We start from the raw sequence: 53,406 nt of genomic DNA on the forward strand, positions 1-53,406 counted from the left end.
ATGAACGAGTACGCGGAGGACGGGCTGCTGGAGCGCCTCGAGCGCGCCGAGCGCAGTGTCGTGCACCCCCTGCTGATGGTGGCGTTCGACGCGCAGGGCGTCGCCCACACGGCGCGTGCCATCAACGAGGTCTCCCTGCTGAGGCAATCCTACCAGGCGGCCAAGCTGCGCATCCTGATCGACGGCAAGCCGCGCCTCGCGGAGCTCGTGGCGGACGGCGTGCTCGTCGCGACGCCGGCCGGCTCGACGGCCTACAACCTTTCGGCGAACGGACCGATCCTGCCGCTCGATGCACCGCTGCTGGCGCTGACGCCGATCTCCGCCTTCCGGCCGCGGCGCTGGCGCGGCGCCCTGCTTCCCGACCATGCCCGCATCTCGGTGGAGGTGCTGGAGCCGGAGAAGCGACCCGTCAGCGCGGTCGCCGACCACTTCGAGTACCGCAACGTCCAGCGCGTCGACGTGGCGATGGACCGCAGCGTCGACCTCGTGATGCTGCACGACCCGGGCCACAGCCTCGAGGAGCGCATCCTCCTGGAGCAGTTCGGCTACTGACGATCCCGCTCAGGCCGCGTCGATGAGCGCGGCCGGGCCGGGCAGCGGCGCGATCCGCTCGCCCTCGACCCGCCAGTCCGGCCCGAGCAGCAGGGGGGCCTGGCTCTCGGCCTCCTGCGCTGCGACCAGCGCCTGCGTGACGAGGCGCGCCTCCTCCCTCGCCGCCTCGGATTCGAGCCGCCGCAGGAGGAGCATGGCGCGCCCTTCCGGATCGAGACCGCGCGCCGTCGCGTCGCGGAGCGTGTGCGCGGCGATGCGACGCCGGCGTGCGGCGCCGACCGGGGCGAACTCATGCGCGAGAATGGCCCGGCGTCCGGCCAGCGCCGCCTCCAGCACCGGAACGAAGGTTTCGGGCAATCCCGCCTTGCGGCACAGCGCCGCGAAGCCGGCGCCGCGCCCCTCCGAGAGGAGTGCGTCGACGCGCTTGCGGTTCATGCCCGTGAGGTCGACGAAGGCCGCGGCAGGCAGGCGCAGGTCGCCGTCGACGACCGCGGCCAGCACGAGGGCGGCCGTCAGCCGGCCGGTCGACCGCAGGCGGCGGACCATGGCCGTGACCTCGGCATCGTCGGCACGGGCCGCGAGGTCGAGCACGGCGCGCTCGGAAGCTTCCCGCTGCTGGCGCTCGGCACGGCCGTCCCCCGCCGACGCCATGGCCTCCGAGATGCGCAGCACCACGGCCATCCGCACGTCGGTCGGCAGGTCGTCGCGTGCCATCAGCGCGTCGCGAAGCCCGGGGTCGTCGCCGTGGCGCTCGACCATGCGGCCCAGGGAGAAGGCTGGGATCGCGGCCGACGCGTTGGCCGCCAGCGCCGTCACCGCCTCAAGTTCCGCCACCTCGGCCACGGCCGCGCAGACGGGCGCCGGCAACTCCGCGCGCATCGCGATCGCCGTCTGGACCAGCGCATCGCCGGTCGCGACATGGTCCACGAGCGCCGCCTCGTCGAACAGCGGCGAGCGCGACAGCACGATGGCGGCGACGTCGCTCTGGTCGTGGGCCAGCGCGGCGACGATGGCCTGCGGCGCATTCGATGCCCGGCCGAAGGCCTCGGCGAGGGCCTGCCGCACCCACGGCGAAGGGTCGTCGAGGGCGACGGTCAGCGCCTGCTCGGCCTCGGCGCGGTCGTGCGGGTCCATCTCGGAATAGAGCCAGGCGCGGGCCAGTGCGCCGGTGGCCTCGGCACGGGCCTCGGCGGGGGCGGTCTTCATCCAGGCAAGGAAGCGGCGGACGATCATCGGCGGTCCCCTCGGGGTCAGGCTCCGGTCCTGCGGATGGCGGTGAGATCGAGCGGCTGGCCGCGCGGCACGGCGGTCTTGCGCAACTCGGCCGGGCGTTCCGGCGGAAGCGGCACGTCGGCCGGCTGGCCCACGGGCGCGGAAGCGGCGAGGCCCGGCGCCGGGGCGTCGCTGGCCGTGGAAGACAGCGAGGCCGTGCGCGGGAAGAAGCGTGGCGCGTTGACCGCCTGTTCCTGGGGCCGGCTGGCCCACAGGCGCTGCACGGTCTGGTTGACCGGCCCCCGCGGCCCTTCGGTCCGGAAGAGGCCGTGCATGGCGGGTCCGCCCGGGGCATAGGCAGGCGCGGCAACGGGCTCGTTGGCGCCGAGCCACGTAGCCGGGTCGCCGGAAAGCTGGGGAATGGCCGGAACGGCGAGCTTCCCCTGCCCTGCCACCAGCGTCGCATGGACCTCGGACACGCTCTTCGCCTGCCCCGTGACGCGGTCGTAGAAGATCGGCTTGTTCGTCGCCGCCTGGTCCGGGAAGAGGTCGGCGGCGCGGGCACGCGGGTTGGTTCCGGCGGCGCGGATGAGGTCGGCGGCGCCCGTGGCGCCCATGAAGTGGGCGGCGTAGAGCTCGCCGTCGCTGGGCGCCCGGCCGAGCGCCGAGGACAGGGTCGCCGCGTTACGGCGCGTCAGTTCGCCGGCCATGACGGCCGCGACCTTTGGATCGTTCCGGAGCGCCAGGATCTGCGCCTTCATCTGGGGATCGGGGACGTCGAACCGCCCGCCCTTGTCCGTGATGGCGTCGGCATAGGGGCCGAGCCCGTGCTGGGAACCCGTGCCCTTGAGGACGCCGAGCCACGTCTGCTCGATGAACTGGAAGAGGCCGCTCGCGCTCGACGTGCGTGCCTTGGCGTCCGGGTCGAGCGAGGACTCGCGCTGCGCGGTGTTGAGCAGGTAGCCGAAGTCCGTGCCCGTCCGCTGCGAACCGGTCCGGATCGCCTCGACCACGGGGGTGGCGGGCGCGGATGCGGAAGCGGGCTTCTCGCTGGTGCCGGAAGGGCCCGTGGGCGTCGTGAACAGGAACATGAACCGGTCTCCGGGAGCCCCGGCGCCGCTGGCGCACCCGACTCCACCTCGCCGGCATGGTGGGGCGGTTATGGTAAACGAACGGTAAGGATCGGCCGCGGTCGCGTGCGCCGCGGCGCCCTTTGCTCTCGCGATGCAGGCCGAATCCGCTACGGTCGGGCCACCGAGGAGGACCCACCACCATGCGTTCGCTGCTGTTCGTACCGGGCGACAGCCCCCGCAAGCTTGAGAAGGGGCTCGGCAGCGGCGCGGACGTGCTGCTGATCGACCTGGAGGACTCCGTCGCGCCCGACGGCAAGGCGGCCGCACGGGAGACGGCACGCGGCTTCATCGCCGAGGCGAAGGCCGCGCAGGATCGCCCGCGTCTCTACGTGCGCGTCAACGCGCTCGACAGTGGGCTGACCGAGGCCGACCTCGACGCCGTGATGCCGGCAGGCCCCGACGGGATCATGCTGCCCAAGGCCGCCGGCGGCACGGACGTGCAGCATCTGGCCGCCAAGCTCGCCGTGCGCGAGGCGGAGAACGCCCTCCCCGACGGCGCAACGCGCATCATCGCCATCGCCACGGAGACCGCACGGTCGCTGTTCGTCATGGGCACCTATGCGGGGGCGAGCCATCGCCTCGCCGGCCTCACCTGGGGCGCGGAGGACCTCGCCGCCGACCTGGGGGCGGAGACGAACCGCCTCGCCGACGGGACCTACGCGGATCCCTACCGCCTCGCGCGCGCCCTGACCCTGGCGGCCGCCCACGCCGGCGGACTCGACGCGATCGACACGATCTTCGCGGATTTCCGGAACGAGGCGGCGCTCGCCGCCGAGGCGGAGGCCGCACGGCGCGACGGCTTCTCGGCGAAGATGGCGATCCACCCTGCCCAGGTGCCCGTCATCAACGCCGTCTTCACCCCCTCGCCCGAGGCGGTGGCCCATGCGCGTCGGATCGTGGACGCCTTTGCCGCCCGGCCGGGCGCCGGCGTCATCGGCCTCGACGGCAAGATGGTGGACCGCCCCCACCTGCGGCAGGCGCAGCGCGTCCTGGCGCGCGCGGCAAGAACCTGACGAGCAGGCGGTTTCAGCCGCCGGCGGGCCGCTCCAGCGCGAACAGGCTGTCGACGACGGCATAGTCCGAATACCCGCATCGCGCGATCGGCCGCGCGGCTGCGGTGTCGAAGCGCCCGTCGCGGATGAAGCGGTCGTCGATGTGGACGCCGACCACTTCGCCGAGCACGAGGAAGCGCTCCAGCGCCTGACCCGCAGCGGTCTTCAGCACGATGATCTCGCACAGCCGGCATTCCAGGGCGGCGGCGACACCCTTCACCCGCGGCGGCTTCACCGTGCGCGACGGCTCGGTGGCGAGGCCGGCATGGGCGAACTCGCTTTCCCCACGCGGCAGTGGAGCGGAGGTCGCGTTCATCGCGTGCCGAAGGTCCCACGTGGCGAGGTTGCAGACGAACTCGCCGGTCTCACGCACGAACGTGACCGAGTCCTTCGGACCCTCCGAGGAGAACCCCACGATCGGCGGATAGGTCGAGACCATGTTGAAGAAGCTGTAGGGGGCAAGGTTCAGCCGCCCCTGCCCGTCCATCGCGCTGATCCAGCCGATGGGACGCGGCGCGACGATGGCCTTGAGCGGATCGTGCGGCAGGCCGTGGTCGCGAAGCGCGGGCGTATAGAACATCGACGTCTCCGGGGATGTCCGGGTTGCAGGGAGAAACGACTGCCCGCGCGCGCGGCGGTCCGGTCAGTCCAGCCAGGTCACGATGTCGGAGAGCGCCGGACGGGGCCGGTCCTCCTGGCGCGCGCCGCGGCCGATGTGGACGAAGCCGGCGATCCGCTCCCCGGACGACAGGCCGAGGGCATCGAGGAAAGCCCGGTCATAGGCCATCCACTCGGTGAGCCAGCCGGTCACGAACCCCATCGCGACTGCGGCGGTCGTCAGGTTCATGCAGGCGGCGCCGGCCGAGAGCTGCTGCTCCCATTCCGGGATCTTGGGGTGGGGCGCCGCCCGGCTGACGACCGCGACCACGACCGGCGCCCGCGAGAACCGGCCACGCTCGAGCGCCAGCCTGTCGGCATCGGCGCCGGGATTGGCCTTGGCGTAGAGGTCGGCCGCCACCGCCCCGAGCCTCTCGCGCGCAGCCCCCTCGATGACGATGAAGCGCCACGGCGTGAGCTTCCCGTGGTCGGGAACACGGGAGGCGACGGCGAGCATGGCCTCGAGCTCCTCGCGCGTCGGGCCGGGGCCGGTCATCTGGTGCGGCGGCAGGGAACGGCGGGTGCGCAGCAGCGCAAGGGCGTCGGTCATGAGATGCGAAGTCCGGATGTCCATGGGAGTGGGCGGAGCATAGTCGGGCAACGCACGGGCGCAAGCCGCCCCTGTCCCGGATGGAACCCTGCGCGTTCATGCAGCATTCACGGCCGGAGGCCTAGACCACACGTGCCGGATGGGTCTTGGACCCGGACGACCGGCCTCGCTCTCCACGGATCGGCATCGATGACGCCAACCGACGTCCCCGCCCCGCGCCCCTGGACGCGGCGGCAGAGCCTTTGCGCCGTCGCCGCGGTCATCGTGTTCTGGCTGGTCGCGGCCCTCGCATGGCGGCTGGGCGGTGGCGTCGTGCCATGGGATTCGAAGAACCACTTCTACCCGATGCTGCGCAACCTCGGGGCGGCGCTGGCGCAAGGCGAATGGCCGCTGTGGAACCCGTACCACTTCAGCGGGCATCCGGCGGTCGCCGATCCCCAGTCGCTCCTCTTCACCCCGACGATGCTGGCCCTCGCGGCGCTGGTACCCGCGCCGTCGATGGAGTTATTCGACACGGTCGTGTTCGCGCACCTGCTGCTGCCGGCCCTCGCGGCGCTCGTTCTCTTCGCCCGGCGAGGCTGGCATCCGGCCGGGGCCGTCGTCGCGGCCATGATGATCATCCTCGGCGGCTCGGCGGCGGCGCGCCTGCAGCACACCGGGATGATCTTCAGCTACGCCTTCTTCCTGCCGGCTTTTGCCTTCCTCGAGGCCACGCTGCGTCGGCCGGGCTGGGGAACGGCGGCGGGCTTTGCGCTGACGGCCGCGCTGATGGCGCTGGGGCGGGACCAGGTCGCTTTCCTCGGCACGATGGCGCTCGCGGGCCTCGTCCTGCACGAGACGCTCGGCGCCGCGCAGCCCCTGCGCTTCCTCGTCTCCCGGCTGCCCTGGCTCGCCGGAATGGGCGTCGCCGTCGTGGCGCTGCTCGCGGTCCCCGCGTTGCTGACGATCCAGTTCCTCATGGATTCGAACCGCCCGGGCATCCCCTACGGCGTCGCGGCCATGAACTCGCTGCCGCCGTCGAGCCTCGTCACGCTGATCGCGCCGAACATCTTCGGCACGCTGAACCTGACCTACGACTACTGGGGCCCGATGTGGGACACGATCCCCGAGGGCACCTACACCGACCGGGCGATCAACTACCTGTTCGCCGGCACCCTGCCCGTCGTGCTCCTGCTCTGGCAGGGCGTGGCCCGCGGAGGGCTGTTCACGAGGGAGATCCGCTACTTCCTGGCGCTCGGCTTCGCCGCGATGGTCTACGCGCTCGGGCGCTACACGCCCGTCTTCGAAGTGATCTTCGATCACATCCCCGGGGTGCGGCTCTACCGTCGTCCGGCCGACGCCACCTTCTTCATCAACATCGCGCTCGCCTTCGCCTGCGGCTACTGCCTCCACATCTACGTCAATTCGTCCCTGCGGACGACGGTAGAGCCGCGGGTTCTGCGGATCCTGCGCCTCGCGGCGCCCGTGTCCCTCGCTGCGGGCCTTCTGGCGGTGGGCGTCGCCTTCTCGGTGCGGGTCGGGCACGGCCAGGCGGCCGTCCTGCAGGCGGCGGCCTTCGTCGCCATCGCCGCGGTGGGGCTCAGCCTGTTGGCGACGCAGTCGTCGGCCGCGGGCCGGGCGGTCGCCGCCGCGCTCGTGGTCGCGGCCACGGGCGGCGAACTGGTCTGGCGCAACGCCGCCTCGTCGCTCAACATGGAGCCCGCGGCCCGCTACGCCGTCTACAACACCCTCGCGCCGCAGGACTTCGCGGGCCTCCAGACCCTGAAGCGCGAACTCGACGAGCGCCACGCGCGCGGCGAGCGCCCGCGCGTCGAGATCCTCGGGCTGGGCGGGGCCTGGCAGAATGCCTCCATGGTCCTCGGCATCGAGGACACCGTCGGCTACAACGCCCTGCGCATCGCGGAGTACGAGCGCGCGGTCGGTTCGGGCGAGAACGCCGTCGAACTGAGCCTGCGGCAGTTCCCAGGCACGTTCCGCGGCTACCGCTGCAGCCTCGCCTCCCTGCTCGGCCTCGAATACCTCGTTCTCGACCGCCCCGCCGAGAAGCTGCCGCGCCACTTCCCGCGCCTTCGCAACGCGACCCTGCTGCACGGTTCGGGGAGCATGTGGATCTACCGGCTGCCGCCGGCGGCACCGCGGGCCTACGTCGCCACCCGGCTGAAGCCCGTCGACACCGAGAAGGTGCTCGACGCCGAGGAGCTTCCCGAGTTCGACCGGACCGACGAGGCGCTCGTCGACGAAGCCGAGATGGGCGACCTCGAGCGCACCTACCCCGCCGCCGAGGCGGCCGACGCCGACACGCAGCCCGCGATCAACCGGGTGAAGCTCCTGTCCTACCGCCGCAACGCCGTCACGCTTTCGGTGACCACCGACCGGCCGGGCGTGCTGGTGCTCCACGATCTCTACTACCCCGGCTGGGAGGTCCGGGTCGACGGCGAGCCGATGACCGTGCTGCGCGTCAACCTCCTGTTCCGCGGGGTCGAGGTGCCGGCCGGCGAGCATCGCGTCGAGTTCACGTTCCGGCCGCTTTCGGCTGACAATCTTCTCACCGCCGCCGCCGATCTCGTCGGTGGCGGGGCGGAGGGCACCGGTACGCCAACCCTGCCCCGTTGACGGCCGGCGACCCGCCGTCGCATGTCAGGATCATGATGCCGCCGTTCCCGTCCAGCGCCCTGCGCGCCGCCGTCGTCGTCCTCGCGCTTGCTCCCGCCGGTGCGGGCGCCCAGACGCCGCCGGCGCCGCCGACGCAGACCGCTCCGACGACCCCCACCCCGCCGGCCGCCCCCGCGACGCCGCCGTCGCGCGCGGGGACGCTGCCGCGCGAGAGCGGCCTCTTCCTCAGCGCCGTGTTCGGCGGCAATGGCGGGCCGATCCGCTCGGGACTGGTCTGGCGGATCTACAGCGACCCTTCCGACGGCTCCGACCCGCAGCTGCTGAGCACGACCGACCTGCCCACGCCGGTCTTCAACCTCGATCCCGGCGCCTACATCGTCCATGCCAGCTTCGGCCTCGCCAGTGCGACGAAGCGGATCGTCATGGGGGCCTCGGCCGCGAGCGAGACCCTGGTCGTCAACGGGGGCGGACTCGTGCTCGGCGCCGTCATCAACGACACGCAGATCCCGTCGAACAGGCTGCGCTTCTCGGTCTACGTGCCGCTCGGCAACGATCCGGAAGGCCGCGCCGTCGCGTCCGACGTCCCCGGCGGCCAGTTGATCCGGCTTCCCGAGGGCACCTACCGGGTCGTGTCGACCTATGGCGACTCGAACGCCATCGCCAACGCCGACCTGAGGGTGGAGGCCGGCAAGGTCACCGAGGCCACGCTGCGCCATCGCGCGGCGACGGTCACGCTCAAGCTCGTGGCGGCTTCGGGCTCGGAAGCGCTCGCCAACACCTCGTTCAGCGTGCTGACGCCCGGCGGCGACACCATCCGCGAGGCGATCGGCGCCTTCCCTTCCATGACGCTGGCCGAGGGCGAGTACATCGTCATCGCCCGCAACGGCGGCAAGGTCTACACGCAGGAGTTCAGCGTGAAGGCCGGGCTCGATCGCGACATCGAGGTGATCGTGAAACCCTGAGCGGACCTCGCTTGCCGAAGGTTCCGCATCGACCGCTCAGGAAAGGATCGCCGACTTGATCCAGATCGTGGTGTCGCGCGTTGTCCGGGGCCACCATCGCATCCGCGGGTCCTCCGCCCGCCCCATCAGGACACGTGCCATGCCCGTCTTCCCCCGCATTCTTCTGCTCGCCATGCTCGCCGTCGGAGCCGCATCCGCGCCCGCGGTCGCGCAGGTCACGCCCCCGCCGGCCACGCCGGATGCATCCGGCCAGCCCCGCAAGCCCGATGCGGAGAACGGCAAGGTCATCGCCCAGCGCTGGTGCGCCGAGTGCCACGTCGTGACGCCGGACCAGAAGACGGCGCGCTCCGACGCACCGCCCTTCGCCTCGATCGCGGCGCGCGGCAGCGTCACCGAGCAGTCGCTGCAGCGTTTCCTGATGAACCCGCATCCGAAGATGCCGGACATGCAGATCGGCCGCAACGAGGCGGCCGACCTGGCGGCGTGGATCGAGCGGCAGAAGCCCTGATCATTCGGCGGCGATGCGTGCCGCCGCCTCCCGCTTGAGGTCGGGAGGCGTCGCCTCGTCGACGAAGGCGGCGAGCGCGGCGTCGAGCGTCAGCGTCTGCTGCGCCTGGGAGCCCAGCCGGCGGATCGACACCGTCCCCTCGGCCGCTTCCTTCTTGCCGACCGCGATGATCACCGGGACCTTGGCGAGCGAATGCTCGCGGACCTTGTAGCTGATCTTCTCGTTGCGAAGGTCGGCGCGCGCCCGCAGGCCGGCGGCCTTCGCGGCCTGCGTCACCTGCAGGGCGTAGTCGTCCGCCTCGCCGGTGATCGGGCACACGACGATCTGCTCGGGCGCCAGCCACAGCGGGAAATGGCCGGCGTGGCTCTCGATCAGGATGCCGAGGAACCGCTCCATCGAGCCGCAGATGGCGCGGTGGACCATCACCGGCTGCTTCTTCTCGCCGTCCGCAGCGATGTAGAAGGCGCCGAAGCGCTCGGGCAGGTTGAAGTCGACCTGCGTCGTGCCGCACTGCCAGTCGCGACCGATCGCGTCGCGCAGCGTGTACTCGAACTTCGGGCCGTAGAACGCGCCCTCGCCCGGGTTGATGCCCGTCTCGATCCGGCCGCCCGACTGGGCGGAGATGCGCTCGAGCACGCGCATCATGACCTCCTCGGCGCGGTCCCACAGGTGGTCGCCGCCGACCCGCTTCTCGGGCCGGGTGGAGAGCTTGACCATGATCTTGTCGAAGCCGAAATCGGCATAGGTCGACAGGATCAGCTCGTTGATGGCCATGCACTCGGCCTCGAGCTGCTCTTCCGTGCAGAAGATATGCGCGTCGTCCTGCGTGAAGCCGCGCACGCGCATCAGCCCGTGCAGCGCACCCGACGCCTCGTAGCGGTGTACGACGCCGAACTCGGCGAGCCGGATCGGCAGGTCGCGGTACGACTTCAGCCCGTGCTTGAAGATCTGCACGTGGCCCGGGCAGTTCATCGGCTTCAGGGCGAAGACCTTCTGGTCCGCCTCCTTGTCGTCCGGATGCGTGAAGGCGAAGGCCGACTTCACCGCGAACATGTTCTCCTGGTACCAGCCCCAGTGTCCGGAGGTCTCCCACAGGCTCTTGTCGAGCACCTGCGGCGCGTTGACCTCGTCGTAGTCGCGGGCGAGGCGCCGGCGCATGTACGAGATGAGGGTCTGGAACAGCGTCCAGCCCTTGGGGTGCCAGAACACCGTGCCCGGCCCCTCCTCCTGGAAGTGGAAGAGGTCCATCTCGCGCCCGAGGCGGCGGTGGTCCCGCTTCTCGGCCTCCTCCAGCTGGTGCAGGTAGGCCGCGAGGTCCTCCCTCCTGGCGAAGGCGGTGGCGTAAATGCGGGTCAGCATCGGGTTGTTGCTGTCGCCGCGCCAGTAGGCGCCGGCCACCTTCATGAGCTTGAAGGCGTCGCCGATCTTGCCGGTCGAGGTCATGTGCGGCCCGCGGCACAGGTCGAACCAGTCACCCTGCCGGTAGATCCTGAGATCCTCGCCCTCGGGGATGGCGTCGACGAGCTCGACCTTGAAGGCCTCGCCCTTCTCCCGGAAAACCCGTTTCGCCTCGTCGCGGCTCCAGACCTCCTTCGTGAAGGGGCGGTCTCGGGCGATGATCGCCCGCATCTCCGCCTCAATGGCCGGGAAGTCCTCCGGCGTGAAGGGCTCGTTGCGCGCGAAGTCGTAGTAGAAGCCGTTCTCGATGACCGGGCCGATGGTCACCTGCGTCCCCGGCCAGAGGTTCTGCACCGCCTCCGCGAGCACGTGGGCGCAGTCGTGCCGGATGAGCTCGAGCGCGCGGGGATCCTCCCGCGACACGAACTCGATGCGCGCGTCCGCCGTGATGGGGTCGGCCAGGTCCGTCAGCCGGCCGTCGAGCGCCATGGCGACGGTGCGCTTGGCGAGCGAGGGCGAGATGCCCTTGGCGATGTCGAGGCCGGTGGTGCCGGGGGAGAAGGCGCGCACGGCGCCGTCGGGGAAGGTCACGTTGATCATCACGTGCTCCTGCTCACTCCTGCAGACGATGCAGGTAAGCCGATGGGCGACGGATCGGAAAAGGCAGCGCGGAGGTCGATGGCGCCCTACGAGGACCGGTCGCCGTCGCCCGGCCCGACCGCCTCGCAGCGGGGCGGCGGAACCGGAAGGGTGCCCCGCCAGCGCCCGTAGCGCCACGGTCTATACCAGGCGGCCCCCTGCGGCAAATCGCCGGGCACGAAGTCGAGCCCGTGCGTTCCCCATGGGTTGCAGCGGCAGATTCGCGCCGTCCCCATCCACAGCCCCGGCCAGAGCCCGTGGCGGACGATGGCCTCGTCCATGTATTCCGAGCATGTCGGCAAATGACGGCATTCACGTCCCACGAGTGCGGAAAGAGTGACCTGATAGACACGCAGCAGGAGTCTTGCCGCCTGTACCACCGGGCCCCGTTGCGGCTGTGCCTTCGGTAAGCCACAATTAGGATCGATTTCGCGATGATGCATGGTGCTTCGCAGGCGCGGGGATTACGGAACCGGTTGCGAAGCAGCGAGACGATGGTTAAGCCTGCGCGCCCGCAGTAACGGCCGCCCCGGCGGTTCGACGACGGAGCTGGAATTGACCCTGGTGTATCGCGTTTCCTCGGGTGCCGCACTCGCCATCGCGTTGTGCACGACTGCCCCGGCGCTGGCGCAGAACAAGTCCTCGTCGTCCGAGACGTTCCCGAATGGCTGGCTGATGACGGTGCGCGGCAACGTGATTGCGTCGCCCGTCTTCCCCGGCTCGGACAAGTACGGCTTCGTCGCATTCCCCTCCTTTGCCATTCGGAAGGCGCAGGGCCCTGAGCGCTACAGCGCGTGGGACGACGGCGTCAGCATCGTGTTCTTCGGCGACAGCCAGTGGGCCGTCGGTGCCGTCGGGCGCTACCAGACCGGTCGCTACTACCAGAACGACCGCCAGAAGCTCTATGGCATTCAGGACGCGAAGTGGGCGCTGGAGCCGGGCCTCTTCGGCGAGTTCTGGGCGCTCAAGGACACGATCCGCATGCGCGGCGAGCTGCGCTACGGCATCAACGGCTACAATGGCCTGATCGGCAGCCTCGCGCTCGACTACGTCCACCGCATCGGCCAGTTCGCCATCAACACCGGACCGCGCATGACGATCGCGGGATCCGAGTACATGGACACCTACTTCGGCGTGACGCAGCAGGACGCGCTCTTCAACGGTCGCGTGACGCCCTACAGCCCCGACGCCGGCGTGAAGTCGGTTGGCTGGGCCGCTGCCGCCACGTACCGCTGGAACGACCAGTGGACCACCACCGTGGGCGGCAACTACGACCGACTCGTCGGTCCGGCGGGCGACAGCCCGATCGCCAAGAGCCTCGGCACGCGCGACCAGTTCACCTTCGGCGCCACGGTCGGGTACACGTTCCCGCTCGGCTACGCGCCCTGACGGACCGAACCCTCTCCGCCCCGGGCCGGCGCGGAGAGGATGCTCGCAGCACCTGCCGTCGCTTGCCATCCACCGCGGTCCCGTCTTGACCCGCCTGCGCACCCGCCGGAAGAGTGCAGGATGACCGGCTCAGCGCGCTTCCACATCCGTCAGGCGTCGACGCTCGCGGAGATCACTGCGGTGGCAGCGCTTTTCCGAGCCTATGCGGCATCCCTCTCGGTCGATCTCGCCTACCAGGACTTCGAGACGGAACTTGCCGGCCTCCCGGGCAAGTACGCGCCGCCTCGGGGGGCCCTGCTGCTCGCGAGCGGCGACGACGGCGGCGCGCTGGGTTGCGTCGCCCTGCGTCCGACGGATGAAGCCGGGGCGGCGGAGATGAAGAGGCTCTACGTCGCGCCGCAGGGACGCGGCCGCGGACTCGGCGAGGCCATGATCCGAGCCGTCTGCGATGCGGCGAGGCTGGCCGGCTATGCGGAAATCCGGCTCGATACGCTGCCGGACATGGCGGGAGCGCAGGCGCTCTACCGCAAGCTCGGCTTTACCGACATGCCCGCCTATTACGACACGCCGGTCGTCGGCACGCGCTTCATGCACCTGCGGCTGGGCAACGCCTGATCAGGCCGCCGCCCGCCCCGCCTCGATCTGGCCGATGGCGTCGACGACGGCGTCAAAGGTGAGAAGCGTCGAGGCGTGCCGCGCCTTGAAGTCCCGCACAGGCAGAAGCACGCGGATGTCCTCCCACTTGGGATCGGAGGGCGGATCGCCGTTTTCCTTGAGCATGCGCCGGACGGTGTCGCGCAGCGCGCGCAATTCGGAGGCGGTCGAACCGACGACGTGCCGCGCCATGATCGAGGAGGACGCCTGCCCGAGCGCGCAGGCCTTCACGTCGTGGGCGAAATCCGTCACCACGTCGCCGTCCATGACGAGATCGACCGTCACGGTCGAGCCGCACAGCTTCGAATGCGCCGTGGCGCTCGCCTGGGCAGTCGGCAGGCGCCCCAACCGGGGGATGTCGGCTGCGAGTTCGAGGATGCGGCGGTTGTAGATGTCGTCGAGCATGATGGCGTGCCGGTACCGGATTGCACCCTCAATATAGGCTTTTCCGCGCCGCGCCGCGAGCGTCGGTCACGTCTTCGTCAGCAGGGCCGCAAACTGCGTCCAAGAGCCGCGAAATGCGGGAGCGTGGTGGTCCGCCGCGCGCCCCCCACCGTAGACCACGGCGTAAGTGACATGCGGGAGGCTCCACATGGATGCCGTGGTTAAGCCCTTGTCCGCGCGACCGGCCATGCCGATTGCCGACAAGTCCAATGCCAAGCGCCCCTCGAGAGAGGAGGCCGAGGCCGCCGTTCGCACCCTGATCCGGTGGGCCGGCGACGACCCTGCGCGGGAAGGGCTCCTCGATACGCCCAAACGCGTCGTGAAGGCGTACGAGGAACTCTACAAGGGCTACCGCGAGGACGCGGAAGAGGTCCTCGCGCGCGTCTTCGAGGAGGTCGGCGGCTACGACGACATGGTCCTCGTGCGCGACATTCCCTTCTACTCGCACTGCGAGCACCACATGGTGCCCTTCGTGGGCAAGGCGCATATCGGCTACTACCCGGCCGAGGGCGTCGTCGGGCTGTCCAAGCTCGCCCGCGTGGTGGACGTGTTCTCGCGCCGCCTGCAGACGCAGGAGACGATGACGTCCCAGATCGTCAACGCCATCGACGAGGCCCTGAAGCCGCGTGGCGTCGCCGTGATCGTCGAGGCCGAGCACATGTGCATGTCGATGCGCGGCGTGCAGAAGCACGGCGCCTCGACCCTGACGACCCAGTTCACCGGCGTGTTCCGGGACGACCCGGCCGAACAGGCCCGGTTCCTCACCATGGTGCGCGGCCTGCGCTGACAAGGCCCACGGTCGGACAGCCCTTCCCCCGGGGCTCCGCCCGAAGCAGGTTCGTGCTAAGCGAAAGCGCCCGTCCCCGGACGGGCGCTTTTCGTTTGGACATGCACGGGATCGCCCCCATGACCACAGCTCCCCTGCCCTTCGCTCCCCGCGGCGACCGCCAGACCGTCGAGGAGGGCGACCTCCTCATGCCGAAGTTCGACCCGGCCGGGCTGATCACCGCCGTGGCCGTGGACGCCGGCAGCAACGAGGTGCTCATGGTGGCGCACATGAACGCCGAGGCGCTGTCGCGCACGCTGGAGACAGGCAAGGCCTGGTACTGGTCCCGCTCACGCAACACCCTGTGGTTGAAAGGCGAGACCTCGGGCCAGATCCAGACCGTCGTGGAGATCCGGGTCGACTGCGACCAGGACTGCCTGCTCCTGCGCGTGACCGTCGGCGGCGACGGGGGTTGCTGCCACACGGGCCGCCGCGATTGCTTCTACCGCCGCGTCGAGCCCGTGGCCGGCGGGACGGCCCGACTGGCAAGGGTCCACGACTGAACCCCGGCCGTGGCCCGGCCGTTGTCCCGGGCCTTCAGCCGATCGTAACGGTGGCGGCGTAGGCTCACGGCGAGTGGGGGACCATCCCATGTTCCAGGACCTCATCGGCCGTCGCGCGGCAGCGGCGGCGGACGGCGGCGGCGGCCCCGCGCCGTCCCGACGCCCGCGCATCGGGCTTGCGCTCGGCGGTGGCGCGGCCCGCGGCTGGGCGCATATCGGGGTGATCCGGGCGCTCGCCCGCGCCGGCTTGGCGCCTGACATCATCGTCGGCACGTCCATCGGCGCCGTCGTCGGCGGTTGCCACGCCGCCGGCAAGCTCGACGAACTCGAGGCCTTCGCCCGTTCGCTCACCAAGAGCCGGGTGCTGTGGCTGATGGACTTCCACATCGGTTCCGGGCTCATCGGCGGGGAAAAGCTGAAGCGGCTCCTCGTCCGCGATCTCGGCGAAACCCACATCGAGGACCTGCCGCTGCGCTTCGCCGCCGTGGCGACGGAACTGCGGACCGGCCACGAGATCTGGCTCACCCGCGGGCCGATGGTCGAGGCCCTGCAGGCCTCCTATGCGCTGCCCGGCATCTTCGACCCGGTGCAACTCGGCGGGCGCTGGCTGTTCGACGGTGCCCTGGTCAACCCCATTCCGGTCACCACGACCCGCGCCATGGCGGCGGAGTTCGTCATCGCCGTGAACCTGAACGCGGATCTCTTCGGCCGCGGCAGCGTGATTCCCGACCATGGCGGCACGCGCGCCGTTCCGACCGACGAGATGGCCGAGACGCTAGCGGAGGGGCTGTTCTCGCCTGTCCTGGGCGCCGCGCGATCGCTCGGCCAGCGGATGGGCCGCCGGACCGAGAGCGGCCCCGGCCTCGCCAGCGTCATGGTCGACGCCTTCAACATCACGCAGGACAGGATCGCCCGCTCGCGCCTTGCCGGCGACCCGCCGGACATCCACCTGAAGCCCAAGCTCGGCCGGGTGAACCTGTTCGACTTCCACCGCGCCGAGGAATGCATCGCGCTGGGCGAGGACGCCGTCGCGCATGCGCTCGACGACATCGCCGCCGCGATGGAGGCGCTCTCGCTTCCCGCCTGATGCCGGTCTGGCCGCTCAGCCGGCCGTGATGTAGTCCCGCAGCGCGTCGGTCTCGTGCTGGAACTCGGCGAGCCGGTGCTTCACCACGTCCCCGATGGAGACGAGGCCGGCCAGGCGCCCGTTCTCCACCACGGGCATGTGGCGGAAGCGGCCCTGCGTCATTTCCTCCATGACGTCGACGATGAGCATGTCGCCGCTGCATGTCACGACACGCGAGGTCATGTAGCGCGACACGGGATCGCCGAGCGCGTGCGCGCCCTGCGCCAGCGCCCGGACGATGTCGCGTTCCGACAGGATGCCCTGCACGCGACCGTCGGCCCCGGTGACGACCACGGCGCCGATGCGCTTCTCCGCGAGCACCGCGATGGCCTCGGTCAGCGTGCGATGCGGCTGGATCGTCGTGACCTCGCGCCCCTTGGCGGACAGGATGTGATCGACGGTCATGGGTGTCCCTCCTTGCGTTTCGGCCATGTCCGCGGTTTGCGGCTGACCCTGGTTGCGCCGGAGGCCGATCCGGTCCGTGGCGGCCACCAGCCGCGCACCCCCGAGGGAGACGAAGGGACGCCGCCCTCGACGGCACCCGAGAGGGAAGTGTGCCCGCTTCGGGCCTTTGCCGCAACGCCCGCAAAAGAGGCCTTCGGTCGGCCCTCAGGCGTCGGGGCCGCGCGGCACTGGGTCCAGCAGCGGGAACGCGAGCAGCCCGACGATGAACCCGCCCACATGCGCCTGCCAGGCGATGGCACTGTCGACCATTCCCAGGCCTGGCGCCGCAAGGCCGCTGGCCATGTTGAGCACGAACCACACGATGACGAACGTCGCCGCCCGGCGCTCCGCGAGGACGTCGCGCAGCGGCAGGGCGGGCAGGCGGTAGGCCGTGTGCTCGTCGAGGCGGTAGATCCCGAGGGGGGCGCCGGGCTGGAAGGCGAAGCGCAGCGCCGCCGCCATCGCGCCCGACACCGACGCCGAGGCCCCCACCATCGGCACGACATCCGTCAGGTGCGTGGCGAGGTGGCCCAGCGCACCGCCCACGGCGCACAGCACCATCAGGACGAGGAACCGCACCGCCCCGAACCGACGCGCCACCGCGCTGCCGAAGGCGAGCAGCCACACCGAATTCAGGAGTACGTGCGCCCAGCTGCCGTGCAGGAGAGCGTAGGTCGCCAGCGTCCACGGCTTGGTGTCGCCCTCGATGGCGAGGTACTGCGCCACGGCCACGAGTTGCCGCCCGTTCTCGCTGCCCGCCGCGGCGTCCTCCGCCGCCGCGACGAGGTCGATCCCGAACATCATCGCGAACCGGCCGGGGATGAAGGCGAGCTGCTCGATGAGCCAGACCTCCCCGAACACCCTGTCGCCGATGCCGAAGAGGCCGATCAGCAGGGCGATGAGCACCACCACGGCCCCGGGAATGTTGAAGATCGGTTCGCGGTTCTCGGTCACGGGGCTTCGTCCGGGCTGAGCCCCTTCTTGGCGCGTCGCGACCGGCTCTTCAAGCACGGGCCGTCTCGCCTCGGGGCCGCTGCGGCAAAAAAGAAGGGGAGAGCCTTCGCCCTCCCCGGCACCGGCCGCAGCCGGAACAGTGATCGTGACCCGCGCGGCACGCGCGCGGAACCCGACAGGTCGATGGCAAGGGTCGCCGACCGGCCCGTGCCGGACAATGGCAAGCCTTGCTTAAGGTAAACAAATCCTTGGCATGCCGATTGCGGGAAAGACCCCGCCGGACGTCGAAAACCGCCCGGCGGGCGGCCAACGCCCGGTGAAGCGTACCGAAATGGGACACCCGACCGCGGCTCGATCGGCGTGGGTGTCCCGAGCGGGGACTGACATGAAGCATGCCGCGACGCGTGAGCTCTACGCCTACTGGGACCGGGTCCGCGGGGACCGCCTAGCGCCCGAGCGGGCCGAGATCGACCCGACCGCCATCCGTTCCATCCTCGCCGACTGCTTCATGCTGGAGGTCGATGCAGCCGGTCGATACCCCTTCATGCTCGCGGGAACGCGCCTCTGCGCCCTCGTCGGCCGGGAACTGAAGGACGAATCCTTCGCGAGCCTCTGGCAGCGCGCCGACGGCACGAGTGGCGACGGCGCCGCGTTGGTCCGCACCGTCTGCGACGAGACGCAGGGCGCCGTCGCCGGGGTTCTCGCCGCCACCGTCGGTGGCCATGATCTCGACCTGGAAATGCTCCTGCTGCCGCTGCGCCATGGCGGGAAGACCCACGCACGCGTGCTGGGATGCCTCTCCCCTGCATCGATCCCGTCCTGGTTCGGGCTGTCTCCTGTCGACGCGCTCGCGCTGCGCTCCTTCCGCGTCATCCGCGGCCGGCCGGGAGCGGATTCGTTCGGCCCGATCGGCGGCACGCCGACGCGCCTCTCCGTGCTCGCCCAGCGCCGGGGGCACCTGCGCGTCTTCGAGGGCGGAGCCATTCAGTCCCAGCCACAGGCCTAGAATCACAATCGCAGGCCGTTCTTTCCATCCGCTACAGTCGCGATAAAGCGCCGTTAACCAGCGGTGTCGATCATGGGGCGTCACCGTGTCACCGGTCCCCGTGGTCGCCTGCCCATGAGCCTCGCCCTCAAGCTTCGGACCCGCGCCCTCGAGCGCCGCCGCCATCAGCGCGTGCGCGTGGTCCTGCTCGGTCGGTTCATGCTCGAGAACCAGCAGGAATATCCCTGCCAGTCGATGAACATCTCGCCGGGTGGCATCGCCCTTCTCGCCCCGGTTCAGGGCCGCGTCGGCGAGCGGATCGTGATCTATCTTGAGCATCTCGGGCGCCTCGAGGGCACCGTGGTCCGGCAGTTCGAGCTCGGTTTCGCCGTGCAGCTCGCCGCCACCCGGCGCAAGCAGGACAAGCTCGCCAACCAGCTCACCTGGCTCGCGAACCGGCATGAACTGGGCCTGCCCGAGGATCGCCGCCACGAGCGCCTGACGCCGCGTCGCACGGCCGTTCTGGTCCGCATGCCCAATGGCAAGGAGGCGGCGGCGCGCATCATCGACCTGTCGATGTCGGGAGCCGCGCTCACCGTCGGGGTGCCGATCGCCATCGGCACGGCGGTCACCGTCGGTTCCACGCCGGCCCGCGTCGTCCGCCACTTCGGCTCGGGGATCGGCGTCGAGTTCGTGCGCCCGATCACCGAGGACATGTTCGACGAGGACGTCGTCCTCTAGGAGGATGCTGCGAGACGGCGGAAGCCGCCTTCTCGCCGAACGGTGCTGCGTTTCGGCGGAACCGTCGCATGGTCCCTGGGGCGGCTTTTGCCCCTTTCGACTTCCTTAAATTGACCCACGCTCCGCAATCGCCGGTGAAGAGCCGGCGGCGAATCATGTCGTCGGTGGCTTCGGCCGCCCACGCCTGAAAAGCGGACCGGTCCAGTCCCACCCACTCATCCCGGGCCGGAAACGCCGGAGCCGGTCCCGTCCCCGGGGACCGGCTCCTCCCTTGTCAAGCTGAGCAGCACGCGCGACCTCGCGAGCGCTTTGAAAATATTAGCCGAATCGCGCCGTTAACCTTGTATTTACCCTAACGTTGCGGTCACGCCGGGGTTCCGATTAACGTTCTCTTAACCTTTGGGGCGAGGACGTGATGCGGCATCTTGGGGGCACTTTGGCGGGGCTGGCGGGCCTTGCCTTCCTGGCGGGAGCGGGCCTGGCGTCTGCGGCCTCTCCGTCGCGTACGGCGGCGCTGTCGCCGCTTCCGGTGGCGACGACGGCGGCCCCGGTACTGGACGAGGCTCGCCCGCCGATCGGCTGGGTCGACTTCTGCCGCGCCGGCCACGAGGACGACTGCCGCAGCGAGAACCGCGATCCGGTCGTGCTTGCGCTGACCTCCGCGGCCTGGAGCGAGATCAACCGCGTCAACCGGGCCGTCAACGGCGCCATCGAGCAGGTCGAGGACATCACGCTCTACGGCGTCCAGGAGAAGTGGACGTACCCGGACGACGGCAAGGGCGACTGCGAGGACATCGCGCTGCTCAAGCGCCGCGCCCTCATCCGTGCCGGCCTTCCGGTGCAGTCCCTGCTCATGACCGTCGTGCGCGACGAGACCGGCGCGGGCCACGCCATCCTGACCGTCGTCACCGATCGCGGCGATTTCGTGCTCGACAGCAAGACCAACCGCGTCCTGCCCTGGCGGGCCACGGGCTACGGCTTCGTCAAGCGCCAGTCGCAGGTCAACCCGACCCTCTGGGTCAAGCTCGGCGAGCCGGCCTCCCCTGGCCTGACGGTCGCCGGCCAGTAAGCGCCACCCCTCGCTTGGAGGCCACGAGGCCTCCAGCCCCTTCCGCAGGACCGGGTCCCGGCCCGAACCGGGACGCTCGGGCCGGGCGCGTTGCGTCCTGGCCCGGCCCTGGCGCGGCGGCGTCGCCGTCCGGCCCTGCCGAAGGGGTCCGGCCCGGTGGGGACGGGTCAGCGAGGCCCCGGCCGGTGGATCAGGCCCGGGGCGGATCCAACCGGCGCAGTCCCGCGGCGTAGCGCCGCCAGTTCGCCACGTAGCGTGCGGCACTGCCGTTCAGCCGCTCCACGGCCGCCGCGTCGAGGGTCTTCACCGCCCGCGCGGGAGAGCCCACGATCAGCGAAAAGTCGGGGAACTCCTTGCCCTCCGTCACCAGCGCGTTGGCGCCGACGAGGCAGTGGCTGCCGATCCGCGCCCCATTGAGGATCGTGGCGCCCATCCCGACCAGCGTCCCGTCGCCGATCGTGCATCCGTGCAGGATGGCGTGGTGGCCGATCGTGCAGTCCATCCCGACGGTGAGCGGATAGCCCATGTCGGTGTGGAGCGTCGCCGCCTCCTGGACGTTGCTGCGGTCGCCCACCCAGACGAGTTCGTTGTCGCCGCGCAGCACGGCGCCGAACCACACGCCCACCTCGTCGCCGAGCCGGACCTTGCCGATCACGTGCGCGTCGGGTGCGATCCAGTAGCGGCCCTCGCCGGGCAGCTCGGGCGCGTGATCGTCGAGGGCGTAGAGGGGCATGCGACGTCTCCTGCGGTCTGCCCCGGCAGTGGGGGCCGGGCAGAAGCCGGACGTCAAGAGCCCAGATAGGCGAGGGTGTCGAGGATCACGCGCCCGCAGGCGAGGCCCCACAGGCACGCGATCACGGTCGCGAGCGCCACGAAGACCACCGGCCGGCGCTCGAAGCGACGGCCGCGCACCGTGTTGCGCAGGATGATGAAGGGCGCCGTGAAGACGATGAGCGGCACCGAGGCAAGCGCCCTGGGGCCCCCCACCTCGAGAAGTTCGAAGCTCGCGCGCCGTGACGTCATCGCCTCGAAACCGGTGGCGAGGGCGCCGGCGGCGGCGAGACCGAGGATGAGGGCCTGGAAGGCCTCGAGGCTGTCGGGGGTCATCGTCGTCGTCGTGGGCCGGAAGAAAAGGAACGCCCGGACGGGCGCGGCGCCACTATGCCAGCCTTAACCGGGGGTTAAAGAACATCGTTTCAAGATGGTAAAGGCGTCGACCGCCCTGCCGGAACCTGTCCATGACTGCAGCGATTCGAACCGAGGTCTTCGGAAGCCGCGACACGGCCACGATCGCCCTCGAGGCGACGCCGAACCGCCGACCCGGGCTCCTCGCCACGGCGATGATGGCAGCGGGCATGGTGGCGGGCGTGGCGGCGGGAGGACTCGCATGGCTCGTCGCCCGCCCGGCAGCCGTGACGTCGACGACAGTCGCGGTCTCCCTCGGGATGGTGGAACTGGCCGTTCCCTCCCCGCTCCTGCGCGAAGGCGCGCGCCAGGCGGCCCGCGATGGCCGCGTCGACCTCGCGCTACGATGGCCGGACCTGGGCCCTGTCGATCCCTCGGCTGCGGCGCGCGCCGCGCCGGGGCGGCTGGGCGAGACGGTGCTCGTGAGCATCGCCGCGACCGATCCAGCGGCGCCACAGGGCCGCCTCGCGACGCTTTACGGTCGATTCCTCGAACCGTCGGTCCGCCCGGGACCCGCGGGCCTGATGGTCCGGCACTTCAAGGCCGGTTCTCCCTACGAGGGGGAGGAGGTGCTGTTTTCGCCGCCGGACGGCAACGCCTTCACGGCCCGCTGCGACGGCCGGCCCAGGCCTGGCGAGGTCCTGCAGCCCGTCTGCATGGCGGAGTTCCGGCGTGGGGCGCTCGACGTGCGCGTGCTCTTCGAGCCGCGCCTCGCCGAGGGCTGGGAGCGCATGACCGACGTGCTGCTGCCGATGGTCGCCGGCATGGCCCGCTGAGGGCTGGCCGGCCCCATTTCCGGCCGTGAGCCTCGGGAGGGCTCAGTCCTCGAGGTCGACGTCGAGGATCGACATGTTGAAGGCGTAGGAGCGGTCGCCGTCCTCGTCGTCCAGCGAGATGATTCCGACGAACTCGTCGCCGATCATCACCTCGGCCGAATCCGTCTTCTTCGGCCGAGCCACGACCTTGATGTTGCTGTTGTTGAACAGCCGGCGCAGATAGTTCTGGAGCTTCAGGAGTTCGGTCTTGTCCATGGCCTCTGCCTCGCGGCGGCGACCATGTGGCGCCGCTTCCGGCGTGCGACTTGCCACGTCGGCACGCCGGGAGCAAGCACGACCGCCGCGGGGCGGCATCCGACGCCATCAGCACCGGTCGTCGCGCAATATCGGACGGACCCGCCGAGCGGTGGAGGGAAGCCTGCCCTTCTCCCTTGCGGGAAGGGCCAGGGGCAGCGGTCTCGGCAGTTCAACGCTGCACTTCGCAAGAACGGCCCTTGGCCAGGACTGCGCCAAGCGAGAGCCCGGTCTCCGGCAACCCCGCACTCAATCCCTAATCGCAAGGGGAAGGGAGGCCCATGGCGCGCATGATGGGCCAGGCGGGGCCGCAGGCGACGCCTGACGCGGGGCGGCGTCCCGTCAGCGGTCGAGCGGCTGCAGCTTGTCGGCGAGGAGCTGGTCCATCGTGCGGGCCGGCTCGGCGCATCCGGCCTCCCCGACGACCTGAGCAGGGACGCCCGCCACCGTGGTATTGCGGGGCACGGGCTTCAGCACCACGGAACCGGCGGCGACGCGCGCGCACTGGCCCACCTCGATATTGCCGAGGATCTTCGCCCCAGCCCCGATCAGGACCCCCTGCCTGACCTTCGGATGCCGGTCGCCGCGGTCCTTTCCGGTACCGCCCAGTGTCACGTCCTGCAGCATCGACACGTTGTCCTCGATGACCGCGGTCGAGCCGACGACGAGCCCCGTCGCATGGTCGAGGAAGATGCCGCGTCCGATCCGCGCGGCCGGATGGATGTCCGTCTGGAACACCTCGGACGAGCGGCTCTGCAGGTAGAGAGCAAAGTCCTTCCGGCCCTGCGCCCACAGGGCATGGGCCAGGCGATAGGCCTGGATGGCGTGGAAGCCCTTGAAGTAGAGCAGCGGCTCGATGAACCGCGTGCAGGCGGGATCGCGGTCCGCGACCGCCATGATGTCGGCGCGGAAGGCCTCGCCCAGCGAGGGGTCGGCGGCGATGACCTCGAGGAAGGTCTGGGCGATCAGCTGCGCCGGCACCGCACCATGATCGAGGCGCGCGGCGACGCGCTCGGCCACCGCCCGCTCCAGCGTCGGCTGGTTCACGACGGCCCCGCAGATGAAGCCGCCGAGCACGACGTCGCGGCGCAGGATCTCCGCCGCCTCGTCCCGGATGCGGTCCCAGACAGGATCAACGCGGCCGACAAGCGGGCTGACGCTGGCGGGAACGGGTGAGTGCTGGGTCACGGGACGCTCCTCGACTTGACGGTCAGGGGGTTCTTTTACCACAGCTAGGCTCTCCCCTGCACGCCGCCAAGGTCGGAACCTCGATTTCCGGCCAGCAGTTTGCACTGTTGCAAGGAACCGCCGCTCATGACGCCCTCCTCCACCGGCCGCATCCGGATCGAACGCGCCTGCCGCGTCGGCGTTCTCGCCATCGACAATCCGGCCCGCCGGAACGCCATCGACCTCGCCATGTGGCAGGCCCTGCCCGCCCTCGCCCGGGACCTCGACGAGGACGACGCGGTCAGGGTCATCGTGCTGCGTGGCGCAGGCGACCTCGCCTTCGCCGCAGGCGCGGACATTTCCGAGTTCTCGACAGTGCGGGCCTCCGCCGAGGGCGGACGCACCTACGAGGCGGCGAACCTTGCCGCCTTCGACGCCGTCGCCCGCATCCGCAAGCCGGTCGTCGCGATGATCCGCGGCTTCTGTCTGGGCGGCGGCCTCGGCCTTGCACTCGCCTGCGACCTGAGGGTCGCCTCGGACGACGCGGTCTTCGCCATTCCCGCGGGGCGCCTCGGCGTCGGTTATCCTCCTGCCGCCCTCGCCTATGCGGTCGCCGCCGTTGGCGCGATGCGGGCGAAGGAGTTGTTCTTCACCGCCCGCCGGATCGATGCGGCGGAGGCGGAGCGGATCGGCCTGCTGACGAAGCGCGTGGCCGTGGCGGACCTCGAGCGCGAGACGATGGCGCTGGCCGAGACCATCGCGGCCAATGCCCCGCTCACGCTGCGCGCCGCCAAGGCCGGCATTGACGCCGCCGCCCACCTCCCCGGCTCGCCATCCGCCGAGTCGTTGCAGGCGCTCGCAGCAGCGTGTTTCGACAGCGACGACTACCGCGAAGGCCGCACCGCCTTCCTCGAAAAGCGCGCGCCCACCTTCACCGGCCGCTGAATCAGGATCTCAGCGTCCCCCGACAACCGATTCGAGCGACTCGCATTTCCCGCGCCTGTTCATCCTGCGCATGAACCGTACGGGACGCGCGTTCGCTCAGGCCCGGGCGCCGAAGTGGCGCGACATGAACGCGACGATGGCGTCGCCGAACACGTCGTTGCGGTCTCCCGCGACCATGTGGCGGGCTTCCGCGATATCGACGAATTCCGCCTGCGGCGCGAGCGCGAGGAACTCCTCGGCATGGGCGCGGGAGACGAGTTCGCTCTGGCCGCCGCGCACCAGCAGCGCCGGCACGCGCAGCCGCCCGGCCGCGGCGAGCAGCGCCGCTTCGGTCGCGGCGCCTTCGGTGGCGACGGGACGCGGCCCGTCCAAGAAGCGCGGGTCCCAGTGCCAGCGCCAGCGACCGTCCGGGTCGTGCCGCAGGTTCTTGCGCAGGCCGGAGAGGTTCTTCGGGCGCGGCCGGTGCGGCAGGTAGGCCGCGATCGCGTCGGCCGCCTCCTCGATCGAGCCGAACCCGTCCGCGGCATGCGTGCGCATGAAGCCCTGCACCTTGTCGACGCCCTCCGGGTCGAGCCGCGGCGTCACGTCGATCAGGATGAGCCCCGACACCGCGTCGGGCGCCTGCGCGCTGGCGAGCAGCCCGGCGATGCCGCCGAGGGAGGCGCCGGCCACAACGGGCGCGGCCCCCGCCAGCGCACTCACCTGCCGGGCAATCGCCACCGCGTCGCGGGCGAAGTCGGCGAAGGCGTAGTCTCCGCCCGGATGCCACTCGCTGTCGCCATGGCCGCGCTGGTCCACGGTGAAGGCATGGAAGCCGGCCGCCGCGAGGCGCCGGGCCGGATTGTCGAAGGCGTGCCGGGTCTGGCCGCCGCCGTGCAGCAGCAGCACGGGGTGCCCCGATGCGCCGTGCTCCGTTCCCGCGAGGCGCTGGCCGTCGGCGCCGGTGAACGTCACGCGGTGTCCGGTCAAGGGCGCTGCCCGAGGAAGGCCAGCACCGCCTCGCGGTGCGTCCGGTCGCCGACGGCGAGGTTGTGGTCGCGGCCCGCGATGTCGAAGGCCTTCGCGCCGGGGATCAGCGCCGCGAGCGCGTGCGGGTCGCCGGCCACGGCGTCGCGGGTCCCGACGCTGACCAGCACCGGGACACGGATGTCGCCCACCTGCTCCGGGGTCAGCGTCTGCCGCGAACCGCGGATGCAGGCGGCCAGCGCCCGCAGGTCGCTGCGCGTCTGTTCGGCGAAGGCCCGGAACATGCGCTGCATGGGGTCGGTCAGGCTGTCGAGCGCGGGCGCCTCCATCGCGTCGGCAATGCCGAGCGGCAGCCCGACGCCCTCGACGAGATGGATGCCGAGCCCGCCCAGCAGCGCCGCGCGCAGGCGCTCTGGGTGCGACAGGGCCAGATGCGCGGTGATGCGCGCGCCCATGGAGTAGCCCATCACGTCGGCCCGGGCGATGCCGAGGTGGTCCATCAGGCGCCGCACGTCCTCGGCCATGGTCCAGGACGAATAGGCCGCCGGGTCGTAGAGCTTCTCGCTGGCGCCGTGTCCGCGGTTGTCGAGCGCGACGACGCGTCGGCCGGCGCCCAGCAGCGTCTTCACCCAGAGCGTGTTGACCCAGTTGACGGCATGGTTCGACGCGAAGCCGTGCACGAGCACGATCGGGTCGCCGTCCCCCTGAGCGGGGCGCTCGTCGATGTAGGCGATCGTCACGCCGTCGGAGGAGAAGGTGTGCATGGGAGGTCCTGAGATCCTCCCTGTTTAGGCAGGCACGCCGCCGCGCGGCAAGCGCGACGGCGCGGCGCTGCCGCGACTACGGCGTTTGGCGACCTAGCCGAAGCGGCGTCGAGCCTCTATGGTGCCGCCCGATTTTCAGGTGATGTCCGGAGTTCCCGCATGGCCGACGTCGGCGTTCCGCACTTCCACAACGACACCGGGGCCCGCTCCATCCGGATCGGCGCGAAGGAATTCATGTGCATCGGCGCGAAGCCGCCGTTCGACCACCCGCACGTGTTCCTCGACATGGGCTCCGACGGCGAGATCGTCTGCCCCTACTGCTCGACTCTCTACGTCCACGACGCGGCCCTGCACGGCGCCGACACCGATCCGGCCGGCTGCGCCTGGTCGGCGAAGGACGGCAAGGCTGCCGCCTGACCTGCGTCCTTCCTTCCGCATCCTTCCATCCGTGAGCCGGTTCCCGACATGAGCGCCGCCGCGGCCGGCGCCGGCCGGCCGATCCTGATCGCGGGTGCCGGCATCGCCGGGCTCACCCTCGCGCTGATGCTGGCGCGGGCCGGCCGCCAGGTGGTGGTGCTGGAGAAGCGCACGCGCGTCGAGGAGGTCGGCGCCGGCATCCAGCTCTCGCCCAACGCCTCGCGCATTCTGCTGGGGCTGGGGCTCGGCCCGGCCCTCGCCCGCGCCGCCGGCGAACCGGAGAAGCTCGTCGTGCGCCGCGGCATCGGCGGCGGCCGCCTTGTCGAGATGCCGCTCGGCGCCGCCGCGCGCGAACGCTTCGGCGCGCCCTACTACGTCGTTCACAGGGCCGACCTGCAGACCATCCTGCTCGACGCCGTCCGCAGCCAGCCGGAGATCCGGCTCGTCTTCGGCCGCGGGGTCGTCTCGGCCGACACCGAGGGCGACGAGGCGGTGGTGGCGGTTGAGGCCGCCGGCGGGGCGGAGACGTTTCGCGGCGACATCCTCGTCGGCGCCGACGGGCTGTGGTCTCGCGTTGCCCATGCCATCGGCGACCACTCCGAGGCCGAGTTCAGCGGTTTCGTCGCCTGGCGGGGCCTGATTCCCGCCGAGCAGGCACCCCCGCCCTTCCGCCGGCAGGAGACCGGGCTGTGGCTGGGGCCGAACGCCCACGTCGTGCACTATCCGCTGCGCGGCGGGAAGGTCGTCAACGTCGTCGCCGTCATCAGCGACCGCAACAGCGAGCCGGGCTGGTCGCGCCCCGGTGATCCGGTCACCTTCCAGCGGCGCTTCCGCGGCTGGTCGCCGGAACTCCGCGCGCTCTTCGAGGCGGTGCCCGAGTGGCAGGTGTGGTCGCTGTTCGACCGCGCGCCGCGCCAGCGCTGGGTGAGCGGACGGGTCGGCCTGATCGGCGACGCGGCCCATCCGCTGCTGCCCTTCCTCGCGCAGGGAGGCGCCTGCGCCATTGAGGATGCTGCCATTCTGACCGCGCGCATCGGCGCCACGCCGCTGGACCTTCCGGCCGCGTTGCGGGCCTATGAGACAGTCCGCCGCCCGCGCGCCGCCGCGCTGCAAAACGCCGGGCGGGCCAACGGGCGCATCTACCACATGCCCGAGCCCTTCTCGCTCGCCCGCGACTTCGTCATGCGCCAGATGGGCGGCGAAGGCCTGATGAAGCGGTACGCCTGGCTCTACGAGTGGAAGCCGGACGCGTGACGACGGCGCCCGCCTGACGGGCCGGGCGCGCCTCCGACTGTAACGGTGTCGGAAACGAACCGACTGATGCGCGCATGCAACAGGCAGTGCACGCGATTCGGGATACATTGAAATCCTCGCTGCAATTCGGCCCTTCCTGCCGGCAGCGGGTCCTCCCACACCTCACCAGCCCCCGGCGCCTTGTTCGGGGGTTTTTCTTTGTCCGCCTCCCGGAACGCCGGACCGGGGCTCGGGCGGGCACCGTCGATGCTGCACTGCAACAGGAATTGATACTTGCAGAGGACAGTATTGCGCAGTCTTGCCAGGGACCCGCAAACTTTACTCACGGTTCACACTGTCACCATCTGAATTACAGAGTTTGGAGAATCTTAGAACGCCGACGCCCACATCTGACGCGTGCGGAACACACCCGCAGCAATCAGGAGGAGGACGTCATGTTCTGGATGAAGGTCAGCGTCTCTGCCGCCGTCCTGGCGGCGTCCATGTCCGCCGCGGTCGCCGGCGGCGAATGGGCCACCAAGGATGAAGCGGCCGCGATGGTGAAGAAGGCCGTGGCCTTCGTGAAGGCCGAGGGGCCCGACAAGGCCTACGCCACCTTCACGAAGAAGGCGCCCGAGTTCATCGACCGCGATCTCTACATCGTCGTCTACGGGCTCGACGGCAAGGTGCTCGCGCACGGCGCCAACGAGAAGCTCGTCGGCAAGGAGATGATCGACGCGCAGGATGTCGACGGAAAGTTCTTCGTCAAGGAGCGCGTCGATCTCGCAAAGACGAATGCGTCGTTCTGGCAGGACTACAAGTTCGTGAATCCGGTTTCCAAGAAGATCGAGCCGAAGCAGATGTATTGCGAGCGCCTCGGCGAGACCGCCGTCTGCGGCGGCGTGTACAAGTTCTGACGCGAGAGCGTCGCCACTGATTGTCCGCAGCAGGGAATCGACCATGGCAGGATCGATCACACGCCGCTTCGCGAACCTCGGCATCAGCTGGAAGGTGCTCGCCGCACCGCTGGCCCTCGTGGCCGCCCAGCTCGTCGAGGGCGCGTCGCTGATCGGCACGATGGAGGTCAACCAGGCCGCCCTGCTGCGGCATACCGAACGCGCTGATGCCCAGCAGGCCGCGTCGGGTCTTGTCGGCAGCACGCTGACGCGGCTGCACGGGAAGCTCTACTACCTCACGGCGACGGCGGCGAACGAGAGCGACGAGGCCAAGATCAAGGCCGTGGCCAAGGAGGCCACGAACCTCGTGGCACCGCTCGAGGCGGCCTTCGCCAACTTCCGGCAGCAGATGCCCTCGCCCGAGGCCGCGGCGCTCTTCGACAAGGCCCAGCCGGTCCTCACGTCCTACCTGAAGCAGGGCAAGAACGTCGCCAACATGGCGGACAGCGACGCCGGTGCCGCCCTCATGTTCATGATGGGCGCCGAGCGCGCCTTCGTGGAACTCGAGAAGCACCTCGACGCCCTCGAGCAACTCGTCTCCACCGAGCAGGCCGCCAACGTCGCGTCGCTGGAAGCCCAGATCACCCGCCGGGAATACGTGTCCGTGGCGGGCATCGCGTTCCTTGCCCTGCTCGGCATCCTCGGCGCACTGGCGGCGGCGCGCGGCATTGCGCGCCCCATCGTCGCAACGTCCAAGGCGCTCGAGGACCTCGCCGCCGGGAAGCCTTCCAGCCTTCCCTTCACCGACCGCCGCGACGAGATCGGCTCCATGGCCCGCTCGTTCCAGGCGCTGCGCCGGTCGCTCGACGAGCGCGCCGAGCTCGAGCGGCAGAAGGGCGAGATCGACGCGCAGGCGGCCCGCAAGGCGCAGGCGATGGCGGAGATCGTCACTCGCGTCACCGAGACGGTGCGCAGTGCCGTCGCGGGGGACTTCAGCCGCCGCATCGACGCGAGCGGCGCCGACGGCGACCTCGCCACGCTGGTGGAGGGCATCAACACCATCAACGCCACCGTGGACGAGGCGACCGCCGAGTTCACCCGCGTCCTCGACGCCGTGGCCAGCGGCGACCTCACCCGCGAGGTCGAGGGCTCGTGGACCGGGCGCCTCGGCGACATGGGCTCGGCCATCTCGGGCACGATCCGCCGCCTCGCCGAGACGCTCGCGACGATCCAGCAGACGGCCGTCGACGTCGCGTCCGCCGCGCGGGAGATCAATGCCGGCGCCAACGACCTCTCCGGCCGGACCGAGCAGCAGGCCTCCTCGCTGGAGGAGACGGCGGCCACGACCGAGCAGCTCGCCGCGTCCGTCAAGTCGTCCGCTGGCTCGTCGCGGGAAGCTGCCACGCTCGCCGGCGAGGCGACCCGCGTGGCAGGCACCGGCGGGTCCATCGTCAACCAGGCCGTCGAGGCCATGGCCCGCATCGAGCAGGCCAGCCAGAAGATCTCGGCGATCACGTCCGTCATCGACGACATCGCCTTCCAGACGAACCTCCTCGCGCTGAACGCGGCCGTCGAGGCCGCACGCGCCGGCGAGGCCGGCAAGGGCTTCGCCGTCGTCGCCAGCGAGGTGCGCACGCTCGCCCAGCGCTCGTCCGAGGCTGCCAAGGACATCACCGGGCTCATCCAGTCCTCCGGCCAGGAGGTGCAGCAGGGCGTCCAGCTCGTGCGTTCGGCCGGTGACGCGCTCGGCCGCATCGTGCAGGCGTCGGAGAAGGTCGCCGCCACGGTCGCCACCATCAGCGACGCCGCCGCGGAGCAGGCGAACGGCATCGAGGAGATGACGCAGGCCGTCGCCCACATGGACGAGATGACCCAGCAGAACGCGGCGCTGGCCGAGGAGAGCGCGGCCTCCGCGTCCGCCCTGCTGGACCGCATCGAGCAGCTCAACCAGCTGGTCGCGACCTTCCGCGTGAAGGGCGCCGGCCGCAACGACCCCCTCCCGGGCCACCGCCACGCCCATGCCCGTCGCGTGGCCTGACCCGGCCCCTCGGCCCTGCCCGGCCCCTCTCCGGGCAGGGCCGATTTTCGCCGCCGCCGCCGACGTCTGTGACCCCGGCGGAAACACTGTTCGCCTTCGCTAGGATTTAACGCTTTGCCGCCGCGGGCGGTGACCGATGCTTTGCGAGACTGCGGGATGTCGTTTGGAAAGACCCGCGCCCCGGAGTACGAACCCTCCCGTCAGGCACCCGCCCGACGCGCCCTGATCCGCCATCTGGCCGTCGAGCCTGACGTTGACGCCTCCGGGGAAAGCGACGCTCCGCTCTCCTGTCGCCGTTCCCGGCGCCCCGCCCGGTCCCGAGCCCGGGCGGGGCCATTTTTCCCCGGCGTCAGCGTGGCCCGCGCCACGGATCCTCGGCGCCGCGGTGGCGACGGCCCGGAAACCCTTCCCGCTGCAAGCGCTTGTGCCGCCTCCGGCGACGGGGCTATCCCTCCACGGTCGCCGGCCTTCGGCCGCGCCGGGAGTTCGTCCATGCCCCACTCCGTCCGATACGCGCCACTGGCCGCCGCGGGCGTCCTCGCCGCGGGCCTCATCGCCGCCGCGCCGGCATCCGCGCAGAGCTCCGTCAATGGCTTCGTCATGCCGTCGGGCAACATCTACTGCCTTGCGGACGACGGCGACGGGGTGTTCCTGCGCTGCGACCTGAAGTCCATCGCCCGGCGACCGCCGCGCCCGAGGGATTGCGACCTCGACTACGGCACCGCCTTCGAGGTGTCGGACAAGGATCGTCCCGCCGCCCGCATCTGCCACGGCGATACGGTGATGGACGAGGGCTATCCCGTCCTGCCCTACGGCGCCTCGTGGACGCGCTTCGGCTTCGTCTGCCTCTCCGACATGAAGGGCGTGACATGCCGCAACCGCCACGGGCGCGGCTTCTTCCTGTCGCGCGCGACGCAGACGCTGTTCTGAAAGGGGCGGAGGTCAGGCCGCGTCGGGATGCACGCGCCGACGGGTGGCCGGCAGCAGCGGCTGTCGGGCGGAGATCGACAGCTTCACGAACTGGCTGACGGCGAAGTCCGCCGCGAGCAGCGGCGCGGCGATGGGCGGCGCCTCGGACACGACGTCCGCATCAGCCCGAAGCCGCCCGAAGAAACGCTCGAGAACGCGGATGTCGTCGTCGGTGACGTTGCAGAACGTCGGCATGGCACCCGCTCCGAAGGGACGGGAATAGACAACCTCAAGTTGATACGCCCGCCAACGGGAATGTAAACACTTGATTAACGCGAAGGCGCGACTGCGCGCAGACGCCGCAGGCGACGATCGTGATGGTGGCCGCTGTGGGACTCGAACCCACACGGGCGTGGCCCGAGGCATTTTAAGTGCCTTCCGTCTACCGGTTCCGGCAAGCGGCCTGTCACGACGCACTAGAGCATGCGGCCGGATGGGGGAAGACGGCTTTTCGCAGCGCCCGCGCACGCATTAGTCGCTGGAGCCGCAACGAGCGAGGCGTCCCGCGGGAACCGGATCCGGTCACGGCATCACAGCATCGGCCGCATCGTCCGGGCGAGTTCCTGCGTGCCGGCGTAGTCGACCTTGCCGCTGCCGAGCACCGGGATGGCGGCGGTGACGAGGATCGCGCGCGGCACCCAGAGTTCCGGATAACCCTGCGCCTGCGCGTGGGCGAGCAGCGCGCCGCGGTCGGCGTCCGGCTTGTCGGACACGAGCACGATCTGCTCGCCCTTGCGCGGGTCGGGCAGCGTCACGGCGACGTGGCTCGCGCCCGGCCACAGGCTTCCCGCGAGGCTCTCGATGGCGGCGAGCGACACCATCTCGCCGCCGATCTTGGCGAAGCGCTTGGCCCGGCCGCGGATGTGGACGAAGCCGTCGTCGTCGATGACCACGATGTCGCCGGTGTCATGCCACCCGTCCGCCGGCGGCACCAGTTCGCCCGGGGCCGCGGGCAGCAGGTAGCCCGCCATCACGTTGGGCCCGCGCACCACCAGGCGCCTCCCCTCGTGCAGGCCCTCGACGGGCTCGAGCCGCACCTCGATCCCCGGCAGGACGCGCCCCACCGTGCCGGGCCGGTTGTCGAAGGTCTGGTTGACCGCGATCACCGGCGAGCACTCGGTCGCGCCATAGCCCTCCAGGATAACGCAGCCATTGGCGCCCCACAGCTCACGCGTCGCGTCGCGCACCCGCTCGGCGCCGGCCACCACCACGCGCACGCTGTCGAGGTCGCCCGGTTCCGCAGCGCGGGCCCAGCCCTGAAGGAACGTGTCCGTGCCGAACAGGATCGTCGCGCCGACGGCCTTGGCGAGCTTCGGCACCTGCCGGTAGTGCAGCGGGCTCGGGTAGAGCACGGCGCGCATGCCGGTGACGAGCGGCAGCAGCAGCCCGCCGGTCAGCCCGTAGCTGTGGAACACCGGCAGCGGGTTCAGCACCACCTGCCCCTCGCCCAGCGGCGGCGAGCCGATGTGCGCCTCGATCTGGCGCAGGTTGGCGAGCAGGTTCGCGTTGCTCAGCACCACCGCCTTCGGCTTGCCCTCCGACCCGGAGGTGAACAGCACCACCGCAGCCTCGTCCGGCGCGGAGGCGTAGCGCGCATGGACCACGCGGGCGAACCACGAGCGCACCAGCGCGGCCGCCTTGTCGAGGCTGGTGACGGCGGCGCGGATGTCCTCGAGATAGGCGACGCGCACCGGCGCCCCGTCGACCTGCGTCGCCTCCAGCGCCGCGACGATCTCCTCCAGCCGCGCCGTTTCGACGAAGCGGCGGGAGGTGACGACGGTGCGCACCCGCGCCGTCTCCACCGCCGAGCGCAGGTTGCGCGCTCCCGCGGTGAAGTTGAGCATCGCCGCAACGCGGCCATAGGCAGATAGGGCCATGATCGTGACGCCCACGGCGTTGACGTTGGGCAGGAGCACGCCCACCGCCTCGCCCGTGCGGGTCGTCGCGGCGAGTTTCCGTCCGATCACGAGGGCGCCGAGGACGAGCCGGCCGTAAGACAGCGGCGCGCGCTCGGGATCCTCCAGGATCGGAGTCGCGGCGCCGTGCCGGTCGCGGGCGTCGAGCAGCGCCCGGAACAGACTGGTGCGGGTGGTCGCGGCGTCGAAGGCGTGGCGTGTCACCCGGGCCTCCCTGCCGCGGCGCGTGGAATGGGCCTGGTCAGCCCTTCTGCCCCTCGGCGATCGGCGCCTGGAAGGCGAGGCCGAGGTCCCACGGGAAGTAGATCCACGTGTCCTGCGAAACCTCCGTGACGAACGTGTCGACCAGAGGGCGGCCGAGCGGCTTGGCGTAGACGGTGGCAAAGTGCGCCTTGGGCAGCATGTCGCGCACCACGCGGGCGGTCTTGCCGGTGTCGACGAGGTCGTCGACGACGAGCACGCCCTTGCCGCCCTCCCCGCCGAGCTTGGCGACGGCGTCGGAAATGCCCTTCAGCACCTTCAGCTCACCCTGCGAGGTGTAGTCGTGGTAGCTCGCGACGCACACCGTCTCGATCACGCGCGTGCCGAGCTCGCGCGACACGATGGCCGCCGGCACCAGCCCGCCGCGGGTGATGCAGACGATGGCCTCGAACGGCCCCGACGAGGCGAGGCGCCAGGCCAGCGCCCGCGCGTCGCGGTGGAACTGGTCCCAGGAGACCGGGAAGGCTTTCGGCGAGGCGGGCTGCGACATGGCGGGTCTCCGGGGTCGGTCGTCAGGCGGAACGGGTGGCCTCGGCGGCCGGCGGGGCGCCGAGCTCGACGAGCATGGCGGCGACGGCGGCGCGCGCCGCCTCCAGCACCTGCGGGTCGCGCGCCCGCACCACGATCTGGTTGCGGAAGCGCTGCCCGTCGAAGGAGGGATAGGAGCCGATCACGACGCCCGGATGCGCCTTCTGCACGGCGGCGAGCGGCGTGCCGTAGGCACCCTCCGGCAGGCCGCCGCTGCCGAGCGACACCGACAGCATCTTCACGCCGGTTTTCAGCGTCGGGGCGATGGCGTCGAACATCGCCTGCATGATCGAGGGCACGCCCGCCATCACGTGGACGTTGCCGATGCGGAAGCCGGGCGCCTTGCTGATCGGGTTCTCGATGAGGTCCGCCCCGTGCGGAATGCGCGCCATGCGCAGGCGGGCCTCGTTGAGGTCGGCCGGGTTGGGGAAGCGCTCGCGCAGCATCGCCACCGCCCGCTCGTCATGCGAGATGCCGACGCCGAAGGCCTTGGCCACCGCGTCGGCGGTGATGTCGTCGTGCGTCGGCCCGATGCCGCCGGTCGTGAAGACGTAGTCGTAGCGCACGCGGATCGCGTTCAGCGCGGCGACGATCTCCTCCTCGACGTCGGGCACCACACGCACCTCGCGCAGGTCGATGCCCAGCGCCGTGCAGTAGTCGGCGATGGTGCCGATGTTCTTGTCCTTGGTGCGTCCGGAGAGGATCTCGTCGCCGATGACCAGCAGGGCGGCGGTGACGACGGGCGCGGCTTCGGCCATGGAGAACCTCCGGGAGTTGCGGCATTTAACGTGCCCCGCCCGCCATCTCAAGGCTGCGCGGCCACGCCGCTGTGCACAGCACGGGCGGCACGGCTTCCGCATCGCGTCCGCGACAGCCACCATGCCGCTCCCGAAGCGACAGACCCCGATTCCATGCGTTTTCCCGCCCCGCTCGTCCCCGGCCGCCTCGTGCGGCGCTACAAGCGCTTCCTCGCCGACGTCGTGCTCGACACCACGGGCGAGACCATCGTCGCCCACTGCGCCAATCCCGGCTCCATGATGGGCCTGCAGGCCGAAGGGAACCGCGTGTGGCTCTCGCGGTCCGACAACCCGGCCCGCAAGCTCGGCCACTCGTGGGAGATCGTCGAGGCCGAGTTCGGGCGCGGGCCGGAACTCGTCGGCATCAACACCGCATGGCCGAACGCCATCGCCGCGGAGGCCATCGCGAAGGGCCTGATCCCGGCGCTTCACGGCTACCCCACACTGCGCCGCGAGGTGAAGTACGGGAAGAACAGCCGCGTCGACATCCTGCTGGAGGGCGGCGGCCGTCCGCCCTGCTTCGTCGAGGTGAAGAACGTGCACCTCATGCGCACCCCCGGCCTCGCCGAGTTCCCCGACAGCGTCACGACGCGCGGCGCCAAGCACCTCGACGAGCTCGGCGACCGCGTCGAGGCCGGCGACCGGGCGGTGATGCTCTTCGTCGTGCAGATGGCGGCGGACCGCTTCGCGCTCGCCGCCGACATCGACCCCGGCTACGCCGCCGCCTTCGCCCGCGCCCGCGCCCGCTCCCGCGGCGTCGAGGCGCTCGCCTGGTGCTGCCGCGTGACGCCGGAGGAGATCGTGCTGGAACGGCCGGTGGAGGTCGTGGAGGCAGGCTGACCCACCACCCCTCATTCCCCACCGCTTCGCTCCGGGACCTTCTCCCCGTGCAACAGGGAGAAGGGGGCGGCGCACCGCAGCTTCACGCTGACATCGCCCCGGCAGCCGAACGCCATCGAAAGAGCCGCAACGGCGCCCACCCCTTCGCCCCGCTTGCGGGGAGAAGGTGCCCCGAAGGGGCGGATGAGGGGCCGGCGCCCTACCCCCGCGCGAACTCCATCAGCATGTCGCGGAAGCGCTGCGCCGCCGGCGACAGCCGCGCCATGCGCCGCTCGACGAGGCCGATGGTCCGGGTCACGGCGGGCTGGATGGGCTTGGTGACGATGAGCGGGTGCGGCCCCTCGGGCGTCGCGAGGCGGGGCAGCACGGAGATGCCGAGCCCGCGCTCGACCAGCCCCAGCGACGTGGTCAGGTGGTTCACCTCGTACTGGAACGTGAGCCGCACGCCGGTGCGCGCCAGCGCGTTCTCGAGGATCATCCGGTTGCCGCTGGCGCGGCTCACGCCGATCAGCCGCTCGCCCTGCATGTCGGACCACGACAGCCGCTCGCGCCGCGCGAAGGGGTGGTCGTTGCGGCAGGCGAGCACGTAGGGGTCCTCGACCAGCGGGGTGAACTGCAGGTCCGGGTCGGAGCTGCCGAGCAGGTTGATGCCGAACTCCGCCTCCCCGCGGGAGACGCTCTGGAGGCCCTCGTTGGCGGAGAGGTCGAGGATGCGGAAGCGGATCTGCGGGAAGCGCGCGTTGAACGCCTCGATGGCGCGCGGCAGGAAGTAGAAGGCCGCCGTCGGCACGCAGGCCAGCGTCACCTGACCCGCCTGCGACTGCCCCACGCCCGTCATGCCGAGCAGCGTGTCCTCGAGCTCGTCCAGGAGCCGGCGCGCCAGCGGCGCAAACGACGCCCCGACGGACGTCGGCGCCACGCGGCGCGTGGTCCGCTCGATGAGCGGCGCGCCCACCGCCGCTTCCAGTGCCTGGATGCGCCGCGACAGCGCCGGCTGCGACATGGCCAGCGCCTCGGCGGCGCGATGGAAGCCGCCGAGATCGAGGACGGTCAGGAACGCCCGCAGGTCCTGGAGCTCAAAATTGATCCGCATAGCGGATCAATAACGCGAATCTTTGCATTTCTCAACGTGTATTGATCCGCCTAGCAGTTTGGTCGCGGCAATTGATGCTCGCAAGAGAGTGCCCCGACCATGGCGACCCTGCGGATCCCCTGTGTGCTCATGCGCGGCGGCACCTCCCGCGGCCCGTTCTTCCTGGCCTCGGACCTGCCGTCGGACCCGGCCCGGCGCGACTTCGTGCTGGTCGGCGCCATGGGGGCCGGCCACGCCCTGCAGATCGACGGCCTCGGCGGCGGCAACGCGCTGACGAGCAAGGTCGCCATCGTCGGGCCGGCGACCGTGCCGGGCGCCGACATCGACTACCTCTTCGCGCAGGTGAAGGTGCTCGAGCGCAGCGTCGACACCTCCCCCAACTGCGGCAACATGCTCGCCGCCGTCGGCCCCTTCGCCATCGAGCAGGGCCTCGTCCCGGCCCGTTCGGGCACCACCGCGGTCCGCATCCACAACGTCAACACCGGCAAGGTGATCGAGGCGCGGGTCGCCACGCCCGGCGGCCGGGTCACCTACGACGGCACGACCGCCATCGACGGCGTGCCCGGCACCGCCGCGGCGGTCCACCTCGCCTTCGTCGATGCCGCGGGCTCCCGCACCAGCGGCCTGTTCCCCACCGGCCTTCGCCGCGAGACGATCGACGGCATCGAGGTGACATGCGTCGACGCCGCCATGCCGCTCGTCGTCATGGCGGCGGCGAGCCTCGGCAAGACCGGCGCCGAGACGCCCGAGGCGCTCGACGCCGACGCCGCGCTGATGGCCCGCATCGAGGCCGTGCGGCGGGAGGCGGGACGCCGGATGGGCCTCGGCGACGTCTCCGGAAAGGTCATCCCCAAGCCGGTCCTGGTCGCGCCCCCCCGCGCCGGCGGCGCCTTCGCCGCCCGCTACTTCATGCCGGCGAACTGCCACAAGGCGCTCGCCGTCACGGGCGGCGTCGCGCTCGCCACCGCCGCGACGTCGCCCGGGACGGTGCTGGAAGCCCTCGTCGCCCCTCCCGTCCCGCCCGTCGACATCGTCGTCGAGCACCCGTCAGGGCGCCTGCAACTGCACGTCGAGCGGGACGCCGGACGGGCCGAGCCCACGGTCAGCGTCGTGCGCACCGCCCGCCGGATCTTCGAGGGCACGCTCCTCGTGCCCGTCCCCGACAGCCTCGCCTTCGCCTCGCGCGCCGCCTGACGGCGCCGTTGGCCCGCCGGCCTTGATCCAGCATAACCACACTCGGAGGAAACCCATGCTTCGCGTCCGCAGCGCCCTTCTCGGCGTCACCCTCGCCGCTGTTGCCGCCCTGCCGGCCTTCGCCCAGGGCTATCCCAGCCGGCCCATCAAGCTGGTGGTGCCCTACGCCGCCGGCGGCGGCACCGACGCCATCGCCCGCCTCGTCGCGCAGGGCGTCGGCGAGCGTCTCGGCCAGAGCATGGTCGTCGAGAACAACGGCGCGGCCGGCGGCAACGTCGCCACGGCGCAGGCCGCGACGGCGGCGCCGGACGGCTACACCGTGCTGATGGCCAACCAGGGCCCGATGGTCGTCAACCCGCACATGTTCAAGTCGGTGAAGGTCGATCCGCTCGCCGCCTTCGACCCGGTGACGCTGATCGCCTCGGCCGCGCTCGTGCTCGTCGTGCCGAAGGCCTCGCCCATCCAGACCTTCGAGCAGTTCATCGAGGTCGCCAACAAGAACCCCGGCAAGCTGAGCTACGGCTCCGCCGGCAACGGCTCGGCGAGCCACCTCGCGGCGCTGCTGCTCGGACAGGTCGCGAAGATCAACATCGTCCACGTGCCCTACCGCGGCGCCGGCCCGGCGCTGAACGACCTCGTCGGCGGCCAGACCGACTTCATGATCACCACGCTGCCCTCCGTCGTCGGCCTCGTCGAGGGCGGCCAGCTGCGCGCCCTCGCCGTCACTGGCCAGGGCCGCGTCGCCTCGCTGCCGAACGTCCCGGCCGTCGCCGAGAAAGGTTTCCCCAGCTACGAGGCGACCGCCTGGTACGGCTTCGCGGTGCCGAAGGGCACGCCGAAGGACATCGTCGAGAAGCTGCGCGAGGCGACGACCGGCGCCATCACCGGCGGCGCCCTGAAGGAGCGCCTCGCCGCCGAGGGCGCCACCCCGGTCGGCAACTCGGCCGACGCCTTCGGCGCCATGATGCGCACCGAGTCGGCCCGCTGGGCGAGCGTGATCAAGGAATCGGGCTTCAAGCTCGACTGAGCGGGAGGGGCGACGCCGCCCCTCATCCCCCTCCGCTTCGCTCCGGGACCTTCTCCCCGTGGGACGGGGAGAAGGGGGGCGGCGCCACGGCGCCTCACAACCGATAGCGCGTTGCGACCGACAGCGCCCCGGCACCGGACGTCATCGCAAAAGGCGCAACGGTGCCGCTCCCTTCGCCCCGCCTGCGGGGAGAAGGTGCCCGCGCAGCGGGCGGATGAGGGGCGGGAGCAGTCTCAGAAGCGCTCGAAGATCAGGTTGACGCGGGTCTTGGCGACGAGCGCGTAGCCCTTCTCGCGCAGCAGCTCCGGCAGGTCGATCTGCCAGCGCCCGGTGCCGTTCTCGATCAGGAAGAGCCGCGGCAGCAGGCTCTCGGGCGCGGTGCGCAGGAACGGCTCGAGGATCAGGTCCTCTGCGCCCTCCACGTCGAGCTTGATCGCGTCGACGCGGTCGAAGCCCTCCTCGTCGAGGAGCTGGATGAGCGTCTTGGCGGCGACCTTCACCGCCGGCCCGCCGGAGAGCCCGACGAACTTCACAGACGATTCGCCGTGGTTCTTGGTGTCGACGAACAGGGTCAGCTCGCCCGCCTTGTCGGCGACGGCGCAGTCCACGGCCTTCACCGTGCCGAACGGGTTCTGGCGGATGTTGTAGACGAGCCGCTCGAACACCACGGGCTGCGGCTCGACCGCCAGCACCCGGCCGGTCGCGCCCGCCCGGGCGGCGACGAAGAGGGCGTAGCCGCCCACGTTCGCCCCCACGTCGACGAAGACGAACCCTTCCCTAATGTGCCGCTCCAGCACCGCGCGCTCGTCCGGATCGAAGTACTGCGGCGTGAACAGCAGGCGCTTCTCGCAAACGTTGTTGCCCGGGTAGAGCCGCATCCGGGCCCCGACCGACTCGATGTCGACCGGCTCCCCGCGCAGCATCCAAAGCCCGATCTGCCGCGCCGCGAAGGCGAGGCGCCGGCCGGCCCAGCTGCGCGGCATCCGGCGGCTGAACGCGATCAGCCGCGCCAAGGCACCCGCCGGCTGGTGGGTGCCGTAGGCGCTGGTGTCCGTGGAGCGCGTCATGGGGCTCGTTCCGGCGGTATCCGGGGCGGCGGTGGAGCTCGACATGGGCGCACGACTACAGCCTCGCGGCCCCGCGCGCCAGCCCCCGGTTAACCACCGATCTTGCGCCGGGGCGCGGATTGGCCCATGTGATGGCATTGCATTCCGTCCGGGACGTCCCGATGACCTTCGTCGACGCCGCCCAGTCAGCCAGCCGGAAGACGGGCGAGATCAAGCTCCACGGCCCCGAGGGTTTCGAGGGCATGCGCCACGCCGGCCAGCTCACGGCCCGGGCGCTGGACATGCTGGTGCCGGAAGTGCGGCCCGGCGTGACCACGGAGCACCTCGACCGCCTCGTCTTCGAGTTCGCCATGGACCACGGCGCCTACCCGGCGCCGCTGATGTACCGCGGTTTCCGCAAGGGCATCTGCACGTCGATCAACCACGTCGTCTGCCACGGCATCCCCGAGAGTAAGCCGCTGCGCGACGGGGACATCGTCAACATCGACGTCACGCTGGTGCTGGACGGCTGGCACGGCGACAGCTCGCGCATGTATCTCGTCGGCGACGTGCCGCGCCGCGCCCAGCGCCTCGTCGAGGTGACCTACGAGGCCATGATGCGCGGCATCGCCGCCATCCGCCCCGGCGGCACGACCGGCGACATCGGCGCCGCCATCCAGGACTTCGCGGAGGCCGAGCGCTGCTCGGTGGTGCGCGACTTCTGCGGCCACGGCCTCGGCCGGCTGTTCCACGACGAGCCGAACATCCTGCACTACGGCCGGCGCGGCGACGGCGTGCCGCTCAAGCCCGGCATGTTCTTCACCGTCGAGCCGATGATCAACCTCGGCCGCCCTCACGTGAAGGTGCTCGGCGACGGCTGGACCGCCGTCACCCGCGACCGCTCGCTCTCGGCGCAGTTCGAGCACACCGTCGCCGTCACCGAGACGGGGGTCGAGATCTTCACCCTCTCCCCGAAGGGCTGGGACATGCCTCCCGCCGCCGGCGCGGCCGGCTGAGGCGATGCGCGAAGCGGCTCCTCCCGGGTACGATACCGGGGAGGACCACCGCCGGGGCCACCGCCAGAGGTTGAAAAGCCGGTTCATGCGCGTGGGTCATCTCGCGCTGGAGGAGTACGAGCTCCTCGAACTCATCCTCTACCGCGCCATCCCGCAGAAGGACGTCAAGCCGCTGGCCAAGGCGCTGATCGCGCGCTTCGGCTCGCTGCCGGAGGTGCTCGGCGCGCCCGTCACGCGGCTGATGGAGGTTCCCGGCATCGGCGAATCCACCGCCGTCGAGCTGAAGATCGTCGAGGCGGCGGGGCTGGCGCTGGCGCGCGGCGCCGTCGCCAAGCGCACCGTGCTCGGCTCGTGGTCCGCCGTCATCGACTACTGCCGCGCCGCCATGGCCTTCTCGGACCGGGAGAGCTTCCGCATCCTGTTCCTCGACAAGCGCAACGCGCTCATCGCCGACGAGGTGCAGCAGACCGGCACCGTCGACCACACGCCCGTCTATCCGCGAGAGGTGGTGAAGCGGGCTCTGGAACTCTCCGCCTCCGCCGTCATCCTGGTGCACAACCATCCGAGCGGCGACCCCACGCCCTCGCAGGCGGACATCCGCATGACGCGCGAGATCGCCGAGGCCGCCCGCCCGCTCGGCATCGTCGTGCACGACCACATCATCGTCGGCCGGCAGGGCCACAGCAGCCTCAAGGGCCTCGGTCTCTTCTGAAACCGCACCTGACTCCGTCCGACCGCCCAAGGGCTCAGCCGCGCCTGCCCAATTCTTCGGCAAGGCCCCGGCGGCGCCCGCGTCGCATGCAAGTTCCTTCCACTGGCACGGGCTTTGCGGTTACGCTTCGCACGAGGAGTGTGCCGCCGCGTCGGTCGGGCGGCTTCGGGGGAGCGGGATGGCGTCAGCCTTCGACGAAATGCACGGCGGCGGGTCGGAGATCCGGGAGGCCTACAGGGCCCTCAAGCAATGGCTCGACACCGTCCCCGCCGACCACATCGCGCTGCGTCGAAGCCAGGCCGAACTGTTCTTCCGGCGCATCGGCATCACCTTCGCCGTCTACGGAGACGCAGAGGCCACCGAGCGGCTGATCCCCTTCGACATCATCCCGCGTGTTCTCACCAAGCCGGAGTGGAATCGGCTGGAGAAGGGCCTCGTCCAGCGCGTCAATGCGCTTAACGCCTTCCTGGGCGACGTCTACGGCCCGCGCGAGTGCCTGAAGGCCGGGATCATCCCGGAGGACCTCGTCTACCGCAATCCCGGCTTCAGGCCCGAGATGGCGGGCCGCAAGGTGCCGCACGACATCTACGTCCACATCGCCGGCATCGACATCGTGCGCGTCGACCCGGACACCTTCTACGTGCTCGAGGACAATGCCCGCACGCCCTCTGGCGTCTCCTACATGCTGGAGAACCGCGAGGTGATGATGCGGCTCTTCCCGGAGCTCTTCGCCGAGCACCGGGTCGCCCCGGTCGAGAACTATCCCGACAGCCTGCTCGCCACGCTGCGCTCGGTGGCCCCGCGCAGCGCCTCTCGCGACCCTGTCTGCGTGCTGCTGACGCCCGGACAGTTCAACTCGGCCTTCTACGAGCACTCCTTCCTCGCGGACAAGCTCGGCATCGAGCTCGTCGAGGGCTCGGACCTCTTCGTGCGCGAGGACATCGTCTACATGCGCACGACGCAGGGGCCGCAGCGCGTCGACGTCATCTACCGGCGCATCGACGACGACTTCCTCGATCCCCTCGCCTTCCGGCCGGACTCGATCCTCGGCGTGCCGGGGCTGATGAGCGCCTACATGGCCGGCAACGTCACGCTGTGCAACGCGGTGGGGACCGGCGTCGCCGACGACAAGGCCGTCTACAGCTACATGCCGGAGATCATCCGCTTCTTCACCGGCGAGGAGCCCATCCTCAACAACGTGCCCACCTGGCGCTGCCGCGAGAAGGAGGCGCTGACCTACGTGCTCGACCACCTGCCCGAGCTGGTGGTCAAGGAGGTCAACGGCTCCGGCGGCTACGGCATGCTTGTCGGCCCGCACGCCACGCGCCAGCAGGTCGAGGAGTTCCGCCGCAAGCTGAAGATGGCGCCGGACGGCTTTATCGCGCAGCCGACGCTCGCGCTCTCCACCTGCCCCACCTTCGTCGCCTCCGGCGTCGCGCCGCGCCACGTCGACCTTCGGCCCTTCGTGCTGTCGGGGTCGGACCAGGTGCGCATCGTGCCCGGCGGCCTCACCCGCGTCGCGCTGAAGGAGGGTTCCCTGGTGGTCAATTCCAGCCAGGGCGGCGGAACCAAGGACACCTGGGTGCTCGATGCTTAGCCGGACCGCCGACAACCTCTACTGGGTCTCCCGCTACATCGAGCGGGCCGAGTTCATCGCGCGCATCCTCGATGCGACGGCGCGCCTCGCCACCCTGCCGGCCGCCTATGGCGGAGCCGGCAACGAGTGGCGCAGCGCCGTGCTGACCGCCGGCGCCTCCGACGCCTTCGACCGCCACCACGGCGCCGCCAACGAGCGCACGGTGACGGAGTTCCTGGCCTTCAACCCCGACAACCCCTCCTCCATCCGCAACTGCTTCGAGACCGCCCGGTCCAACGCCCGCGCCGTGCGCACCGCGCTCACCGGCGAGATGTGGGAGGCGATCAACGGTGCCTACCTCGAGTTGCGGAAATACGATTCGAAGAAGATGACGCGCGAGGAGTTCGCCCGCTTCCTCGAGTGGGTGAAATCGGTCTCGCTGGCCTTCGACGGCTCGGCCTACCGTTCGATGCTGAGGTCCGACGCCTACTGGTTCTCGCGCCTCGGCGTCTACATCGAGCGTGCCGACAACACCGCCCGCATCCTCGACGTGAAGTACCACGTGCTCCTGCCCGAGAACGAGCAGGTGGGCGGCAGCCTCGACTACTTCCAGTGGTCGACGATCCTGCGCGAGGTCTCGGCGCTCACGGCCTACCACTGGGTGTATCGCGAGAGCCTGAAGCCCTGGCTCGTCGCCGACCTCCTGATCCTCAACCGGCAGATGCCGCGCTCGCTGGCCTCGTCCTACGAGAACATCGTGCGCTTCCTCGACGACATCGGCCGCAAGTACGGGCGCCAGGGCACCTCCCAGCGCCTGTCGCGGTCGATCCTCACGCGGCTGGAGAACACCACCATCGAGGAGGTGTTCAAGACGGGCCTGCACGAGTTCATCGACGCCTTCATCGTGGACAACAACAAGCTGGGCGCTGCCATCACCGACCAGTACCTCGTATGAGGATGACGGGCGGACGCCGGCGCCGCCCGAGGGTTCCTCGCGCCAGGGTTCTTCCATGCGCATCCGCGTCTCCCACCAGACGGTCTACGACTACGACCCGCCGGCGAAGTCGCTGATCCAGACGCTGCGCCTGACGCCCCGCAACCATGACGGGCAATACGTCGTGCACTGGCGCATCGACGTCGACATCGACGCGCGCCTGAAGCCCGCCGAGGACGCCTTCGGCAACGCCACGCATGGCCTGTCGGTCGCAGGACCGGTCGAGCGCCTCAGCGTGCGGGTGGACGGCGAGGTGGAGACCCACGACACCGCCGGCGTGGTGCGCGGCACCATCGAGCGGTTCCCGCCCATCGTGTTCCTGCGCGAGACGCCGCTGACGATGCCCGACGAGGCGATCGCGGCCTTCGCGACCGACACGTCCGCCGCCGCCGGGCCCGATACGCTGACCCGGCTGCACGCCCTCAAGACCGGCCTCAACGCGGCGATGAATGCCCTGCCCCCGCGTGACGGCGCCGCCGCCTCCGCGGCCGCCGCCTTCGCCGCGAAGGCCGGCGTGGCGCAGGACTTCGCGCACGTCTTCGTCACCGCCGCGCGGCGCATCGAGATCCCGGCCCGCTATGTCAGCGGCTACCGGTGCGATCCGGGCGAGGAGCACGGCGGCACGGCGCACGCGTGGGCCGAGGCCTATGTCGAGGGGCTGGGCTGGGTCGCTTTCGACGCCGTCCACGACGTTTGCCCCAGCGTCGGCCATGTCCGCGTCGCCATCGGCCTCGACGCCGACGGCGCGGCGCCCGTGCGCGGCACCCGCTTCGGCGGCGGGCACGAGTCGCTCGACGTGTCCATCCGCCTGACGACGCAGGGCCAGTCGCAGTCGTGACGCTGGCCCCCGACCGCCCGACCCGCTAGAGCTTGCCCCCGACGCGCCGCCGACTGCCTCGCAGCAGGCACCGACGGCCCGGACCGCCGACCGGAGACGAGAGACTTCCCGATGACCTATTGCGCCGGCATCCTCGTTCGCGACGGCCTCGTGATGATCGCCGACACCCGCACCAACGCGGGCCTCGACAACATCTCGACGTTCCGCAAGCTGCACGTCTTCGAGAAGCCCGGCGAGCGTGTCATCGCGCTGGCGACGGCCGGCAACCTGTCAATCTCCCAGTCGGTGGTCAGCTTCCTCAGCGAGGGCATCGAGAACGATACGACCGGCGAGATGGAGACGCTCCTCGACGCGCCGACGATGTTCCGCGCCGCCCAGCTCGTCGGGCGCGCCGTCCACAAGGTCCGGGCCGTCGACGGCCGCAGCCTCGACGAGGCCGGCATCAAGTTCGACGTGTCGATCCTGATCGGCGGCCAGATCCGCGGCGCCGCGCCGCGCCTTTTCATGCTCTACGCGGCCGGCAACTTCATCGAGTGCGGGATCGAGACGCCGTACCTGCAGATCGGCGAGCACAAGTACGGCAAGCCGATCCTCGACCGCGCCGTGACCTACGAGACGAGCCTGTCGGACGCGCTGAAGCTCGGCCTCATCTCGATGGACTCGACCATGCGCTCGAATCTCGGCGTCGGCCTGCCCATCGACATCGTGACGCTGCGCCGGGACGCGCTGGCGCCGGACCTCGTCCACCGCATCGAGGCGGGCGAACCCTATTTCCATGACCTGCGCGAGCGCTGGTCGGCGGCGCTGCGGGCCGCCCATATCGCGATCCCCCCACCGCCCTACAAGCCGAAGTAGCGCTCTTCGCGCATAAGTAAGTATTCCTGCGGTCAGACGCGCCGAGGTTGCACGTCCGGGCGAAACCGATCGGTAGGAAAGCTGTGTCATGGCTTTCCTGATCGAGAGTCCCGGAACCAGGGAATGCCGCCCAGCAACGGATTGGTCGCACCGAGCGCTGCGACGGCAAGGATCGTCTGGCCGGTGGCCGGCATCCTGCTGTCCATGCTGGCGCTGGCCGTGGGCGGCCTGATCTGGACCGGCCAGCGGACGAACGAACTGGCCATCGAGCGGCAGAAGACCCAGCTCCTCGGCGCCATCGACAGCCGCAAGCGGCAGGCCCTGGAGCAGCTGGCGCGCATCGCCACCTCCGAGGAGGCGCTGTCGGTCCTCAGCTACCCGATGATCCCGGGCCGGGCGCAGAAGCAGATCGGCGAGGCCCTCGATACCTTCTTCGATTTCGAGGCGAGCTTCATCGTCACGCCGGAGGACCTCGTGGTCACCGGCCGCGTCGACGACCAGCCCGCCGACCAGCGGGCCTTCGAGAGCCGCCGCGCCCTGTTCGCCGGGGTCCTGGCCGACGTGCGCGACAGGGTCGCCCAGCTGACCCTGCGGCGCGACGGGCGCCTCGCCTCCACCCGCAGCCCGGCCACCGCGGTGGCGCTGACGGGGGTCGCCCGCGTCCTGCACGACGGGCGCAGCGCCCGCATCGTCGTAGGCGTGGCGCTTCCGGGCGAGGCCGCCGCGTCCGGCGCCTTCGGCGGGCTCGTGGCGCTGGCGCTGCGACCCCTCACGCCGGAACTGCTGCGCGACGGCGCCCTCACCTCCGGCTTCGATGACCTGCACGTCGAGACCACGCCGGGCGAGACGGCCGCGTCCCTGCGGCTTATGTCGCTCGACGGCGGCCTGCGCCCGCGCTTCGTCTGGACGCCCGAGCGGCCGGGCGACAACGTGATGGAGCACGTGTTCCCCTCCATCCTCATCGCCATCTTCGCCATCGGCGTGTTCTCCGCCTTCATGTTCGCGCACGTGCGCTCGGTGACGACCGACCTCGTGCACCGCGAGCAGCAGGCCAACCACCTCGCCCACCACGACCCGCTGTCCGGCCTGCCGAACCGGGTCAACTTCACCAAGCGCCTCGACGCCGAGCTCTCCCGCATCCGCGACACCACGGAGAGCGTCGCCGTGCTGTTCCTCGACCTCGACCGCTTCAAGGAGGTCAACGACACCTTCGGCCACGAGGCCGGCGACGAGCTGATCTGCCAGGTGGCCCGCCGCCTCGCCGACACGCTGCGCGGGGCCGACCTGCTGGCCCGCTTCGGCGGCGACGAGTTCGCCATCATCCAGACGCGGGTGCGCAACCCGGGCGACTGCGCGGCGCTCGCCCAGCGCGTCCTCGACGCCATCGAGCCGCCCTTCTCGCTCTCGGCCGGCACCGCCACCGTCGGCGTCTCGGTCGGCATCGCCATCGCCCCCGCGGACAGCCGCGAGCGCGAGCGGCTGATGAAGCTCGCCGACCTCGCGCTGTACCGGGCCAAGAACGACGGGCGCAACCGCTACAGCTTCTTCGAGCTCGGCATGGACGACGCCCTGCGGCTGCGCAAGGCGGTCGAGGACGACCTGCGCGGCGCCATCGCGCGCGACGAGCTCGACATCCTCTACCAGCCCCAGTTCTCCGCCGACGGCCGCAAGGTGCAGGGCGTCGAGGCGCTGGTGCGCTGGAACCACCCGATCCACGGTGCCATCCCGCCGGCGAACTTCATCCCCATCGCCGAGGAGCGCGGCCTCGTCGGCCTGCTGGGCGAATGGGTGCTCCGCCGCGCCTGCCGCGACGCGCGCCGCTGGACCGGCATCAGCGTGGCCGTGAACGTCTCGCCGATCCAGTTCCGCCAGACCGACTTCGTCGAGGCGGTGACGCGCATCGTCGCCGAGGAGGAGATGGATCCCGGCCGCGTCGAGCTGGAGGTGACGGAAGGCGTCATCGTCGAGGACGCCGACGCCGCCGAGAACGCCATGATGGAGCTGCGGGCCCGCGGCTTCCGCTTCGCGCTCGACGACTTCGGCACGGGCTACTCATCACTGATCTATCTGCGGCGCTTCGCCTTCGACAAGATCAAGATCGACCGGTCGTTCCTGGAATCGATGGAGTCGACGGGGGAGAGCGCCATCCTCGTCCACTCGGTCGTGCATCTGGGCCGTGCTCTCGGCCTGACCGTGACGGCGGAGGGCGTCGAGACGCTGGAGCAGCAGCGCTTCCTGCAGGCGGTGGGCTGCCACCAGCTGCAGGGCTTCCTGTTCTGCCGCCCCGTGTCGGCCCGCGACATCGACGACCTGCTCGCCAACCCGGGAGAGGTCGTCCGGCTGCGTGCCCGCGCGGTGGCCTGACCCCGCCTCGGTTCAGAAGATCGCTTCGGCGCTCGCGACCAGCGCCACGATGAAGCCCAGCGTCAGGCTGGTGCCGATCGACCCCACCACGAGCCCGCCGATCACCACGTAGCCGTCGCGCTCCACGAGCCCGAGGCCGACGAGGGCGATGCCGAGCCCCAGCGGGATCTGCCCGATGAAGGGCGCGGCGAAGACGAGCGCGAGCGAGAACGCAACGAGGGCGATGCCGATGAGCCGCATCGCGAGGTCGGACGCGAACACGCCGAAGCGCGGCCGGGCGAAGCGCTCCAGCCATCGCAGCCACGGGACCGCCCGGTTGGCCGCCCGCTCCACGTCGGCCCGGGAGAGACTGCGGTCGAGGAGACGCTGCGGCAACCAGGGCTGCGGCCGCCCGACGAAGATCTGGACCCCCACGACGGCGAGCAGGATGCCGCAGATGAGCGGGATCGGCGGCGGCATCGGCAGGCAGTTGGGAAGCGCGAGGACGACGATCAGGAGCGAGTAGGCGCGTTCGCCGAGCGCCCCCACCACCTCCCGCACGGTGATGCGGGTATCGCCGGTCGCGGCCGCAAGTCCTGCGAGGATTTCGGAGGTTCTGAGGGTGGCGGCCGCCATGGGTCCCGGGTACGCGTGGGCAGGGCGTCCATGAACGGACGCGCGTTCATGTATCGCACCACGCCGGGTTCTCCAAGCGCCGTGCCGTCCCGAAGGCCGATGCCCTCCTCCCGACGACCTCCCGCGAGTTGCGGGAAAGCCGCGGGCGCCGGTGGGCGGGGACCTAGTGCAGCCGGAACTCCCCGCCCCTGAGCTTGAGCTCCGCGGGCTTCACCAGCCGGGCATGGGCGACCTGGACCGAGTGCAGCGGACCCTCGAGGCTGTCCCGCCAGAAGGCGAGGAAGTCGTTGAGCACGGGAAAGTCGGGGGCCACGTCGTAATCCTGCCAGACATAGGTCTGCAGGAGCGTCGGGTAGTCGGGCAGGCGGTAGAGGATGCGCGCGGTCGTCAGGCCGTAGCCATTGAGCTGCTTGATGAAGTCCTGCGAAACCATGAAGCCTCCTTCCCTCCGGGGGGAGGCTTCGGCCCAGGCTCGCCCCGGGAGCCGCCCCGGAGAATGCACCACGAACGCAATGGTTCATGATCCGGGGCGAGTTGTAAATTCCTGATGAACATCAATGTTTTAGCAGCAGTGATGACGGAGTGCTGACAAGCGGGCCAGCCCTCGCCGTCATCCCCGGCGTCCCGCGGAGCCCCCTCCCAGAGTATCCCCGACGACCGTCGAAGCCCCCTCACCATCATCCTCGGCGACCGGCGAAGCCGGTCGGGAAGGGGATCCGGCCGAACGGTCGGCGGTGCATCCCTTCCCGCGCCTGCGGCGCGCCGGGATGACAGCGTGGAAGGCCCAGGCCGGGGAGCCCGCCCTTCACCCCTTGGTCCGCAGGCGCGAGCGGCCGCCGTCGATGCCGATCACCTGCCCGGTGATCCACGACGCCTCCTCGCCGAGGAGCAGCGCCGCCATCGGTGCGATGTCCGCGGGCTCGCCGAGGCGCTGCACGGCATGCATCTGCGCGATGGCGCCGGCCATCGCCTCGTTGGCGGTGAGGCCCGCCGCGAGGGGCGTGCGCGTCAGCGAGGGGGCGATGCAGTTGACCCGCACCTTCGGCGCCAGTTCCGCCGCCAGCGCCAGCGTCAGGCCCTCCACCGCGCCCTTGGCCATGGCGACGGAGGCATGCGCGGTGAAGCCCTGCGCCACGGCAACGGTCGAGAACAGCAGCACGCTGCCGCCGCCGTTCTCCCGCAGCGCGGGAACGGCCGCCTGCACCACCCGCGCCGCGCCGAGCGCGTTGATGCGGAAGTCGCGTTCGAAGTCGGCATCCGTGAGCCGCCCGAACGGCTTCAGGTTGATCGTTCCGACGGCGTAGCACAGGCCCGACAGCCGCCCCCCGCCCGCGGCGGCGGCCTCGCCCACCGCCACCCGGACGGCCTCGGCCTCCTCCACGTCGGCGGCCGTGCCCGTGGCGCCGATCTCGGCCGCCAGCGCGTCGACCCGGGCCCGGTCCCGCGCCACGAGGTGCACGGCCCGCCCCTGCTGCCGCAGGGCCCTCGCCACCGCGCTGCCGATCCCGCCCGTCCCGCCGAACACCACCACCGGAGCCGTCATGCCATCCTCGCTGCCTTCGGCGGCACCCTCGCCGCCCGAAGCGCAGCACCTAAGGGAGGGGGCCTCGAGATCAATGGCGGCGCGCCGACACGCCGCGCCGTCACGCGATCTGGCAGCACGCAGGCGTTCGCAGCGGCACGACCATCGTGCGTCCTTCGAGACGCGGCCTGCGGCCGCTTCTCAGGATGAGGGACATTGTGGGACAGGGCCACCGTCAGGCGGGGCAGCCCCGGATCTCCTCATCCTGAGGAGGCCGCGCAGCGGCCGTCTCGAAGGACGCAGGATCCCGATGCCGGCCTTCGCGGCCGCCCTCTCACACCTGCCGGTCGCGCAGCGCCTTCAGGGCATCCGGCGTGTCGGCGTCGACGAGGACGCTGTCGTCGGCGGGAACCTCGATCACCGTGTCACGGTGCGCCTCGAGCAGGCGCCGCGCGCCCGCGTCGCCGGAAAGGCCTGCGACCTCGGCAAAGAGCGCCCGGGCGAGGACCACGGGGTTGCCCCACGCCCCGTCGTGGAGCGGCACCGCGGCGCAGCCGCCCGGCTCGGCCTCGAACGCCGCGACGAGGCGGCGGATGAAGGCCGCGCGCACCAGCGGCATGTCACCGAGCAGCACGACCGCCCCGTCGACGTCCTCCGGCAGCGCCCCGATGCCCGCCTTGAGCGAGGTGGAGAGGCCGTCCGCGTAGGCGGGGTTGGCCACGAAGGTCACGTCGAGCCCGTCGAGCGCCGTGCGCACCGCCGCCTCCTCGTGACCGGTCACGACGAGCACCGGCGCCGCGCCGCAGTCGAGCGCGACCTCGGCGACGTGCCGCACCATGGGCCGCCCGGCAAGGTCGGCGAGGAGTTTGTTGCTCCCCATGCGGCTCGACCGGCCGGCCGCCAGCACGATGGCGCCGATGCCCTTCAGCGTGGTGCGCATCATTCCCCCTCCCCGCCGTGGGCCTCGCGCGGCTGGCCGCGCTGGACGATCTCCATCAGCAGCCCGCCGACGCCCATGCGCACGATGTCCGCGCGCCGCACGGGCAGGCCCGCCATGAGCCGCTGCAGCACCCAGTCGAAGCCGTTCTCCTTCGGCGAGCGGGCGCAGCCCGGCGCGCCGAGCACCGGCAGGTCGCCCATCGCCCCCACGAGGAGCAGGTTGCCCGGATCCACCGGCATGCCGAAATGCTCGATGCGCCCCCCGGCGGCCTCGAGTGCGGCGGGGATGACGTCGCGCCGGTCGGTGATGGCGGAGGCGCCGAAGACGACGATAAGGTCCACCCCGCCCTGCGCCATCGTGGCCAGGGCGTCGGTGAGCCGGTCGGCCTCGTGCGGCACCTCGCTCTCCGCCACGATGGCGGCGCCGGCCGGGCCCAGCCGGCCCTGCAGCACGCCGATGGTCTTGCGCACCACCGACGGCTTCAGCCCCGGCAGCAGCGTCGACACCACGCCCACCTTCAGCGGGCGGAAGGCGGCGACGCGCACGGGTGGCACGGCGACCGCCGCCACGGCGCGCGCGAGCAGCGCCTCCGGCACGGCGAACGGGATGATCTTGACCGTGCCGATCATCTCGCCCTCCTCCACCGCCCGGAAGGCGGGGAGCGTGGCGATGGTCACTGCCTCGTCGACGGTGTTGATGCGGTCGACCGCCGCCTCGTCGACCACCAGCACGCCGGCGTGCTCGGCGAAGAGGTTGCTGCGCCCGGTGAAGGGCCGCTCGACGCGAACACCCTCCCCCGCCGCGGCGGTGGCGAGGCGGCGCGCGGCCTCGTCCTCGGGCACGTCGCCGGCCTCGTGGCGGGCGACGACGATGGTGTCGATGCCGGCCTCGCGCAGCTTCGCCACGTCGGACTCGGTGACCACCGTGCCCTTGCGGACCACGGCCTCGCCCGCGCGCACCGAGTGCACCGCGATGCCGCCGATGGCCTGCGCGAGGGGGACCGCTCCGAACTGCATGGGGCCTCCCTCAGCCGCTGCCCTTCTTATGCCCCGTCGCCGGGTCGAGCCGCAGCGCCGCGGTGATCTCGCCCAGGATCGACAGCGCGATCTCCGCCGGGCTGATCGCGCCGATGTTGAGGCCGATCGGCGCCTTGATCCGGCCGATCTGCTCGGGCGTGAAGCCCGCCGCGGCGAGCCGCTCCACCCGCTTGG

57 protein-coding genes and 1 tRNA gene (2 of these 58 only partly in view) are annotated in these 53,406 nt (G+C 70.9%); 30 read left to right on the plus strand and 28 right to left on the minus strand.

What is annotated here, in order from left to right:
- Positions 1-552: the 3' portion of an NAD kinase gene (locus tag ACX9GQ_RS14635; RefSeq protein WP_459630291.1), read on the plus strand. It extends 219 nt beyond the left edge of the window; the window shows 552 of its 771 coding nt (coding positions 220-771); the start codon falls outside the window, past its left edge; its stop codon occupies positions 550-552.
- 9 nt (positions 553-561) lie between these two features.
- Here ACX9GQ_RS14635 and ACX9GQ_RS14640 read toward each other — a convergent pair whose 3' ends face one another.
- Both ACX9GQ_RS14640 and ACX9GQ_RS14645 read right to left on the minus strand, forming a co-directional pair.
- Positions 562-1,785, minus strand: coding sequence for a DUF2336 domain-containing protein (locus ACX9GQ_RS14640; protein ID WP_459630292.1), 1,224 nt, complete (start codon positions 1,783-1,785; stop codon positions 562-564).
- Between the two features lie 17 nt (positions 1,786-1,802).
- The gene (locus ACX9GQ_RS14645) at positions 1,803-2,855 is read right to left on the minus strand and encodes a lytic transglycosylase domain-containing protein (protein WP_459630293.1); all 1,053 of its coding nucleotides are present in this window, start codon (positions 2,853-2,855) and stop codon (positions 1,803-1,805) included.
- A 182-nt stretch (positions 2,856-3,037) separates the two neighbouring features.
- Between ACX9GQ_RS14645 and ACX9GQ_RS14650 the strand changes: the two genes are divergently transcribed.
- Positions 3,038-3,910, plus strand: coding sequence for an HpcH/HpaI aldolase/citrate lyase family protein (locus tag ACX9GQ_RS14650; RefSeq protein ID WP_459630294.1), 873 nt, complete (start codon positions 3,038-3,040; stop codon positions 3,908-3,910).
- 13 nt (positions 3,911-3,923) lie between these two features.
- Here ACX9GQ_RS14650 and ACX9GQ_RS14655 read toward each other — a convergent pair whose 3' ends face one another.
- Complete coding sequence (locus ACX9GQ_RS14655) at positions 3,924-4,529, minus strand: flavin reductase family protein (protein WP_459630295.1); 606 nt, start codon at positions 4,527-4,529, stop codon at positions 3,924-3,926.
- 63 nt (positions 4,530-4,592) lie between these two features.
- Positions 4,593-5,156: a nitroreductase family protein gene (locus ACX9GQ_RS14660; RefSeq protein WP_459630296.1), complete on the minus strand. Its 564-nt coding sequence runs from the start codon at positions 5,154-5,156 to the stop codon at positions 4,593-4,595.
- A 189-nt stretch (positions 5,157-5,345) separates the two neighbouring features.
- Here ACX9GQ_RS14660 and ACX9GQ_RS14665 point away from each other — a divergent pair, with 189 nt between their 5' ends.
- From ACX9GQ_RS14665 to ACX9GQ_RS14675, 3 genes are all read left to right on the plus strand, one after another.
- A complete protein-coding gene (locus ACX9GQ_RS14665) occupies positions 5,346-7,769 on the plus strand; it encodes a YfhO family protein (RefSeq protein WP_459630297.1) in 2,424 nt (807 codons plus the stop codon).
- 32 nt (positions 7,770-7,801) lie between these two features.
- Positions 7,802-8,731 carry a hypothetical protein gene (locus ACX9GQ_RS14670; RefSeq protein WP_459630298.1) on the plus strand — a complete coding sequence of 310 codons (930 nt, stop codon included), beginning with the start codon at positions 7,802-7,804 and terminating at the stop codon, positions 8,729-8,731.
- A 139-nt stretch (positions 8,732-8,870) separates the two neighbouring features.
- Positions 8,871-9,239, plus strand: coding sequence for a c-type cytochrome (locus ACX9GQ_RS14675; protein ID WP_459630299.1), 369 nt, complete (start codon positions 8,871-8,873; stop codon positions 9,237-9,239).
- On the opposite strand, the gene thrS is transcribed toward ACX9GQ_RS14675, so the two are convergent.
- Both thrS and yidD read right to left on the minus strand, forming a co-directional pair.
- Positions 9,240-11,237 carry a threonine--tRNA ligase gene (gene thrS, locus ACX9GQ_RS14680; RefSeq protein WP_459630300.1) on the minus strand — a complete coding sequence of 666 codons (1,998 nt, stop codon included), beginning with the start codon at positions 11,235-11,237 and terminating at the stop codon, positions 9,240-9,242.
- A gap of 86 nt (positions 11,238-11,323) precedes the next feature.
- Positions 11,324-11,719, minus strand: a complete 396-nt coding sequence (gene yidD / locus ACX9GQ_RS14685; protein WP_459630301.1) for a membrane protein insertion efficiency factor YidD — start codon at positions 11,717-11,719, stop codon at positions 11,324-11,326.
- 121 nt (positions 11,720-11,840) lie between these two features.
- Between yidD and ACX9GQ_RS14690 the strand changes: the two genes are divergently transcribed.
- Positions 11,841-12,665 carry a MipA/OmpV family protein gene (locus ACX9GQ_RS14690; protein WP_459630302.1) on the plus strand — a complete coding sequence of 275 codons (825 nt, stop codon included), beginning with the start codon at positions 11,841-11,843 and terminating at the stop codon, positions 12,663-12,665.
- A 120-nt stretch (positions 12,666-12,785) separates the two neighbouring features.
- The gene (locus ACX9GQ_RS14695; protein ID WP_459630303.1) at positions 12,786-13,280 is read left to right on the plus strand and encodes a GNAT family N-acetyltransferase; all 495 of its coding nucleotides are present in this window, start codon (positions 12,786-12,788) and stop codon (positions 13,278-13,280) included.
- On the opposite strand, the gene ACX9GQ_RS14700 is transcribed toward ACX9GQ_RS14695, so the two are convergent.
- Positions 13,281-13,724: an iron-sulfur cluster assembly scaffold protein gene (locus ACX9GQ_RS14700; RefSeq protein WP_459630304.1), complete on the minus strand. Its 444-nt coding sequence runs from the start codon at positions 13,722-13,724 to the stop codon at positions 13,281-13,283. It abuts the gene before it with no gap.
- Positions 13,725-13,911: 187 nt separating this feature from the next.
- Between ACX9GQ_RS14700 and folE the strand changes: the two genes are divergently transcribed.
- From folE to ACX9GQ_RS14715, 3 genes are all read left to right on the plus strand, one after another.
- Positions 13,912-14,550, plus strand: coding sequence for a GTP cyclohydrolase I FolE (folE, locus tag ACX9GQ_RS14705; protein ID WP_459630305.1), 639 nt, complete (start codon positions 13,912-13,914; stop codon positions 14,548-14,550).
- A 119-nt stretch (positions 14,551-14,669) separates the two neighbouring features.
- Positions 14,670-15,092 carry a phosphoribosyl-AMP cyclohydrolase gene (gene hisI / locus ACX9GQ_RS14710; RefSeq protein ID WP_459630306.1) on the plus strand — a complete coding sequence of 141 codons (423 nt, stop codon included), beginning with the start codon at positions 14,670-14,672 and terminating at the stop codon, positions 15,090-15,092.
- An 88-nt stretch (positions 15,093-15,180) separates the two neighbouring features.
- The gene (locus ACX9GQ_RS14715) at positions 15,181-16,179 is read left to right on the plus strand and encodes a patatin-like phospholipase family protein (protein ID WP_459630307.1); all 999 of its coding nucleotides are present in this window, start codon (positions 15,181-15,183) and stop codon (positions 16,177-16,179) included.
- Between the two features lie 15 nt (positions 16,180-16,194).
- Here ACX9GQ_RS14715 and ACX9GQ_RS14720 read toward each other — a convergent pair whose 3' ends face one another.
- Complete coding sequence (locus tag ACX9GQ_RS14720) at positions 16,195-16,623, minus strand: CBS domain-containing protein (RefSeq protein WP_459630308.1); 429 nt, start codon at positions 16,621-16,623, stop codon at positions 16,195-16,197.
- Positions 16,624-16,827: 204 nt separating this feature from the next.
- On the minus strand, positions 16,828-17,616 hold the full coding sequence (locus ACX9GQ_RS14725; protein ID WP_459630309.1) for a rhomboid family intramembrane serine protease: 789 nt from the start codon (positions 17,614-17,616) through the stop codon (positions 16,828-16,830).
- 385 nt (positions 17,617-18,001) lie between these two features.
- Between ACX9GQ_RS14725 and ACX9GQ_RS14730 the strand changes: the two genes are divergently transcribed.
- The 3 genes from ACX9GQ_RS14730 (at position 18,002) to ACX9GQ_RS14740 (ending at position 20,411) form a co-directional block, all read left to right on the plus strand.
- Positions 18,002-18,622, plus strand: coding sequence for a PAS domain-containing protein (locus ACX9GQ_RS14730; protein ID WP_459630310.1), 621 nt, complete (start codon positions 18,002-18,004; stop codon positions 18,620-18,622).
- A 114-nt stretch (positions 18,623-18,736) separates the two neighbouring features.
- Positions 18,737-19,342, plus strand: coding sequence for a PilZ domain-containing protein (locus ACX9GQ_RS14735; protein ID WP_459630311.1), 606 nt, complete (start codon positions 18,737-18,739; stop codon positions 19,340-19,342).
- A gap of 415 nt (positions 19,343-19,757) precedes the next feature.
- Positions 19,758-20,411, plus strand: a complete 654-nt coding sequence (locus ACX9GQ_RS14740; protein ID WP_459630312.1) for a transglutaminase-like cysteine peptidase — start codon at positions 19,758-19,760, stop codon at positions 20,409-20,411.
- A 190-nt stretch (positions 20,412-20,601) separates the two neighbouring features.
- Here ACX9GQ_RS14740 and ACX9GQ_RS14745 read toward each other — a convergent pair whose 3' ends face one another.
- Both ACX9GQ_RS14745 and ACX9GQ_RS14750 read right to left on the minus strand, forming a co-directional pair.
- Positions 20,602-21,144: a gamma carbonic anhydrase family protein gene (locus ACX9GQ_RS14745; protein ID WP_459630313.1), complete on the minus strand. Its 543-nt coding sequence runs from the start codon at positions 21,142-21,144 to the stop codon at positions 20,602-20,604.
- A 53-nt stretch (positions 21,145-21,197) separates the two neighbouring features.
- Positions 21,198-21,518 carry a DUF6949 family protein gene (locus ACX9GQ_RS14750; protein ID WP_459630314.1) on the minus strand — a complete coding sequence of 107 codons (321 nt, stop codon included), beginning with the start codon at positions 21,516-21,518 and terminating at the stop codon, positions 21,198-21,200.
- Between the two features lie 131 nt (positions 21,519-21,649).
- Between ACX9GQ_RS14750 and ACX9GQ_RS14755 the strand changes: the two genes are divergently transcribed.
- Positions 21,650-22,372, plus strand: a complete 723-nt coding sequence (locus ACX9GQ_RS14755; RefSeq protein ID WP_459630315.1) for a hypothetical protein — start codon at positions 21,650-21,652, stop codon at positions 22,370-22,372.
- A 42-nt stretch (positions 22,373-22,414) separates the two neighbouring features.
- Here ACX9GQ_RS14755 and ACX9GQ_RS14760 read toward each other — a convergent pair whose 3' ends face one another.
- Together ACX9GQ_RS14760 and cysE are read right to left on the minus strand one after the other, a co-directional pair.
- Positions 22,415-22,627 carry a DUF3126 family protein gene (locus ACX9GQ_RS14760; RefSeq protein WP_459630316.1) on the minus strand — a complete coding sequence of 71 codons (213 nt, stop codon included), beginning with the start codon at positions 22,625-22,627 and terminating at the stop codon, positions 22,415-22,417.
- Positions 22,628-23,008: 381 nt separating this feature from the next.
- Positions 23,009-23,854, minus strand: a complete 846-nt coding sequence (cysE, locus tag ACX9GQ_RS14765) for a serine O-acetyltransferase (protein WP_459630317.1) — start codon at positions 23,852-23,854, stop codon at positions 23,009-23,011.
- Between the two features lie 126 nt (positions 23,855-23,980).
- On the opposite strand from cysE, the gene ACX9GQ_RS14770 reads away from it, so the two are divergent.
- A complete protein-coding gene (locus ACX9GQ_RS14770) occupies positions 23,981-24,778 on the plus strand; it encodes an enoyl-CoA hydratase (protein WP_459630318.1) in 798 nt (265 codons plus the stop codon).
- Positions 24,779-24,874: 96 nt separating this feature from the next.
- On the opposite strand, the gene ACX9GQ_RS14775 is transcribed toward ACX9GQ_RS14770, so the two are convergent.
- Positions 24,875-25,732: an alpha/beta fold hydrolase gene (locus ACX9GQ_RS14775; RefSeq protein WP_459630319.1), complete on the minus strand. Its 858-nt coding sequence runs from the start codon at positions 25,730-25,732 to the stop codon at positions 24,875-24,877.
- A gap of 11 nt (positions 25,733-25,743) precedes the next feature.
- Positions 25,744-26,508, minus strand: a complete 765-nt coding sequence (locus ACX9GQ_RS14780; RefSeq protein ID WP_459630320.1) for an alpha/beta fold hydrolase — start codon at positions 26,506-26,508, stop codon at positions 25,744-25,746.
- A 159-nt stretch (positions 26,509-26,667) separates the two neighbouring features.
- On the opposite strand from ACX9GQ_RS14780, the gene ACX9GQ_RS14785 reads away from it, so the two are divergent.
- The 5 genes from ACX9GQ_RS14785 to ACX9GQ_RS14805 all read left to right on the plus strand — a co-directional run bounded on the left by ACX9GQ_RS14785 (position 26,668) and on the right by ACX9GQ_RS14805 (position 32,022).
- The gene (locus ACX9GQ_RS14785; protein WP_459630321.1) at positions 26,668-26,925 is read left to right on the plus strand and encodes a zinc-finger domain-containing protein; all 258 of its coding nucleotides are present in this window, start codon (positions 26,668-26,670) and stop codon (positions 26,923-26,925) included.
- 48 nt (positions 26,926-26,973) lie between these two features.
- Positions 26,974-28,179, plus strand: a complete 1,206-nt coding sequence (locus tag ACX9GQ_RS14790; protein ID WP_459630322.1) for an FAD-dependent monooxygenase — start codon at positions 26,974-26,976, stop codon at positions 28,177-28,179.
- 434 nt (positions 28,180-28,613) lie between these two features.
- On the plus strand, positions 28,614-29,075 hold the full coding sequence (locus ACX9GQ_RS14795) for a cache domain-containing protein (RefSeq protein WP_459630323.1): 462 nt from the start codon (positions 28,614-28,616) through the stop codon (positions 29,073-29,075).
- Positions 29,076-29,118: 43 nt separating this feature from the next.
- A complete protein-coding gene (locus ACX9GQ_RS14800) occupies positions 29,119-31,092 on the plus strand; it encodes a methyl-accepting chemotaxis protein (protein WP_459630324.1) in 1,974 nt (657 codons plus the stop codon).
- Between the two features lie 492 nt (positions 31,093-31,584).
- Positions 31,585-32,022: a DUF6636 domain-containing protein gene (locus ACX9GQ_RS14805; RefSeq protein ID WP_459630325.1), complete on the plus strand. Its 438-nt coding sequence runs from the start codon at positions 31,585-31,587 to the stop codon at positions 32,020-32,022.
- A gap of 12 nt (positions 32,023-32,034) precedes the next feature.
- On the opposite strand, the gene ACX9GQ_RS14810 is transcribed toward ACX9GQ_RS14805, so the two are convergent.
- The 5 genes from ACX9GQ_RS14810 to ACX9GQ_RS14830 form a co-directional block, all read right to left on the minus strand.
- Entirely contained in the window at positions 32,035-32,256 is a 222-nt protein-coding gene (locus ACX9GQ_RS14810) for a hypothetical protein (RefSeq protein WP_459630326.1), read from the minus strand.
- Positions 32,257-32,379: 123 nt separating this feature from the next.
- Positions 32,380-32,465 (minus strand) — tRNA-Leu (locus ACX9GQ_RS14815).
- Between the two features lie 126 nt (positions 32,466-32,591).
- A complete protein-coding gene (locus tag ACX9GQ_RS14820; protein WP_459630327.1) occupies positions 32,592-34,181 on the minus strand; it encodes an AMP-binding protein in 1,590 nt (529 codons plus the stop codon).
- A 37-nt stretch (positions 34,182-34,218) separates the two neighbouring features.
- Positions 34,219-34,728, minus strand: a complete 510-nt coding sequence (gpt, locus tag ACX9GQ_RS14825) for a xanthine phosphoribosyltransferase (RefSeq protein ID WP_459630328.1) — start codon at positions 34,726-34,728, stop codon at positions 34,219-34,221.
- 22 nt (positions 34,729-34,750) lie between these two features.
- On the minus strand, positions 34,751-35,524 hold the full coding sequence (locus ACX9GQ_RS14830; RefSeq protein WP_459630329.1) for a competence/damage-inducible protein A: 774 nt from the start codon (positions 35,522-35,524) through the stop codon (positions 34,751-34,753).
- 153 nt (positions 35,525-35,677) lie between these two features.
- Here ACX9GQ_RS14830 and sfsA point away from each other — a divergent pair, with 153 nt between their 5' ends.
- The gene (gene sfsA, locus ACX9GQ_RS14835) at positions 35,678-36,403 is read left to right on the plus strand and encodes a DNA/RNA nuclease SfsA (RefSeq protein WP_459630330.1); all 726 of its coding nucleotides are present in this window, start codon (positions 35,678-35,680) and stop codon (positions 36,401-36,403) included.
- Between the two features lie 199 nt (positions 36,404-36,602).
- Here sfsA and ACX9GQ_RS14840 read toward each other — a convergent pair whose 3' ends face one another.
- Entirely contained in the window at positions 36,603-37,496 is an 894-nt protein-coding gene (locus tag ACX9GQ_RS14840; protein WP_459630331.1) for a LysR family transcriptional regulator, read from the minus strand.
- Positions 37,497-37,595: 99 nt separating this feature from the next.
- Between ACX9GQ_RS14840 and ACX9GQ_RS14845 the strand changes: the two genes are divergently transcribed.
- Positions 37,596-38,690, plus strand: coding sequence for a 4-oxalomesaconate tautomerase (locus ACX9GQ_RS14845; RefSeq protein WP_459630332.1), 1,095 nt, complete (start codon positions 37,596-37,598; stop codon positions 38,688-38,690).
- A gap of 55 nt (positions 38,691-38,745) precedes the next feature.
- Entirely contained in the window at positions 38,746-39,717 is a 972-nt protein-coding gene (locus ACX9GQ_RS14850; RefSeq protein WP_459630333.1) for a Bug family tripartite tricarboxylate transporter substrate binding protein, read from the plus strand.
- 233 nt (positions 39,718-39,950) lie between these two features.
- Here ACX9GQ_RS14850 and ACX9GQ_RS14855 read toward each other — a convergent pair whose 3' ends face one another.
- Positions 39,951-40,784 carry an FkbM family methyltransferase gene (locus tag ACX9GQ_RS14855; protein ID WP_459630334.1) on the minus strand — a complete coding sequence of 278 codons (834 nt, stop codon included), beginning with the start codon at positions 40,782-40,784 and terminating at the stop codon, positions 39,951-39,953.
- A 161-nt stretch (positions 40,785-40,945) separates the two neighbouring features.
- Here ACX9GQ_RS14855 and map point away from each other — a divergent pair, with 161 nt between their 5' ends.
- From map to ACX9GQ_RS14890, 7 genes are all read left to right on the plus strand, one after another.
- Positions 40,946-41,779, plus strand: a complete 834-nt coding sequence (gene map, locus ACX9GQ_RS14860) for a type I methionyl aminopeptidase (RefSeq protein WP_459630335.1) — start codon at positions 40,946-40,948, stop codon at positions 41,777-41,779.
- A gap of 4 nt (positions 41,780-41,783) precedes the next feature.
- Positions 41,784-42,491 (plus strand): RadC family protein, encoded by a 708-nt coding sequence (gene radC, locus ACX9GQ_RS14865; protein WP_459630336.1) that lies wholly within the window; start codon positions 41,784-41,786, stop codon positions 42,489-42,491.
- A gap of 178 nt (positions 42,492-42,669) precedes the next feature.
- The gene (locus ACX9GQ_RS14870; protein WP_459630337.1) at positions 42,670-44,088 is read left to right on the plus strand and encodes a circularly permuted type 2 ATP-grasp protein; all 1,419 of its coding nucleotides are present in this window, start codon (positions 42,670-42,672) and stop codon (positions 44,086-44,088) included.
- Positions 44,081-45,022 carry an alpha-E domain-containing protein gene (locus ACX9GQ_RS14875; protein WP_459630338.1) on the plus strand — a complete coding sequence of 314 codons (942 nt, stop codon included), beginning with the start codon at positions 44,081-44,083 and terminating at the stop codon, positions 45,020-45,022. Before ACX9GQ_RS14870 ends, ACX9GQ_RS14875 begins: the two co-directional genes overlap by 8 nt.
- 55 nt (positions 45,023-45,077) lie before the next feature.
- A complete protein-coding gene (locus tag ACX9GQ_RS14880) occupies positions 45,078-45,899 on the plus strand; it encodes a transglutaminase family protein (protein WP_459630339.1) in 822 nt (273 codons plus the stop codon).
- A gap of 111 nt (positions 45,900-46,010) precedes the next feature.
- Positions 46,011-46,754: a peptidase gene (locus ACX9GQ_RS14885; RefSeq protein WP_459630340.1), complete on the plus strand. Its 744-nt coding sequence runs from the start codon at positions 46,011-46,013 to the stop codon at positions 46,752-46,754.
- 123 nt (positions 46,755-46,877) lie between these two features.
- Positions 46,878-49,118, plus strand: a complete 2,241-nt coding sequence (locus ACX9GQ_RS14890) for a putative bifunctional diguanylate cyclase/phosphodiesterase (protein WP_459630341.1) — start codon at positions 46,878-46,880, stop codon at positions 49,116-49,118.
- Positions 49,119-49,130: 12 nt separating this feature from the next.
- Here ACX9GQ_RS14890 and ACX9GQ_RS14895 read toward each other — a convergent pair whose 3' ends face one another.
- The 6 genes from ACX9GQ_RS14895 to ACX9GQ_RS14920 all read right to left on the minus strand — a co-directional run.
- On the minus strand, positions 49,131-49,733 hold the full coding sequence (locus ACX9GQ_RS14895) for an exopolysaccharide biosynthesis protein (protein ID WP_459630342.1): 603 nt from the start codon (positions 49,731-49,733) through the stop codon (positions 49,131-49,133).
- Positions 49,734-49,896: 163 nt separating this feature from the next.
- Positions 49,897-50,166: an usg protein gene (locus ACX9GQ_RS14900; protein ID WP_459630343.1), complete on the minus strand. Its 270-nt coding sequence runs from the start codon at positions 50,164-50,166 to the stop codon at positions 49,897-49,899.
- Between the two features lie 372 nt (positions 50,167-50,538).
- Positions 50,539-51,276 (minus strand): SDR family NAD(P)-dependent oxidoreductase, encoded by a 738-nt coding sequence (locus ACX9GQ_RS14905; protein ID WP_459630344.1) that lies wholly within the window; start codon positions 51,274-51,276, stop codon positions 50,539-50,541.
- A 313-nt stretch (positions 51,277-51,589) separates the two neighbouring features.
- Complete coding sequence (locus ACX9GQ_RS14910) at positions 51,590-52,195, minus strand: nucleotidyltransferase family protein (protein WP_459630345.1); 606 nt, start codon at positions 52,193-52,195, stop codon at positions 51,590-51,592.
- Positions 52,195-53,211, minus strand: coding sequence for a molybdopterin-binding protein (locus tag ACX9GQ_RS14915; RefSeq protein WP_459630346.1), 1,017 nt, complete (start codon positions 53,209-53,211; stop codon positions 52,195-52,197). Before ACX9GQ_RS14915 ends, ACX9GQ_RS14910 begins: the two co-directional genes overlap by 1 nt.
- Positions 53,212-53,221: 10 nt before the next feature.
- Positions 53,222-53,406 carry the final stretch of an XdhC family protein gene (locus ACX9GQ_RS14920; RefSeq protein WP_459630347.1) on the minus strand. It continues 523 nt past the right edge of the window, so 185 of the gene's 708 nt are visible here — the last part of the coding sequence; its start codon lies beyond the right edge, outside the window; its stop codon occupies positions 53,222-53,224.

The organism is Alsobacter sp. R-9 (assembly GCF_054612375.1).

Coding starts and splice junctions, on each gene's coding strand:
- thrS (WP_459630300.1), bottom strand. CDS start 11,237: ATGATCAACGTGACCTTCCCCGACGGCGCCGTGCGCGCCTTCTCCCCC.
- ACX9GQ_RS14785 (WP_459630321.1), top strand. CDS start 26,668: ATGGCCGACGTCGGCGTTCCGCACTTCCACAACGACACCGGGGCCCGC.
- ACX9GQ_RS14830 (WP_459630329.1), bottom strand. CDS start 35,524: ATGGCCGAAGCCGCGCCCGTCGTCACCGCCGCCCTGCTGGTCATCGGC.
- ACX9GQ_RS14790 (WP_459630322.1), top strand. CDS start 26,974: ATGAGCGCCGCCGCGGCCGGCGCCGGCCGGCCGATCCTGATCGCGGGT.
- ACX9GQ_RS14770 (WP_459630318.1), top strand. CDS start 23,981: ATGACGCCCTCCTCCACCGGCCGCATCCGGATCGAACGCGCCTGCCGC.
- ACX9GQ_RS14855 (WP_459630334.1), bottom strand. CDS start 40,784: ATGACGCGCTCCACGGACACCAGCGCCTACGGCACCCACCAGCCGGCG.
- ACX9GQ_RS14880 (WP_459630339.1), top strand. CDS start 45,078: ATGCGCATCCGCGTCTCCCACCAGACGGTCTACGACTACGACCCGCCG.
- ACX9GQ_RS14670 (WP_459630298.1), top strand. CDS start 7,802: ATGATGCCGCCGTTCCCGTCCAGCGCCCTGCGCGCCGCCGTCGTCGTC.
- ACX9GQ_RS14720 (WP_459630308.1), bottom strand. CDS start 16,623: ATGACCGTCGATCACATCCTGTCCGCCAAGGGGCGCGAGGTCACGACG.
- ACX9GQ_RS14910 (WP_459630345.1), bottom strand. CDS start 52,195: ATGCGCACCACGCTGAAGGGCATCGGCGCCATCGTGCTGGCGGCCGGC.
- ACX9GQ_RS14780 (WP_459630320.1), bottom strand. CDS start 26,508: ATGCACACCTTCTCCTCCGACGGCGTGACGATCGCCTACATCGACGAG.
- ACX9GQ_RS14840 (WP_459630331.1), bottom strand. CDS start 37,496: ATGCGGATCAATTTTGAGCTCCAGGACCTGCGGGCGTTCCTGACCGTC.
- folE (WP_459630305.1), top strand. CDS start 13,912: ATGGATGCCGTGGTTAAGCCCTTGTCCGCGCGACCGGCCATGCCGATT.
- ACX9GQ_RS14700 (WP_459630304.1), bottom strand. CDS start 13,724: ATGCTCGACGACATCTACAACCGCCGCATCCTCGAACTCGCAGCCGAC.
- ACX9GQ_RS14655 (WP_459630295.1), bottom strand. CDS start 4,529: ATGTTCTATACGCCCGCGCTTCGCGACCACGGCCTGCCGCACGATCCG.
- gpt (WP_459630328.1), bottom strand. CDS start 34,728: ATGTCGCAGCCCGCCTCGCCGAAAGCCTTCCCGGTCTCCTGGGACCAG.
- ACX9GQ_RS14650 (WP_459630294.1), top strand. CDS start 3,038: ATGCGTTCGCTGCTGTTCGTACCGGGCGACAGCCCCCGCAAGCTTGAG.
- ACX9GQ_RS14695 (WP_459630303.1), top strand. CDS start 12,786: ATGACCGGCTCAGCGCGCTTCCACATCCGTCAGGCGTCGACGCTCGCG.
- ACX9GQ_RS14665 (WP_459630297.1), top strand. CDS start 5,346: ATGACGCCAACCGACGTCCCCGCCCCGCGCCCCTGGACGCGGCGGCAG.
- ACX9GQ_RS14715 (WP_459630307.1), top strand. CDS start 15,181: ATGTTCCAGGACCTCATCGGCCGTCGCGCGGCAGCGGCGGCGGACGGC.
- ACX9GQ_RS14675 (WP_459630299.1), top strand. CDS start 8,871: ATGCCCGTCTTCCCCCGCATTCTTCTGCTCGCCATGCTCGCCGTCGGA.
- ACX9GQ_RS14755 (WP_459630315.1), top strand. CDS start 21,650: ATGACTGCAGCGATTCGAACCGAGGTCTTCGGAAGCCGCGACACGGCC.
- map (WP_459630335.1), top strand. CDS start 40,946: ATGACCTTCGTCGACGCCGCCCAGTCAGCCAGCCGGAAGACGGGCGAG.
- ACX9GQ_RS14745 (WP_459630313.1), bottom strand. CDS start 21,144: ATGCCCCTCTACGCCCTCGACGATCACGCGCCCGAGCTGCCCGGCGAG.
- ACX9GQ_RS14735 (WP_459630311.1), top strand. CDS start 18,737: ATGAGCCTCGCCCTCAAGCTTCGGACCCGCGCCCTCGAGCGCCGCCGC.
- radC (WP_459630336.1), top strand. CDS start 41,784: ATGCGCGAAGCGGCTCCTCCCGGGTACGATACCGGGGAGGACCACCGC.
- ACX9GQ_RS14805 (WP_459630325.1), top strand. CDS start 31,585: ATGCCCCACTCCGTCCGATACGCGCCACTGGCCGCCGCGGGCGTCCTC.
- ACX9GQ_RS14750 (WP_459630314.1), bottom strand. CDS start 21,518: ATGACCCCCGACAGCCTCGAGGCCTTCCAGGCCCTCATCCTCGGTCTC.
- ACX9GQ_RS14870 (WP_459630337.1), top strand. CDS start 42,670: ATGGCGTCAGCCTTCGACGAAATGCACGGCGGCGGGTCGGAGATCCGG.
- ACX9GQ_RS14645 (WP_459630293.1), bottom strand. CDS start 2,855: ATGTTCCTGTTCACGACGCCCACGGGCCCTTCCGGCACCAGCGAGAAG.
- ACX9GQ_RS14740 (WP_459630312.1), top strand. CDS start 19,758: ATGCGGCATCTTGGGGGCACTTTGGCGGGGCTGGCGGGCCTTGCCTTC.
- ACX9GQ_RS14890 (WP_459630341.1), top strand. CDS start 46,878: ATGCCGCCCAGCAACGGATTGGTCGCACCGAGCGCTGCGACGGCAAGG.
- ACX9GQ_RS14795 (WP_459630323.1), top strand. CDS start 28,614: ATGTTCTGGATGAAGGTCAGCGTCTCTGCCGCCGTCCTGGCGGCGTCC.
- ACX9GQ_RS14640 (WP_459630292.1), bottom strand. CDS start 1,785: ATGATCGTCCGCCGCTTCCTTGCCTGGATGAAGACCGCCCCCGCCGAG.
- ACX9GQ_RS14895 (WP_459630342.1), bottom strand. CDS start 49,733: ATGGCGGCCGCCACCCTCAGAACCTCCGAAATCCTCGCAGGACTTGCG.
- ACX9GQ_RS14660 (WP_459630296.1), bottom strand. CDS start 5,156: ATGACCGACGCCCTTGCGCTGCTGCGCACCCGCCGTTCCCTGCCGCCG.
- ACX9GQ_RS14885 (WP_459630340.1), top strand. CDS start 46,011: ATGACCTATTGCGCCGGCATCCTCGTTCGCGACGGCCTCGTGATGATC.
- ACX9GQ_RS14845 (WP_459630332.1), top strand. CDS start 37,596: ATGGCGACCCTGCGGATCCCCTGTGTGCTCATGCGCGGCGGCACCTCC.
- ACX9GQ_RS14915 (WP_459630346.1), bottom strand. CDS start 53,211: ATGCAGTTCGGAGCGGTCCCCCTCGCGCAGGCCATCGGCGGCATCGCG.
- ACX9GQ_RS14850 (WP_459630333.1), top strand. CDS start 38,746: ATGCTTCGCGTCCGCAGCGCCCTTCTCGGCGTCACCCTCGCCGCTGTT.
- ACX9GQ_RS14905 (WP_459630344.1), bottom strand. CDS start 51,276: ATGACGGCTCCGGTGGTGGTGTTCGGCGGGACGGGCGGGATCGGCAGC.
- ACX9GQ_RS14900 (WP_459630343.1), bottom strand. CDS start 50,166: ATGGTTTCGCAGGACTTCATCAAGCAGCTCAATGGCTACGGCCTGACG.
- ACX9GQ_RS14810 (WP_459630326.1), bottom strand. CDS start 32,256: ATGCCGACGTTCTGCAACGTCACCGACGACGACATCCGCGTTCTCGAG.
- ACX9GQ_RS14875 (WP_459630338.1), top strand. CDS start 44,081: ATGCTTAGCCGGACCGCCGACAACCTCTACTGGGTCTCCCGCTACATC.
- ACX9GQ_RS14800 (WP_459630324.1), top strand. CDS start 29,119: ATGGCAGGATCGATCACACGCCGCTTCGCGAACCTCGGCATCAGCTGG.
- sfsA (WP_459630330.1), top strand. CDS start 35,678: ATGCGTTTTCCCGCCCCGCTCGTCCCCGGCCGCCTCGTGCGGCGCTAC.
- yidD (WP_459630301.1), bottom strand. CDS start 11,719: ATGCATCATCGCGAAATCGATCCTAATTGTGGCTTACCGAAGGCACAG.
- hisI (WP_459630306.1), top strand. CDS start 14,670: ATGACCACAGCTCCCCTGCCCTTCGCTCCCCGCGGCGACCGCCAGACC.
- ACX9GQ_RS14760 (WP_459630316.1), bottom strand. CDS start 22,627: ATGGACAAGACCGAACTCCTGAAGCTCCAGAACTATCTGCGCCGGCTG.
- ACX9GQ_RS14730 (WP_459630310.1), top strand. CDS start 18,002: ATGAAGCATGCCGCGACGCGTGAGCTCTACGCCTACTGGGACCGGGTC.